The organism is Haladaptatus sp. T7, assembly GCF_026008575.1.
Lineage (GTDB): Archaea > Halobacteriota > Halobacteria > Halobacteriales > Haladaptataceae > Haladaptatus > Haladaptatus paucihalophilus.
In genome coordinates this window covers 398,203-454,313 of the sequence record NZ_BROP01000001.1, presented here as the reverse complement: position 1 = coordinate 454,313, position 56,111 = coordinate 398,203, and the positions used below count along the sequence as shown (strand labels likewise).

The 56,111-nt window shown below is 62.7% G+C and carries 57 protein-coding genes and 1 tRNA gene (2 of these 58 only partly in view); 27 read left to right on the top strand and 31 right to left on the bottom strand.

Translation table 11 applies throughout. The annotated features are described in order from the left end of the window. A protein-coding gene (locus OPC11_RS02535) for a PfkB family carbohydrate kinase (protein ID WP_264780910.1) crosses the window boundary here: on the bottom strand, positions 1-401 show its beginning. 616 nt of this gene lie to the left of the window's left edge; only the first 401 of its 1,017 coding nucleotides appear in the window; it begins with the start codon at positions 399-401; its stop codon lies off the left edge, out of view. Positions 402-532: 131 nt separating this feature from the next. Here OPC11_RS02535 and OPC11_RS02530 point away from each other — a divergent pair, with 131 nt between their 5' ends. Next, positions 533-1,660 (top strand): Gfo/Idh/MocA family oxidoreductase, encoded by a 1,128-nt coding sequence (locus OPC11_RS02530; protein ID WP_264780909.1) that lies wholly within the window; start codon positions 533-535, stop codon positions 1,658-1,660. Positions 1,661-1,670: 10 nt separating this feature from the next. Here OPC11_RS02530 and OPC11_RS02525 read toward each other — a convergent pair whose 3' ends face one another. After that, positions 1,671-2,522, bottom strand: a complete 852-nt coding sequence (locus OPC11_RS02525; RefSeq protein ID WP_007977658.1) for a translation initiation factor eIF-2B — start codon at positions 2,520-2,522, stop codon at positions 1,671-1,673. A gap of 121 nt (positions 2,523-2,643) precedes the next feature. On the opposite strand from OPC11_RS02525, the gene OPC11_RS02520 reads away from it, so the two are divergent. Next, positions 2,644-2,949, top strand: coding sequence for a hypothetical protein (locus OPC11_RS02520; RefSeq protein WP_007977657.1), 306 nt, complete (start codon positions 2,644-2,646; stop codon positions 2,947-2,949). On the opposite strand, the gene OPC11_RS02515 is transcribed toward OPC11_RS02520, so the two are convergent. From OPC11_RS02515 to OPC11_RS02505, 3 genes are all read right to left on the bottom strand, one after another. Then, on the bottom strand, positions 2,946-3,485 hold the full coding sequence (locus OPC11_RS02515; RefSeq protein WP_264780908.1) for a hypothetical protein: 540 nt from the start codon (positions 3,483-3,485) through the stop codon (positions 2,946-2,948). The two genes, OPC11_RS02520 and OPC11_RS02515, sit on opposite strands and share 4 nt — an antisense overlap. A gap of 94 nt (positions 3,486-3,579) precedes the next feature. Beyond that, positions 3,580-5,082, bottom strand: a complete 1,503-nt coding sequence (locus OPC11_RS02510; protein ID WP_264780907.1) for an RtcB family protein — start codon at positions 5,080-5,082, stop codon at positions 3,580-3,582. A gap of 167 nt (positions 5,083-5,249) precedes the next feature. Next, complete coding sequence (locus tag OPC11_RS02505) at positions 5,250-5,660, bottom strand: archease (protein ID WP_264780906.1); 411 nt, start codon at positions 5,658-5,660, stop codon at positions 5,250-5,252. A gap of 102 nt (positions 5,661-5,762) precedes the next feature. Between OPC11_RS02505 and OPC11_RS02500 the strand changes: the two genes are divergently transcribed. The 4 genes from OPC11_RS02500 (at position 5,763) to OPC11_RS02485 (ending at position 9,574) form a co-directional block, all read left to right on the top strand. Beyond that, entirely contained in the window at positions 5,763-6,251 is a 489-nt protein-coding gene (locus tag OPC11_RS02500; protein ID WP_007977653.1) for an N-acetyltransferase, read from the top strand. A 108-nt stretch (positions 6,252-6,359) separates the two neighbouring features. Continuing rightward, a complete protein-coding gene (gene priS, locus OPC11_RS02495; RefSeq protein WP_007977652.1) occupies positions 6,360-7,532 on the top strand; it encodes a DNA primase small subunit PriS in 1,173 nt (390 codons plus the stop codon). Beyond that, positions 7,529-8,497 (top strand): hypothetical protein, encoded by a 969-nt coding sequence (locus OPC11_RS02490; protein WP_264780905.1) that lies wholly within the window; start codon positions 7,529-7,531, stop codon positions 8,495-8,497. The genes priS and OPC11_RS02490 overlap by 4 nt, the downstream gene beginning before the upstream one ends. A gap of 60 nt (positions 8,498-8,557) precedes the next feature. Next, a complete protein-coding gene (locus OPC11_RS02485; RefSeq protein ID WP_264780904.1) occupies positions 8,558-9,574 on the top strand; it encodes a sodium:calcium antiporter in 1,017 nt (338 codons plus the stop codon). A 9-nt stretch (positions 9,575-9,583) separates the two neighbouring features. Here OPC11_RS02485 and OPC11_RS02480 read toward each other — a convergent pair whose 3' ends face one another. Next, complete coding sequence (locus OPC11_RS02480) at positions 9,584-10,219, bottom strand: helix-turn-helix domain-containing protein (protein ID WP_264780903.1); 636 nt, start codon at positions 10,217-10,219, stop codon at positions 9,584-9,586. 98 nt (positions 10,220-10,317) lie between these two features. On the opposite strand from OPC11_RS02480, the gene OPC11_RS02475 reads away from it, so the two are divergent. Further along, positions 10,318-11,388 carry a medium chain dehydrogenase/reductase family protein gene (locus OPC11_RS02475; protein WP_264780902.1) on the top strand — a complete coding sequence of 357 codons (1,071 nt, stop codon included), beginning with the start codon at positions 10,318-10,320 and terminating at the stop codon, positions 11,386-11,388. 453 nt (positions 11,389-11,841) lie between these two features. Here the strand turns inward: OPC11_RS02475 and OPC11_RS02470 are convergent, their stop codons facing one another. Beyond that, positions 11,842-14,103: a CDC48 family AAA ATPase gene (locus OPC11_RS02470; RefSeq protein WP_264780901.1), complete on the bottom strand. Its 2,262-nt coding sequence runs from the start codon at positions 14,101-14,103 to the stop codon at positions 11,842-11,844. Further along, entirely contained in the window at positions 14,100-14,342 is a 243-nt protein-coding gene (locus OPC11_RS02465) for a hypothetical protein (protein WP_007977646.1), read from the bottom strand. Before OPC11_RS02465 ends, OPC11_RS02470 begins: the two co-directional genes overlap by 4 nt. A 183-nt stretch (positions 14,343-14,525) precedes the next feature. Here OPC11_RS02465 and OPC11_RS02460 point away from each other — a divergent pair, with 183 nt between their 5' ends. Beyond that, positions 14,526-15,302 carry an alpha/beta fold hydrolase gene (locus OPC11_RS02460; RefSeq protein WP_007977645.1) on the top strand — a complete coding sequence of 259 codons (777 nt, stop codon included), beginning with the start codon at positions 14,526-14,528 and terminating at the stop codon, positions 15,300-15,302. Positions 15,303-15,316: 14 nt separating this feature from the next. Here OPC11_RS02460 and panB read toward each other — a convergent pair whose 3' ends face one another. Next, entirely contained in the window at positions 15,317-16,126 is an 810-nt protein-coding gene (panB, locus tag OPC11_RS02455) for a 3-methyl-2-oxobutanoate hydroxymethyltransferase (RefSeq protein ID WP_007977644.1), read from the bottom strand. A 104-nt stretch (positions 16,127-16,230) separates the two neighbouring features. On the opposite strand from panB, the gene OPC11_RS02450 reads away from it, so the two are divergent. Both OPC11_RS02450 and OPC11_RS02445 read left to right on the top strand, forming a co-directional pair. Further along, positions 16,231-16,479, top strand: a complete 249-nt coding sequence (locus OPC11_RS02450; protein ID WP_069451051.1) for a DUF5822 domain-containing protein — start codon at positions 16,231-16,233, stop codon at positions 16,477-16,479. Between the two features lie 194 nt (positions 16,480-16,673). Further along, positions 16,674-17,324 carry a helix-turn-helix domain-containing protein gene (locus OPC11_RS02445; RefSeq protein WP_007977641.1) on the top strand — a complete coding sequence of 217 codons (651 nt, stop codon included), beginning with the start codon at positions 16,674-16,676 and terminating at the stop codon, positions 17,322-17,324. A 9-nt stretch (positions 17,325-17,333) separates the two neighbouring features. Here OPC11_RS02445 and OPC11_RS02440 read toward each other — a convergent pair whose 3' ends face one another. Both OPC11_RS02440 and OPC11_RS02435 read right to left on the bottom strand, forming a co-directional pair. Next, complete coding sequence (locus OPC11_RS02440) at positions 17,334-17,852, bottom strand: HAD-IA family hydrolase (protein ID WP_007977639.1); 519 nt, start codon at positions 17,850-17,852, stop codon at positions 17,334-17,336. Between the two features lie 72 nt (positions 17,853-17,924). Then, positions 17,925-19,049: an acyl-CoA dehydrogenase family protein gene (locus OPC11_RS02435; protein ID WP_264780900.1), complete on the bottom strand. Its 1,125-nt coding sequence runs from the start codon at positions 19,047-19,049 to the stop codon at positions 17,925-17,927. A 152-nt stretch (positions 19,050-19,201) separates the two neighbouring features. On the opposite strand from OPC11_RS02435, the gene OPC11_RS02430 reads away from it, so the two are divergent. From OPC11_RS02430 to OPC11_RS02415, 4 genes are all read left to right on the top strand, one after another. After that, positions 19,202-19,765 (top strand): hypothetical protein, encoded by a 564-nt coding sequence (locus OPC11_RS02430; RefSeq protein ID WP_007977637.1) that lies wholly within the window; start codon positions 19,202-19,204, stop codon positions 19,763-19,765. Between the two features lie 100 nt (positions 19,766-19,865). Further along, on the top strand, positions 19,866-20,699 hold the full coding sequence (locus tag OPC11_RS02425; protein ID WP_264780899.1) for a hypothetical protein: 834 nt from the start codon (positions 19,866-19,868) through the stop codon (positions 20,697-20,699). A 62-nt stretch (positions 20,700-20,761) separates the two neighbouring features. After that, positions 20,762-21,010: a hypothetical protein gene (locus OPC11_RS02420; RefSeq protein ID WP_232423727.1), complete on the top strand. Its 249-nt coding sequence runs from the start codon at positions 20,762-20,764 to the stop codon at positions 21,008-21,010. Between the two features lie 60 nt (positions 21,011-21,070). Further along, a complete protein-coding gene (locus OPC11_RS02415; RefSeq protein WP_007977633.1) occupies positions 21,071-21,502 on the top strand; it encodes an NUDIX domain-containing protein in 432 nt (143 codons plus the stop codon). A 1-nt stretch (position 21,503) separates the two neighbouring features. Here the strand turns inward: OPC11_RS02415 and OPC11_RS02410 are convergent, their stop codons facing one another. From OPC11_RS02410 to OPC11_RS02370, 9 genes are all read right to left on the bottom strand, one after another. Next, complete coding sequence (locus OPC11_RS02410) at positions 21,504-22,475, bottom strand: sugar phosphate isomerase/epimerase (RefSeq protein ID WP_007977630.1); 972 nt, start codon at positions 22,473-22,475, stop codon at positions 21,504-21,506. 109 nt (positions 22,476-22,584) lie between these two features. Then, positions 22,585-23,658, bottom strand: a complete 1,074-nt coding sequence (locus OPC11_RS02405) for a Gfo/Idh/MocA family oxidoreductase (RefSeq protein WP_007977628.1) — start codon at positions 23,656-23,658, stop codon at positions 22,585-22,587. Positions 23,659-23,785: 127 nt separating this feature from the next. After that, positions 23,786-23,989, bottom strand: coding sequence for a hypothetical protein (locus OPC11_RS02400; RefSeq protein WP_007977627.1), 204 nt, complete (start codon positions 23,987-23,989; stop codon positions 23,786-23,788). Position 23,990: 1 nt separating this feature from the next. Continuing rightward, positions 23,991-25,178 (bottom strand): ABC transporter ATP-binding protein, encoded by a 1,188-nt coding sequence (locus OPC11_RS02395; RefSeq protein WP_264780898.1) that lies wholly within the window; start codon positions 25,176-25,178, stop codon positions 23,991-23,993. A gap of 6 nt (positions 25,179-25,184) precedes the next feature. Then, the gene (locus OPC11_RS02390; protein WP_007977623.1) at positions 25,185-26,120 is read right to left on the bottom strand and encodes a carbohydrate ABC transporter permease; all 936 of its coding nucleotides are present in this window, start codon (positions 26,118-26,120) and stop codon (positions 25,185-25,187) included. Next, complete coding sequence (locus OPC11_RS02385) at positions 26,121-27,113, bottom strand: sugar ABC transporter permease (RefSeq protein WP_007977621.1); 993 nt, start codon at positions 27,111-27,113, stop codon at positions 26,121-26,123. Positions 27,114-27,115: 2 nt separating this feature from the next. Continuing rightward, complete coding sequence (locus OPC11_RS02380) at positions 27,116-28,573, bottom strand: substrate-binding domain-containing protein (protein ID WP_264780897.1); 1,458 nt, start codon at positions 28,571-28,573, stop codon at positions 27,116-27,118. 331 nt (positions 28,574-28,904) lie between these two features. Further along, positions 28,905-29,891: an aldo/keto reductase gene (locus OPC11_RS02375; RefSeq protein WP_007977617.1), complete on the bottom strand. Its 987-nt coding sequence runs from the start codon at positions 29,889-29,891 to the stop codon at positions 28,905-28,907. 60 nt (positions 29,892-29,951) lie between these two features. After that, positions 29,952-31,397 carry a DUF6498-containing protein gene (locus OPC11_RS02370; protein WP_264780896.1) on the bottom strand — a complete coding sequence of 482 codons (1,446 nt, stop codon included), beginning with the start codon at positions 31,395-31,397 and terminating at the stop codon, positions 29,952-29,954. A 132-nt stretch (positions 31,398-31,529) separates the two neighbouring features. Between OPC11_RS02370 and OPC11_RS02365 the strand changes: the two genes are divergently transcribed. After that, a complete protein-coding gene (locus OPC11_RS02365; RefSeq protein ID WP_264780895.1) occupies positions 31,530-32,330 on the top strand; it encodes a hypothetical protein in 801 nt (266 codons plus the stop codon). Positions 32,331-32,343: 13 nt separating this feature from the next. Here OPC11_RS02365 and OPC11_RS02360 read toward each other — a convergent pair whose 3' ends face one another. Further along, positions 32,344-33,405: a TrmB family transcriptional regulator gene (locus OPC11_RS02360; RefSeq protein ID WP_007977611.1), complete on the bottom strand. Its 1,062-nt coding sequence runs from the start codon at positions 33,403-33,405 to the stop codon at positions 32,344-32,346. Positions 33,406-34,042: 637 nt separating this feature from the next. Then, on the bottom strand, positions 34,043-34,789 hold the full coding sequence (locus OPC11_RS02355) for a PAC2 family protein (RefSeq protein ID WP_007977609.1): 747 nt from the start codon (positions 34,787-34,789) through the stop codon (positions 34,043-34,045). A gap of 111 nt (positions 34,790-34,900) precedes the next feature. Here OPC11_RS02355 and OPC11_RS02350 point away from each other — a divergent pair, with 111 nt between their 5' ends. Further along, entirely contained in the window at positions 34,901-35,890 is a 990-nt protein-coding gene (locus tag OPC11_RS02350) for a mechanosensitive ion channel family protein (protein ID WP_264780894.1), read from the top strand. A 2-nt stretch (positions 35,891-35,892) separates the two neighbouring features. On the opposite strand, the gene OPC11_RS02345 is transcribed toward OPC11_RS02350, so the two are convergent. Further along, complete coding sequence (locus tag OPC11_RS02345; protein ID WP_264780893.1) at positions 35,893-36,291, bottom strand: universal stress protein; 399 nt, start codon at positions 36,289-36,291, stop codon at positions 35,893-35,895. A gap of 35 nt (positions 36,292-36,326) precedes the next feature. Beyond that, positions 36,327-37,688, bottom strand: coding sequence for a 5'-nucleotidase C-terminal domain-containing protein (locus OPC11_RS02340; RefSeq protein WP_264780892.1), 1,362 nt, complete (start codon positions 37,686-37,688; stop codon positions 36,327-36,329). An 82-nt stretch (positions 37,689-37,770) separates the two neighbouring features. Here OPC11_RS02340 and OPC11_RS02335 point away from each other — a divergent pair, with 82 nt between their 5' ends. From OPC11_RS02335 to OPC11_RS02325, 3 genes are all read left to right on the top strand, one after another. Next, on the top strand, positions 37,771-38,010 hold the full coding sequence (locus OPC11_RS02335; RefSeq protein ID WP_007977605.1) for a DUF5816 domain-containing protein: 240 nt from the start codon (positions 37,771-37,773) through the stop codon (positions 38,008-38,010). A 102-nt stretch (positions 38,011-38,112) separates the two neighbouring features. Beyond that, entirely contained in the window at positions 38,113-38,436 is a 324-nt protein-coding gene (locus OPC11_RS02330) for a hypothetical protein (RefSeq protein ID WP_264780891.1), read from the top strand. Between the two features lie 106 nt (positions 38,437-38,542). Next, complete coding sequence (locus tag OPC11_RS02325; RefSeq protein ID WP_264780890.1) at positions 38,543-39,031, top strand: DUF309 domain-containing protein; 489 nt, start codon at positions 38,543-38,545, stop codon at positions 39,029-39,031. Between the two features lie 28 nt (positions 39,032-39,059). On the opposite strand, the gene OPC11_RS02320 is transcribed toward OPC11_RS02325, so the two are convergent. Next, on the bottom strand, positions 39,060-39,392 hold the full coding sequence (locus OPC11_RS02320; protein ID WP_264780889.1) for a HalOD1 output domain-containing protein: 333 nt from the start codon (positions 39,390-39,392) through the stop codon (positions 39,060-39,062). Positions 39,393-39,526: 134 nt separating this feature from the next. Further along, positions 39,527-39,826, bottom strand: coding sequence for a hypothetical protein (locus OPC11_RS02315; RefSeq protein WP_264780888.1), 300 nt, complete (start codon positions 39,824-39,826; stop codon positions 39,527-39,529). A 319-nt stretch (positions 39,827-40,145) separates the two neighbouring features. Between OPC11_RS02315 and OPC11_RS02310 the strand changes: the two genes are divergently transcribed. Continuing rightward, positions 40,146-40,952: a succinylglutamate desuccinylase/aspartoacylase family protein gene (locus tag OPC11_RS02310; protein WP_264780887.1), complete on the top strand. Its 807-nt coding sequence runs from the start codon at positions 40,146-40,148 to the stop codon at positions 40,950-40,952. Here the strand turns inward: OPC11_RS02310 and OPC11_RS02305 are convergent, their stop codons facing one another. Both OPC11_RS02305 and OPC11_RS02300 read right to left on the bottom strand, forming a co-directional pair. Continuing rightward, positions 40,953-41,402 (bottom strand): UPF0179 family protein, encoded by a 450-nt coding sequence (locus OPC11_RS02305; protein ID WP_264780886.1) that lies wholly within the window; start codon positions 41,400-41,402, stop codon positions 40,953-40,955. Between the two features lie 53 nt (positions 41,403-41,455). Next, positions 41,456-41,842 (bottom strand): DUF5820 family protein, encoded by a 387-nt coding sequence (locus OPC11_RS02300; RefSeq protein ID WP_264780885.1) that lies wholly within the window; start codon positions 41,840-41,842, stop codon positions 41,456-41,458. 531 nt (positions 41,843-42,373) lie between these two features. Between OPC11_RS02300 and OPC11_RS02295 the strand changes: the two genes are divergently transcribed. The 4 genes from OPC11_RS02295 to OPC11_RS02280 are packed head-to-tail and all read left to right on the top strand — an operon-like array spanning position 42,374 to position 50,012. Continuing rightward, positions 42,374-44,446 carry a serine protein kinase gene (locus OPC11_RS02295; RefSeq protein ID WP_007977590.1) on the top strand — a complete coding sequence of 691 codons (2,073 nt, stop codon included), beginning with the start codon at positions 42,374-42,376 and terminating at the stop codon, positions 44,444-44,446. A gap of 3 nt (positions 44,447-44,449) precedes the next feature. Further along, complete coding sequence (locus tag OPC11_RS02290) at positions 44,450-46,735, top strand: serine protein kinase PrkA (RefSeq protein WP_007977588.1); 2,286 nt, start codon at positions 44,450-44,452, stop codon at positions 46,733-46,735. Beyond that, entirely contained in the window at positions 46,726-48,033 is a 1,308-nt protein-coding gene (locus OPC11_RS02285) for a YeaH/YhbH family protein (RefSeq protein ID WP_264780884.1), read from the top strand. Before OPC11_RS02290 ends, OPC11_RS02285 begins: the two co-directional genes overlap by 10 nt. After that, positions 48,030-50,012: a SpoVR family protein gene (locus OPC11_RS02280; protein ID WP_264780883.1), complete on the top strand. Its 1,983-nt coding sequence runs from the start codon at positions 48,030-48,032 to the stop codon at positions 50,010-50,012. The genes OPC11_RS02285 and OPC11_RS02280 overlap by 4 nt, the downstream gene beginning before the upstream one ends. Here OPC11_RS02280 and OPC11_RS02275 read toward each other — a convergent pair. From OPC11_RS02275 to OPC11_RS02265, 3 genes are all read right to left on the bottom strand, one after another. Further along, complete coding sequence (locus OPC11_RS02275; protein WP_007977582.1) at positions 50,004-51,212, bottom strand: HalOD1 output domain-containing protein; 1,209 nt, start codon at positions 51,210-51,212, stop codon at positions 50,004-50,006. The two genes, OPC11_RS02280 and OPC11_RS02275, sit on opposite strands and share 9 nt — an antisense overlap. Before the next feature lie 476 nt (positions 51,213-51,688). Then, a tRNA-Glu gene (locus tag OPC11_RS02270) sits at positions 51,689-51,763 on the bottom strand. Between the two features lie 120 nt (positions 51,764-51,883). Beyond that, positions 51,884-53,851 carry a 3-hydroxyacyl-CoA dehydrogenase/enoyl-CoA hydratase family protein gene (locus OPC11_RS02265; protein ID WP_264780882.1) on the bottom strand — a complete coding sequence of 656 codons (1,968 nt, stop codon included), beginning with the start codon at positions 53,849-53,851 and terminating at the stop codon, positions 51,884-51,886. A 115-nt stretch (positions 53,852-53,966) separates the two neighbouring features. Between OPC11_RS02265 and OPC11_RS02260 the strand changes: the two genes are divergently transcribed. From OPC11_RS02260 to OPC11_RS02250, 3 genes are all read left to right on the top strand, one after another. Further along, positions 53,967-55,121 carry an acyl-CoA dehydrogenase family protein gene (locus OPC11_RS02260; RefSeq protein WP_007977579.1) on the top strand — a complete coding sequence of 385 codons (1,155 nt, stop codon included), beginning with the start codon at positions 53,967-53,969 and terminating at the stop codon, positions 55,119-55,121. A gap of 150 nt (positions 55,122-55,271) precedes the next feature. Then, the gene (locus tag OPC11_RS02255; protein ID WP_264780881.1) at positions 55,272-55,565 is read left to right on the top strand and encodes a hypothetical protein; all 294 of its coding nucleotides are present in this window, start codon (positions 55,272-55,274) and stop codon (positions 55,563-55,565) included. 255 nt (positions 55,566-55,820) lie between these two features. After that, positions 55,821-56,111 carry the 5' end (the start) of a S8 family serine peptidase gene (locus OPC11_RS02250; RefSeq protein ID WP_264780880.1) on the top strand. Its footprint extends 1,194 nt past the window's final position, so 291 of the gene's 1,485 nt are visible here — the first part of the coding sequence; its start codon is at positions 55,821-55,823; the stop codon falls past the right edge of the window.

The following is a 56,111-nucleotide window of genomic DNA, read 5'->3' as shown; positions in this document are numbered from 1 at the left end:
GCAGTCCAGTCCCGTATCGCGTCCGACTCCGCGGCGAAGAGAACGCCGTCGTCCCCGAGTTCCAGCACGGATACGGCCGCCGGTTCGCCCATCGAGACGCACGGAAACGGGAGGTCGGCGAGCAGCGGGTCGTCCAGATGGCCGTACAGTTCCGTGTCGCCGCCCAGCGCGTGCACCTGTTTCGCCATATTGACGGCCTGTCCGCCCGCCTCCCGCGTTTCCGGTTCGAGGTGGAACGACCGCTTGCCGTCCGCGAGTTCGTCGGAGAACGAGGTCAACGAGTCGAGTCGTCCGGCGGGTGAGCGAATCCTCGAAAACGTATCGATGCTCCCGTCGGGGAACGCGACGACGCGGGGAGAAGGATTACCCGAGAGTTCGGCACGGAGTTCGGCGTACGCCACGCGACGATGTTCGGCCGCCGCGATGATAAGGAGTCGGTCGCGTTGGGGCGATATGTCGCTGAATTTCCGATCCCCGTCTCCCGGCGGGCCACTAAACACTAAATCCCTTCCCGAACAACGTGAACGCAATCATGACGCTGAAAGTCGGTGTGTTAGGCTACCGGTTCATGGGAAAAGCCCACGCGAACGCGCTGGCGCGGTTGCCGATGTTCTTCCCCGACGCACCGGACGTCGAACGGCACACGCTCATCGGGCGGGACGAGGAAGCGCTTTCGGAGGCCGCGGACCGACTCGGCTTTGCCCACACGAGCACGGACTGGGAGGAAGTCATCGACGAGGTGGACGTGTTCTACAATCTCGGACCGAATTTCGTCCACGCCGAACCCTCCATCGCCGCGCTGGAGGCGGGCGTCCCGGTCCTCTGTGAGAAACCCCTCGCGGCGAATCTCTCCGACGCGGAACGGATGGCCGAGGCCGCACGGTCGGCGGACGTCCCGACCGCGACGGCGTTCAACTACCGGTTCATCCCGGCCATCCAGTACGCGAAGGGACTCATCGAGGACGGCGTGCTCGGCGAGATTCACCAGTTCCGCGGTCGCTACCTCCAGGACTGGTTGGTCGACCCCGACGCGCCGTGGTCGTGGCGCAACGACGAGGAGTTGGCGGGAAGCGGCGCGCTCGGCGACCTCGGCGCGCACACCATCGACCTCGCGCGCTTCCTCGTCGGCGACGTGGAGCGCGTTTCGGGCCACCTACAGACGTTCGTGGACGAGCGTCCGGTAGAGGGGGAGTCTACGGGAGACGGTGAAACCGCCGCAGACGAAACGCGACCGGTCACCGTGGACGACGCCTACTCCGCACAGGCCGAACTGGAGGGCGACGTGATGGCGACGTTCGAGGCCTCGCGGTTCGCGAACGGTCACAAGAACGACCACACCATCGAGATTCACGGCTCCGAGGGAAGCCTGAAGTTCTCGCTCGAACGCCTCAACGAACTCGAAGTCCTACGCGGCGAGAATCGCGGCTACGAGACGGTGCTCGTCACCGACGAGTCCGACCCGTACGTCGAGCACTGGTGGCCGCCGGGCCACGTCATCGGCTGGGAACACACGTTCGTCCACGAGAACTACGAGTTCTTGTCCGCTGTGGAGAGTGGGACGGAATACCACCCGAACTTCGCGGACGGCGTGGCGGTGCAGAAGGTACTGGACGCTATCGAGCGAAGCGACGAGAGCGGCGAGTGGGTGCAGGTCGAATAAGGGATTGGCGTCAGTACTCCCACGTTCCTTCGTCCGTCACGACGGAATCGAGGAGTTCGGTCGGCGTGGCGTCGTAGGCCGGGTTGCACACCGCAAAGCCCTCCGCCGGTTCACGGATGACTTCGCTGGGCGAGCGAAAGTCGTTCTCGAACCGGAACGCCTCGCCGACGATTTTCGCGCTGGAACCGACGGCCGTGACGGGGACATCGACTTCGTTCGCGGTGACGGTCAGCGGGAAGGTGCCGACGCGGTTGTAGAGGGTTTCGTCCACGATGCAGTCCATTCCGGTGAACACGCGGTCACACTCGGGCAGGTAGTGGCCCGCGGCGCTGTCGACGATGAGCGTCGCGTCCACCTGGTCGATTTCGCCGAGCACGCGCGCGGTCTTGCGGCCGAGGTAGCGCGGCCGGGCCTCCATGACGTACACGTCGAGGTACGCGCCGTCCGCCACGGCGGTTTCGACGGCTTCCAGCACGGTCGAGGAGTAATCGTGGGTCATGAGCGTCATGCCGTCCTCGAACAGCGGCGCGGCGTTCTCGGCGGCGCGTCGCTTGGCGGTCATGACCTGCTCGACGACGCTATCGATGGCCTCCTGCGTGTTCTCTTTCGCCTGCTCGACGGTTTCGTTATCCGCTTCCGTCACCATCGCCACGATGGCCCGCTGGGTCGTGACGAGCGAGGCGTGAGACGGGTTCGCCCGACGAAGGACGCTGCTGTTGTGGTCGAGCGCGCGCTCGAACTCCTCGACGGTCTCGAAATCGCGGTCCACGAGGTCGGAGAGCGCTCTCGCCGCCTTGACCGCGACGGTCGAGGAGCTGTGCGTTTGCATCTCCTGTATCTCCTCGACTGTCTCGTCTATCATGCGCTAACGAAGTTCACCGGGCTACAAGATTGTTCTGGGTTTCCGGTTTCACTCCGCGTTACCGTCCCTCCTCACCACGGGTGACGAACGGTTTACCTTCTCCCGACGCTAATCGGTCATCATGACCGTCCCCGTTCGCTACTACTGTCCACACTGCGGTGCCATCGCAACGCTCCAACGCGATGCCCGCCTGGCCGACAAATCGGTCACGGCCGACCCCTTGGACGGGTGGGAGTACGCCAACGCCTACGACGAGTTCGAGGACGCGGACGGCGTGGAACTCGTCTGCGGCGCGAGCGAAACCGACGGTGACGGCTGTGGCGAACTGTACTACCTCAACTTCGTCCGCTACGAGAGGGGAGAAGAACTCGACCCGGACGTGCCGCTCCGACCCGAGGACGCGCCGAACTTCGATTTCAGAACTTAGCGTATCCGTAGCTGAAATCCCCACTCGTACGTGCCGCCGTCCACGTAGTACCTATCGACGAAGCGATAGCGTCCCGATGGATAACAGGTGTCCGACTCCTCGTGTGTCAACACTTCCCACTCGACGTGCGCTTCGTCGCCGGAACTGAACCGGCGATGTTCGGCCGCACCGCGTCCGGTTGACGGCGTTGCCCACCAACAACCGTCGTGGCGACTGCCCATCTCGGCTTCGTATTCGAGAACGAGTTTCGAGCCGTCGGGTCCGGCGGCGAGCGTGTCCGCGAACGGGCCGGGGTAGTTGAACCGAACGGTGCGAGGTTCGTCCCCCGTGTACTCGAAGTCGATTCGAATTCGCGGCGGATGCGCCGCCGTCTCGTCGGAGAGGAGCCTCGCCGAGAGCGTCGCCGGAAAGTCGGCCGGAACGGGGTCGTTTTCGATGGAAAAGCGGGACTCACCACGGGAGAGATGGAGGACGTCCCCGAGACAGCCAGCAGTCACGCTCGTTCCGACCGCGCCGAGTAACGCTCGTCGTCGCATGGGGTAGTTTCACTCCATAGATATCAAAATCTTTGGATTAGTAAAAGAAACGTTGTTCCTATCCGTTCGCGTAGGATTTCGTCGGGACGGCGCGTCAGCCTTTGATATTGCAGACGGGGAACGTTCGAGCGACCGTATCTCCGATTCCCAGCGCGTCCGATACGCGCACGACTTCATCCACGTCCTTGTAGACGCCCGGCGCTTCCTCCGCGACCGTCGCGCCGCTCTGGGCTTTGACGTAGATGTGCTCGCGTTCCAGTTCCTCCCGCACGTCCCCGCCCCAGTAGTCCTTCTTCGCTTGCGTTCGGCTCATCACTCGGCCCGCGCCGTGTGCGGTCGAGCCGAACCCAAGCTCCATCGACGCCTCGCCGCCGCGGAGGACGTAGCTCCCCGTCCCCATGCTGCCGGGGATGATGACGGGTTGGCCCACGTCGAGGTACGCGCCGGGCACCTCGGGGTGGCCCGCCGGAAAGGCGCGCGTCGCTCCCTTTCGATGGACGAACAGCTCTCGCTCCTCGCGCTCGACGGCTTCTCCGTCTCCCACTGGTCGGCCCTCCGGCCCAACCCTCACGACGTGCGTCTCCTTCTTGGCGATGTTGTGCGCCACGTCGTACAGCAGTTCCATCCCCATCGTCCGCCACGGCCGGTCGAACACGTCCTCGAACACCTCGCGCGTGCGGTGCATGACGAGTTGTCGGTTCACCCACGCGAAGTTGATGGCCGCCCCCATCGCCGCGTAGTACTCCTCGGCGAGTCGGCTTCCGGCGGGCGCGGCCGCGAGTTCCCTGTCCGGGAGTTTCGACAGCAGCCCCGAGTGCCGTTTCTCTATCTTCCGGAGGTAGTCGGTGCAGACCTGATGGCCCAGTCCGCGACTGCCACAGTGGATGAGCACGACGACTTGCCCCTCCGAGAGTCCGTACGCGTCGGCGACCTCCTCCCGGAACACGTCCGTCACGCGCTGGACTTCGAGGAAGTGGTTGCCGCTCCCGAGGCTCCCGAGTTGGTTCTTTCCTCGATTCTTCGCCTTCGTCGAAACGGCCGACGGGTCGCTCTCCTCCCGGACCCCCTCGTCCTCACAGTGCGCGAGGTCGGCGTCGGTCGCGTAGCCCTCGTCCAGCGCCCACGCCATGCCGCGCTCCAGCACCTCGTTCACGGTGTCGATGCCCGATTCGACGACGCCGCCGCCGCCCAACCCGGACGGGATGGCGTCGAACAGCGCGTCCACGAGTTCCTCCTCGTGGCCCCGCACGTCGTCCATCGTCAGATTCGTCCGCATCATCCTGACGCCGCAGTTGATGTCGTAGCCGACAGCTCCCGGCGAGATACAGCCGTTTTCGGCGTCGATTCCGGCGACGCCGCCGACGGGGAAACCGTATCCCTGATGACCGTCCGGCATGCAGACGGCGTACTTCGTCACCCCCGGCAACTGGGTCGCGTTCCGCAACTGCTGGAGCGTCTTGTCCTCGGCAATCTGGGAGAGCAGTCGCTCGCTGGCAAGGACGCGAGCGGGCGTTCCCATTTTCCCCTCCCGTGGAATCTCCCACACGTACTCCCGAACCCGTTCGAGCGTGACGTCCCCCGCCGTGTACGTCTTCATACGTGCTACTTCGAGGCACACGTGGGAAGGCGTTTCGGGGGTGATGAACTTCCCCGTCGTTTCGCGGCCGACGACGATTTCGTCCCGTTCTCCCCGTCCATTCCCCGTTCACCCCATCCGTTCGCCGTTCACACTCCTTTCTGCTGTTCACCCATCCATTCCGCCGTTCACACGTCGAACACGACGTAGGCGCGCCAGCCGTCGTCGGTCTCCTCGACGACCATCTCGGAGTAGGTGACGGCCTTGACCTCCCGCGCCGAGAGGTCGGCGAGCGGGACGCCGCGTGCGCTTCCGTTGAGATGCCAGCCGTCGCCGTCCTCGCGGACGCTCGCCTCGTTTTCGACTGGGAGCACGGCTCGGACGTCGCGCTGGTAGATGAGTTCGTCCAAGTAGTCGAACAGGAGCGCCTCCCGACTCTCGGCGCGCACGTCGAGGGCGAAGCGCGTTCCGCCCGCTGGGATGTCGTCGCACATGGCCGCCGCCATGCCGTCCGCAACGGCGGCGAACGCGTCGGAAATCGTCTCTCCGGTCGCTTCGACCCCGATATCGGCGGTGTGTTCTCGGAGCGCGTAGCTCATCGTCTATTCCTCGCTCGCTACCGGTTTGAGGCTTGCCACTCCGACATCTCGATGATTCGTATGCCGGTGGAATTATATTTGTCTGCCTGCTACTCCCTCGCAGTGAGCGTAAATATCGACACGCGCGTCGTCGGGCCGGGCGACAATCGCTACGTCGAGGAGGCGTGGCAGCTAAAAGAGCGCATCCGGCAGCGCGAGGGCGTGCTGAAACAACGACGGGGATTCTTCACGGACGCGTACCGCCGGTCGACCGTCTACTGCTACGTCACCGAGGACGACGACGGCGAACGACTCGTCGGGTTCGCGGCGGTCCGACGCGACGGATACATCCTCTTTCTCGCGGTCGCACCCGAGTTCCGGGGCGAAGGGTTCGGTCAACGGCTCGTCGCGAAGGTCGCGGACAATCACGCCTCCGTCACCTGTCACGCCCGAACGACGAACGAGAACGCACTCGACTTCTATCGACACCTCGGCTTCGCCGTCGAGCGTCGCATCGATAACTACTACGAAGACAGCGGCGACGCCTTCTACCTCCGACTGGGCGAAGAGGAAAGCATCGCCAAACGGCTCTCGGATTTCATGCGTAGCTAACCGTTCGGTTCCGACCACGCACGGCGGACCGGTGATATCGTCCCGAGCAGCGACCGCGTAATCCGAAGAAACAACGCTTTAATCAATCGGGTGTTTCATGAACGTACGATGGAAGAGCGGACGCGTGCGTATCTCCGAGGCCGGTTCCGTGACCACTACCGAACGGTAGCGCCGGAACTCCCGCCGGACGCCGACGAGCGCGAGTGGGGGTACATCCCGTGGACCACCGGACCGGGCACGACGATGGTTCGGCACAACTCCCTCCTCGACCTCGGCACCCTCGGCGGCTTTCTCGAACGCGAGCGTCCGCGACACGTCTACTTCTCCGCCGGTCGCTACCGCGACCCCGGTGCGGGGACGATGGACGCGAAGGGCTGGCAGAGCGCCGACCTCGTGTTCGACTTGGACGCGGACCACCTGCCGGGCGTCACGCCCGAAACCCCCTACGCCGACATGCTGGCTCGGTGTAAGGAGGAACTGCTCGACCTCCTCGACATCCTCGAACGGGATTTCGGCTTCGAAGACATGACGATAGTCTTCTCGGGCGGCCGCGGTTACCACGTCCACGTTCGGGACGAGGACGTCAAGGGGTTGGACCGCGAGGGACGGCGCGAAATCGTCGATTACGTCCGGGCGGGCGACGTGGACTTCGAATCGCTGGTGCAGTCGGAGACGGTCGCCGGAATCGGACTCAAGAACCCGACGCAGAAACGAACCCTGCCGACCAGCGGCGGGTGGGGCGGTCGCGTCCACGCGTACGTCAACTCGTTCGTGGACGACCTCCTGTCGATGGACGAAGCCGACGCCCTCGAACGGTTGCAGGAGTTCGACGGCATCGGCTCCGGCAAGGCGAAGGGAGCGTACAACGCCGCGACGAACAACCGCCGGGAGATAGACCGCGGGAACGTGGACGTTCACCCGGCTTTCTACCAACTCGCGCGGATTCTGGCCGACGACGTGTTCGCGGCCGAAAGCGCGGCGGTGGACGAACCCGTCACGACCGACACGCACCGCTTGATACGACTTCCCGGCAGCCTCCACGGCGGGAGCGGGTTGGAAGTGACGCGGATTCCGCGCGACGGACTCGACGATTTCGACCCGCTCCGCGACGCGGTCCCTGAGACGTTCCGGTCGCACGAAGTGACGGTCGAACTATCGTCCGAGGCGCACGTTTCGCTCGGTGGCGAAAGCTTTAGGCTCCCGGCGGGTGATGTATCGATTCCCGAATACGTCGCCATCTTTCTTATGGTGCGCGACCGGGCAGAAAAGGGGAAAGAATGAATCTCGACGAACTCCGCAGTGTGCAGAGCAAGGAGCGCTCGAAGGACAGCTTACAGCATCTGCGCGAGTCGTTTTACGCGGACGTCGGGGCCTACATCCGCGGCCTCCGCGAGGAGCGCGAGCGGGCCGCCGAACGGGCGGACGACCCGTTCGATTCCGCTGAAGTCAATCAACTCACCGACGAAATCAAGACCGCGGAGGAGGTCGTCGAGGCGGTGTACGAACGCCGCGTCGGCAAGGTCGTCAAGCGTGCGAGCCTCTCCGCGGCCGGAATTCCGGCCGACGAGGACGGACTGACCAGCGAGGAACAACAGCTGTTTGCGGACCTCGTAGACCGTATCGAGTCGAACAAGGCGACCGTTCTCGACGTGTTGGCTGGCAACGAGGGGAGCGCCGAATCGACGGCGAGCGCCTCGGACGCCCCCGACACGGCGGCCGCCGACCCGAGCGCACGTCCCTCGACCGCCTCGGACGCACCCGTCTCCGATACGATGGGTACCGATACGACCGCCTCCGACGCGAACGCCGCCGAATCCGAACCGGACCCCGCGGGCGACCGTCCGTCGGACGAGGCGGCCGCGATTGCGGGGGAGCACGACGCGGCCGCCTCGTCCCAGATGGACGAGTCTACGCCTCCCGAACCGTCGCCACCTAGCGAGGCGACCGCTCGGGAACCGGGAGAGGCGTCCGCGCCGGACGCGGACGCACCGGACGGACCGGAGTCCTCCGCACTATCCGAATCGTCCGCCCCATCCGCTTCGGCTTCGGATACTGGGCAATCCGCCGAATCGTCGGACTCGGACCCCGCGGACGACCGGACGACGGTCAGAATCACCCGCGATGTCGGGTCGATTCTCGGCGTGGACGAGCGCGAGTACGACCTCGAAACCGAGGACGTGGTTGCGCTCCCGTCCGAAAACGCGGGACCGCTCATCGAACGCGACGCGGCGGAAAAACTCGACTGATTCGCTTCGTTCGAGCGGCGACTGATTCGTTTTAAGACATCTCGATTCGAACGAGCGCGCATGGTCTCCGGATTCTGGTGGTACGTCCTCTTCGCGCTGGTCGGGACGGCGGTCGTCTGGAAGGGCAGCGACATGCTCGAACGGTCGAGCAAACGGCTGTCGCTGTACTTCGGCCTGCCGCCCGTCGTTCAGGGGGCCATCGTCGTCGCCGTCGGGTCGAGTTTTCCCGAACTGTCGAGTACGGTCGTCTCGACGTACGTACACGGCGCGTTCGATTTGGGCGTGAGCGCCATCGTCGGGTCGGCCATCTTCAACCTGCTCGTCATCCCGGCGCTCTCGGGTATCTTCGCCGATGGCGTCGAGGCGGACCGGTCGATAGTCTACAAGGAAGCGCAGTTCTACATGGTCGCCGTCGCGGTGCTCCTTATCACCTTCGCGCTGGCGGTTATTTACCACCCGGTGGCGAACACGCGCCTTCACGGAACGGTGACGTGGCAACTCGCGCTCATCCCCATCGCGTTCTACGGCGTCTACATCTTCACCCAGTATCAGGATACGCAGGACTACGACGCGGCGGCCCCGCCGAACGGCATCTCGCCCCTCCGCGAGGTCGTAACGCTCCTCGCCAGCCTCGCCCTCATCGCGGTTGCGGTGGAGGGGCTGGTTACGGCCGCGCTCGGGTTCGGCGACCTGTTCGGAACGCCGGACTTCATCTGGGGGCTGACGGTGGTCGCCGCGGGAACCAGCCTTCCCGATACGCTCGTGAGCGTCCGCGCCGCGACGGACAACGAGGGCGTGACCAGCATTGCGAACGTCCTCGGGAGTAACGTCTTCGACCTGCTCATCGCGGTTCCGGCGGGCGTGATGGTGGCCGGGGCGGCCGAGATAGATTTCTCCGTCGCCGTCCCGCTGATGGGTTTTCTCACGCTCGCCACCGTCATCGTGTTCGCCTTCCTCCGCACCGAACTCTCGCTCTCGAAAAACGAATCGTGGGGGTTGCTCGCCGTGTACTGCCTGTTTCTCGCGTGGATGCTGTTGGAGACGGTCGGCGTGACGCACGTCGTTCCGGGTGCGTGACTCGGGACGTTACAGCGGCGTTTCGTTCACGAACGCCTTGAGTATCCGCTCCTCCGCGCGGTGTGCCATGCCGCTGGCTGCGCCGGTCGTGATATCGAGTTCCGCCGCCAGTTCGGTCAGCGTACATCGACGCGGCGTATCGTAGTACCCCCGCTCGACGGCTTCGACCACGAACTCGCGCTGGGCGTCGGTGAGAAGGTTTCCGCGGCCGTCGGCGGTTTGGGAGAGCGAAAGCACTTCGAACGTCGCACCGATTTCCCGGAGTCGGTCCCCGAGGCGGGAGAGGTGTTCGTGTGAAACGGTCGCCGAGGCGACCATCTCCCCGTCTGTGACGGTAACGGGGCAGACGGGGACGACACCCGCATCGACGGTGGCGGCGTGCACGATGGACTCGGTGACGGTGTACTGGATCACGGCGGTTCGGCCCGCAGCGTGTAAGAGGTCGAAGGACCGAATTTCGTCGATGTCGTCGAGCGTCGCGGTGACGGCCTCGACGTCGTCGGTTTCGACTTCGAACACGCCGAACAGGCCGTCGCGTGCGTTCGTCACCGTCAAGAGCGTGAACTCGTCGTCGGGGCGTTCCGTGGAGAGCTTGATGAACCACTCCTCCGGGGGTGGGACTATCTTCAGACGAACGCTAGCCATGACTATCGTTCGGTCACCGACGCTAATCAACCGATTCATACCGGTGTTAACATGTTGAGACGCGAGTTGAATCGCGTCGGGGCGGTAGTGAGTACCGTATGACGACGGAAACGCGGAAGAAAACGAAAACCGGACCGACCGCCGAGCGAACCGGCGAAGGAAACATGGCCGTCACCGAAATCGTGATGCCGCGGATGGGCACTCCCGACGTGCTCACCCAGCGACGACGACCCCTCTCGTCGCCGAGCGACGACGAAGCAGTCGTCCGCGTCGAAGCTGCGGGGGTTTCGTTCGCCGAAGTGCAGATGCTCCGCGGACGGTACTTCAACCAGCCGAAATTCCCGTTCGTCCCCGGTTACGACCTCGTCGGGAGGGTGACCGAAGTCGGCGCGGACGTCACTGCAATCGAGCCCGGACAGCGGGTCGCGGCGCTCACCGAAACCGGCGCGTGGTCCGATTACGTCGTGCTCCCGGCCGGGAAACTGGCTCCGGTCCCCGACGAACTGGACCCGACCGCGGCCGTCGCGGTCGTAACCAACGGCGTGACGGCGTGGCAGATGTTGCACCGGGTCGCCGAGGTGAAAGCGGGGGAAACCGTGCTCGTTCACGGTGCGTCCGGCGGCGTCGGGACGCTACTCACCCGTCTCGCTCGACTCGCGGACGTTCGCGTTATCGGCACCGCCTCGGCGGAAAAGCAGGATGCGGTGCGGGAGTTGGGCGCGATTCCGCTGGAGTATCGAAACGACGACGTTCCCGCTCGCGTCCGGGAACTCGCGCCGGACGGGGTGGACGCCGTCTTCGACCACGTCGGTGGCACGGGATTGACGGACTCGTGGCGGATGCTCGGGTCGGGCGGAACGCTGATTTCCTACGGCGTGGCCGGAACGCTCGACGCGAAGGGACATCGGCTTCGTCCGTTCGCCCCGATCGTGGCCCGATTGCTGTTCTGGAAGCTCCTCCCGAACGGCCGCGACGCGACGTTCTACTACGTCGACCGCTGGCCGAAGTACTTCCGGGAGGACGTGACGAAACTGTTCGACCTTCTCGCTCGAGGTGAACTCGACGCCACCATCGACGAGCAGTTTCCGCTCTCCCGGGCGAGCGAAGCGCTCGAAAAACTTGACTCCGGCAGGGTAACCGGGAAGGTCGTCCTGATCCCGGACGGATAGGGTTTTTTCGATAGGTATCGCCACGACGAATCGATTCGCCAAAAGAGTCCGGTAAGCGACAGTTCGTACGAGATATCGACAGCACCCCGACAGGCAGTCGACACAGCCGCCAGAAGTAGCAACCGAGACTGTTGCAAAAATCTCAACCGACACAAAGCTCCGAAAATCGCCCGGTGACACAACCGCCAGTCGCTAGCATCTCCACCGAAAGACCTGCGGTCTTTCGAGCCATCACAATCGCGCGGCGATTGTGAGACACCGGAAAATCGAAGATTTTCCGGGCCGACGAACCCCCGGAGTCCTGCTGAACGAAGTGAAGCAGGGCACGGAAGACCTCCGGTCTTCCGGAGGGGGTGAGGAGCGCTTTTGATCGACATTTTGCTAGGAAGCCGTCAGGGGATGACGACAACCGCCGTCGTCATCCCTGATCGCGACCGCAGCAAAAGGTCGTGCTCATTGGAACGTTCGACCCAACTGCTCTTTCGTCTCGGGTTCCGCGGTGTCGAACCGCTCTTCGATTTCCGCGTAGCGTTCGCGGGTCTCCTCGGTGACGCTGGGCGTCACCTCGTCGAGCGCGTCCTCGAAGTGCTCCGCGGTGATGCGGACGTTACCGACGCTCTCGCCGATGTCGTCCGGCGAGACGCTCTCGATGAACTCGCGGCTGGCGGCCATCGCGGCCTCGCGGCAGACGGCTTCGATGTCGGCACCGACGTAGCCGTCGGTTTGCTCCGCGAGTTCTTCGAGGTCAACGTCGTCGGCCAGCGGCTTGTGGCGGGTGTGGACCTCGAAGATGGCGAGGCGCGCCTCCTCGTCCGGCACGGGCACGTGGACGTGACGGTCCAACCGTCCCGGACGCAGGAGCGCCGAGTCGATGAGGTCGGGGCGGTTCGAGGTGGCGATAACCACGACGTCTTCGAGTTCTTCGAGGCCGTCGAGTTCGGTCAGCAGTTGCGAGACGACGCGCTCGCTGACCTGCGTGCCACCGCCGCCGTCGCGGCCGCGCTCCGTCGCGATGGAGTCGATCTCGTCGAAGAACACCACGGTCGGGGCGTTCTCGCGGGCCTTGCTGAACACTTCGCGGACGCCTTTCTCGGACTCACCGACCCACTTCGACAGCAGTTCGGGACCCTTGATCGAGATGAAGTTGCTGTCGCTCTCGTTGGCGACAGCCTTCGCCATCAGGGTCTTTCCGGTTCCGGGCGGCCCGTACATCAGGACGCCTTTCGCGGCCTGCATGTCGAGCGCCTGAAACACCTCGGGGTAGTCGAGCGGCCACTGGATGGTCTCGCGGAGGCGTTCCTTGGTGTTCTCCAAGCCACCGACGTCCTGCCACGTCACGTCGGGAACTTCGACGAACACCTCGCGGAGCGCCGAGGGTTCGATGCCCTTCAGCGCCTCCTTGAAGTCCGCTTCGGTGACCTTCAGCGACTCCAGTACGTCCGCCGGAATCTCTTCCGAATCGAGGTCGAGTTCCGGACGGACGCGCCGGAGCGCGTTCATCGCGGCTTCGCGAGCCAACGATTCGAGGTCGGCACCGACGAAGCCGTGAGTGTTGTCGGCGTACGCCTCCAAGTCCACGCCGTCGGCGAGCGGCATCCCGCGGGTGTGAACCTGCAGGATTTCGAGGCGGCCCTCGCGGTCCGGCACGCCGATTTCGATTTCGCGGTCGAAGCGACCACCGCGGCGAAGCGCGGGGTCCACCGCATCGACGCGGTTCGTGGCCGCGATGACCGTCACTTCACCGCGCTCTTCGAGGCCGTCCATCAGCGAGAGGAGCTGTGCGACGACGCGGCGTTCCACGTCCCCGCCCGCTTCCTCGCGCTTGGGCGCGATGGAGTCGAGTTCGTCGATGAAGATGATAGCGGGGGAGTTCTGTTCGGCCTCCTCGAACACCTCCCGCAGTTGCTCTTCCGACTCGCCGTAGTACTTCGACATGATCTCCGGCCCGGAGATGGTCTGGAAGTAGGCGTCGATTTCGTTGGCGACGGCCTTCGCCATCAGGGTCTTCCCGGTTCCCGGCGGGCCGTGGAGCAGAACGCCCTTCGGCGGGTCGATGCCGAGGCGGCTGAACAGCTCCGGGTGGCGCATCGGGAGCTCTATCATCTCACGAACCTGTTCGAGTTCGCGCTCCAGACCGCCGATGTCCTCGTAGGTCACGTCCGGTCGGGCTTGACCGCCCGCACCGCCACCGGCCGTAATCTCCTCGGCCGGGCGTTCGCTGATCTGAATCTCGGTGGCGTCGGTGACGACGACGGTTCCGTCCGGGTCGGTTTCGGCGACCTTGAGCGGAATCGACTGGCCGGAGCCCATTCCCATCAGGCCGAAGCCGAACGGAATCGCCTGCCCTTGGGTGATGGCTTGCCCGCTCAGCTTATCGCGGATGTGCGGGGCGATGTTCCCGCGAATCTGGAGGTTCTGCGGGAGCGCTATCGTGACCCGGTTCGCCGGGTTCACGTCGGCTTTCTCGATGCTCACTTTGTCGTCGATGCCGACCCCGGCCTCCTGCCGGAGCTTCCCGTCGATACGGATGATACCGCGACCTTCGTCCTCGGGGTAGCCGGGCCAAACCCGCGCGACAGCACGACCCTGCCCATGCCCCTCGATGACAATATAGTCGCCGTTTTCGACACCCAACTCCTCCATGGAGCGTCGATCAACCGCCGCGAGTCCGCGACCCGCGTCCTTCTGCTTGAGCGGTTTGACTGTAAGTTTCATTGTCCCACCTCGATAGTGAGGACACCATTGTTGATAAACGCTTGCGCGTCACCGTCCGGTAGCTCGATTTCGCTTTGGAAACTCTCGCCGTCGCGCTCCACGACGACGATTGCGGCGTCATCCAGCACGTCGACCGACACCTCTGCCGTGCCGAAATCCGCGACGATGAGCTCTTCGTCGCCGTACTCGTAGCGGCGTGCAATACTGTCTTCTTGCTGTGATATTCGTTCGAGCGTCATCTTTAGCTAACCTTGGGTTAGTTGCGCTTCTATAAAAATGTTTCGTATATTGGGGCGGTGCTGTATGGCGATTCTATGATTTACCCCTGAAATGCGGTTCACACTGCTCACCCTAATTTGATGCGAATCGTAGCCGACAGTACGAGGTCGAACTTTATGCTTCGTGCGTGAGAACGAGATGATATGGAGTCGGTCACACATCACGACCGGAGGACGGTGTATCGCGTCGCGGACCGCGGTGGGGAGGGGTCCCCCGTCTTGTTCGTTCACGGCAGCGGCGGCAGCCACGAAATCTGGAAGGCGCAACTCGCTCGCCTCGCGTCCGAGTTTCCCGTCGTCGCGGTCGATTTGAGCGGTCACGGGGAATCGGACGACGTGGACGCCGACCCCGGCTGGAGCACCTTCTCCGCGTACGCCGACGACGTGCTGGCGGTCGCGGAGGAGACGGGTGCGCGAACCCTCGTCGGCAATTCGCTCGGCGGGGCGGTCGTCATGCACCTCGTTCTCGAACGGGGATTCGACGCCGATGCGCTCGTCCTCGCCGGAACGGGCGCACGGCTGTCGGTGTTGGACGACCTGCTCACGTGGTTGGACGACGATTTCGACCGCGCCGTCGAGTTCCTCCACGACGACGACCGACTCTTTTACGACCCGGACGACCGGTACGTCGAACTGTCGAAGGAGTCGATGTACGAGGTCGGACAGCGGGTCACGAGCCGCGATTTCCACTCGTGTCACACCTTCGATGTCCGCGACCGATTGGGCGACATCACCGCACCCACGCTCGCCGTCGTCGGCGAACACGATATGCTCACGCCGCCGTGGTATCACGAGTTTTTGGCCGACAACGTACGGGACGGCCGCTACGCGGAAATCGAGGACGCGGCGCATCTCGCCATGCTCGAAACGCCGGACGCGTTCAACGAAACGCTCGTGGAATTCCTAGAGGACGTTCGATAAAATCGACAACGGCGTCAGTACACGCCGTCCAACTCGTCCTCGACGTGACTGTGTTCCTCGGCGGGGAACTCGCCCGACTCGACCTCCTCCCGGAAGGCCGACACCGCGCGTTTCATCTCGCCTTTCACGTCACCGAACTGCTTCGAAAAGGGAGGACTCCAGTCGCCCAATCCGACGGCATCGTTGATGACGAGGACCTGTCCGTCGGTGTGCGGTCCCGCCCCGATACCGATGGTCGGGATGTCGAGTTCTGTCGTAATCGTTTCGGCGAGGTTCGCCGGGACGTGTTCGAGGACGAGCGAAAACGCCCCCGCCTCCTCGTGTTCCTTGGCGAGAGTGAGGATTTCGTCCGCGTCTTCCCGCGTCGTTCCCTGTCGAACGTGGCCCACCTGATTGACGCTTTGAGGTGTCAGCCCGAGATGGGCCATCACCGGGACGCCGAGGTTCGAGAGCGTCTCCGTGAGCTCGACGGTGTGTGGCCCGCTCTCGATTTTGACGGCGTTCGCGCCCTCCTCTTTCAGCATCCGACCCGCGTTTTCGACGGCGCTCTTCTCGTCGTAGCCGAAGCTAAGGAACGGCAGGTCGGCGACGACGAGGGCATCCTCCGTCCCCCGGACGACCGCGCCGGTTCGACTGGCAACTTCGTCTACCGTCACCGGCAGCGTCGAATCGTACCCGAGGACTGCGTTTCCCATGCTGTCGCCCACGAGTATCATATCGACACCGGCGTCGTCCACGATGGCCGCGGTCGGCGCATCGTAGGCCGTCAGCATCGTGATCGGCTCTTTTCCCGCCTTGGCGCGGATGTCCCTCACCGTTGGCATACATCGAACTCTACGGCCCGACGGCTTAACGTGCCCGGTCGGTGATGGGTTCGCCGAAATCCGACCTGACAACTCTTAAGCCGACGCGGTTCCCGCGTTCACTCGTGCCTGAACCAGTCGAAACCCACAGTCCCGACGGCATCGACTACGGATGGGTGATGCAGGTGACGTTCGTCACCACCATCGTCGTCGGTGCGCCACTCGTCGCACTCCTCGCACTCTTCTCCGGCGTCTCGCTTCCGACGTGGGCATCGCGCGTGTCGTTCGCGGTTCGAGTCGGTGCGATTGTCTGGTTTATCACCGCAATCGGTGTTTTTCTCTACGCTCGCACCCATCAAACCGTCGGACGGTGACGTTCATCAAAAACGTACAATGTTACACGTTTCCAAACGAGAGCGCACGTTTTCTGGGAAATTTTGGATGTGTACGAAATCCGATGTGTTTTCGACTGCCCCACTTTCCGTCCGCGATTTTCTATTTCGTCACCTCGAGTATCTATAATCGCACGGCCAATAAGGGTATTAACCACAACTCCTGAGAAAGGGCTATGACGGGAACCATAGCCGAAGTGGCGTTTCCCGCCGAACGGTTTGCCCTCGGTCACACGCTCGATGCGCTCGATTCGGTTCGGTTCGACATCGAGCAGGTGGTTGCATACAATCACAACCACCTCATGCCCTTCGTCTGGGTAGGAACGGACAACAGACAGGGCATCGAAACCGCGCTCACCGCGGACGAGAGCGTACGCGATTTCCAACTCGTTGGAGAGTTCGACACGGAATGTCTGTATCGTTTGGAGTGGGTGAAGGATATCGACGTACTGATTCAGATACTCGTCGAGGAGAACGGAACGGTGCTGGCCGCGACGGGGAAAGAAGACACGTGGAAGTTCCGGTTGCTGTTCAGCAACCACGACGCCGTGACTCGCACGTACGAGTACTGCCGTCGCCGGGGTATCGACCTCGAACTCCAGAACATCCACGAGTTTTCGAAGGGGAGAACGGGACGGTACGGACTCACGCAGAGTCAACAGCAGACGCTCATGCTCGCGTACGAGACGGGGTACTATTCCATTCCGCGAAGCGCGTCGGCCACCGACCTCGCCGATTCGCTCGGCGTGACCCATCAATCCATCTCGGAGAAACTGCGGCGCGGACACGCGAACCTCCTGAAGAACACGCTCGCGCTCAATCAGTAGCCGATAGCGCTACACGTACTCGAACGCGACGCCCGCTCGTTCTGCCGTCAGTTCGTCACGCGGAGAGTCGCCGATAAACAGTGCCGGGCCGTCGATTCCCAGCGTCCGGAGCGTCGCCCGAAGCGGTTCCGGGTCGGGCTTTCGCGTCGGAACGGAATCGCGGCCGACGACCGCATCGACGGCATCGGCGAGGCCGTGCGTTTCGAGGCTGACGTGACAGGAGGCCTCGCAGTTCAGCGAACACACGCCGACCGGAACGTCGCGTCGAAGCAGTTCGTCGGCGTGCGGCAGTCGCTTCGAGCGCCGCGCGCCGAGACACTCGTGGTCGCCGATGACCGACTCGACCGCCCCACGGGCGTTCGCCTCGTCTGCCAAGTCCAACATCGCCCAGAGGTCCGCACCGCTCGCGTCGACGCCGTGGTCGGAGAGGACGTCGGCGACGTCCCGCGCGACCTGTTTCCAGTTGACGACGAGGTTCACGAGCGTCCCGTCCAAGTCGTACACGACCGCCGAAACGTCGTCTATCACGGTCGTCGGTAGGGAAGGGGAGAGCAAAGGGACTTCGGTCGGCGACGGTCCCGGTTTCCCGGCGGTCTCGCCTCAGTCGAGGAGGTCGCGGGCGATGACCTTCTTCTGAATCTCCGAGGTGCCCTCGTAGATGGTCGTAATCTTCGAATCGCGGTAGAACCGCTCCACGTCGAAATCGGTCGTGTAGCCGTAGCCGCCGTGAATCTGGACCGCCTCGTTCGTGATTTCGACGGCGGACTCGCTGGCGAAGTACTTCGCCATGCTCGCGGCCGCTGCGTGGTCCTCGCCGTTATCCGCACGGCGGGCCGCATCGCGGGTCAACAGTCGCCCCGCCTGCAACTTCGTCTGCATGTCGGCGAGTTTGTGCCGGATGGTCTGGATGTCTGCGATTGGCCGGTCGAACTGCTCGCGGTCCTGTGCGTACTCCACGGCCTGGTCGAGCGCCGCTTGCGAGAGACCGACCGCCTGACTGGCGATGCCGATGCGCCCGCCGGTCAAGATGTGGAACGCCGCGGACAGCCCTTTGCCTTCCTCCGTCAACCGATACTCGGCGGGAATCCGAACGTCGTCGAAGATGAGGCTGGTCGTATCGCTCGCCCGCAGGCCGAGTTTCTCTTCTTTCTTGCCGACTTCGACGCCCGCGTCCTTCGGGACGACGAACTGCGTGACGCTCCGCGGGTCGTCGCGGTCCGTCTTGGCGAACAGGACGATGACGTCGGCCCGCTTGCCGTTCGTTATCCACTGCTTCTTGCCGTTGATGACGTACTCGTCGCCCTCGCGGCGCGCTTCCGTGGACATCTCGGCCGGGTTCGACCCCGCTTCGGGTTCCGACAGCGCGAACGCGCCGACCGGCCGACCCTTCGCCATGTCGGGGAGCCAGCGTTCTTTCTGTTCCTCGTTGCCGAACTCCGCGAGACAGGAGGTTGCGAGACAGTGGACCGACAGCGCCGTCGCAACCGACAGGGTGCCGTAGGCGACCTCCTCGTTGACGACGCTGTACGTCAATTTGTCCACGTCGAGTCCGCCGTACTCCTCGGGGACCGTCAGTCCCATCATATCGAGTTCGGCGAGACCGTCCCACACGTCCTCCGGGAACTCCTGTTTCTCGTCGCATTCGGCCGCGACCGGTCGAATCTCCTCGACGGCGAACTCCCGAACCACGTCCCGAATGGCTCGCTGTTCCGCTGAAAGGTTCATGATGGTTCTTCGAGTGCCGGAGGAAAAAGGTACCCGTTCCACGCCGTCCGCGTGCCGTGTTCGCACCGCGACAACGACGCACATCGCCGTCAGGACGGGTACAGATTCGAAAAAGCGACACGTTAATCCTTCCTGCGTGTCACGGTGTACCTATGCGGATTCGAGAGTGGCAGGACATCTTGCAGGACGTCGTTGACCGGAGCGTCGACCCCGAGGGGTGGCGGGCCGCCGGCGGACAACGAGCCGGTGGCGTCGGCGAGGACCTGTATCTCGGCCATCCGAACGCCGGTCTCTACCACCTGAAGACCTACGCGAAAAACCCGTATCAGGTGCGAGGCGTCGGCACGCACGTCGCCCGAAAACTCGACGACGAAATCGGGAGCTACCTCCCCGAGAAGGACTTCCGGGACGGACGATTCGCCGTGCGGAACTCCGAGGAGAAGCGCCCGGACGAAAACGAGATGGAAGCGCGCGCGAAGCGCGTCGAGGAAACCATCAAGGCGCACGCCGACGCGCCGACGTCGGGGGCGGACCTCTTCGACGACGTGATGGAGGCGCTCGAAAGTCCGGCGTTCGGGCCGATGGAGTTCGACGGCTACGACCGTCCCGACGCCGTTTCCGACCTCGCGGAGACGTTCGAGGAGTCGGAAAAGTTGCTGAACGAGGAGTTGGACGACCTCATCGACGAGGATGAAGTCGGCCGTGGATTCCAGTAACGTTTCTCGATTTACTCTCCGACGATGAACCGGTCAGGAGACTCACCGGTGGCGAAACCGATAGTAGCGCTGAGCGAGTAATGGAAATAGTGACCTTCTGATGCGTGTGACCCATCCCGACCTCACGGTCACCGACGGTGAATCGAGAACCGGCGGACGAGTGATCGCGCTCATCGGTCTTCTGCTGTCGATGGTCGTTATCATCGACCTCTTTCTCCGTGCGGAGTCGGTGTGGTTCCCGGAGTTCATCATCGAGATGACGCTCTCGGCGATGCTGGTTTTCGTCGGCTACCGGCTCACGAGAAGCGACCTCGATGCGACCACGCTCCGACGGGTGGACGTTTCATGCCTCAAAGGAATGGTGGCGCTCGGTATCTTCGCCGCGGGCGTCATCGTCACGGCGAAAGTCTCCGGGTGGCACATCGCAAACCCCTATTTTCTCGCACAGACCTTGGTGACGAGCGGCGCTCTGTTGGGATTGGTCGTCGGCATCGCCGGGTTGGTCGGTCCCCTTCGCCCTGACCCGGGTGACTCGCGGGACGAATCCGACGCGTCCTCGGCCGACCCGGAGGAGGTGCCGAGCACGGAGCCGACCGATTCGGCGCTCACGCGGTTACCGACGGCCGACGTCGACGACATCGACGTTCCGTCCGGCGTGATGGACGATTGGCTCGACGTGTTGGCGGACCGTCGATGCCGGTACGTGCTTCGAATGGCGATGGACGCCCCCGACGGCGTGCTCACGGTCGAGGAGTTGACGTCCGGCGACGAACTCCGGTCGATGTCGCTCGAAGCGAACCTTCGACACGTCACGCTCCCGAAGTTGTGGGACGTTCACCTCATCGACTACGACGACCGGACGGGGACTGTTCGCTACGACGCCCCGCCCGCGTTCGAGACGCTTTTCGAGGTCGTCGAGCGCTACCGCCAGTGATTCCGCGGTGTCCCGCCGGGATTTAAGCACCTGCCTCACGCTTCCTCTCTCATGCGGGGAGTATGCGCAGGCGACGAGACGCGTTCCGTCCGGACGAGCAGGGGACGATAATGGTCGGTCCGATGTCACGGGAGGAGCGGTCGGCCGCGATGCTTCGCCTGAAGATAGCGGTCGTCCTGCTCGTCGGCGCGTCGGGGGGCCTCATCGCATTCCACGGCGGCGCGAGCGTCCTCGGTCTCGTCGCCGCAACCGTCGGCGGATTGGTCGTCGGCGCGCTGTTGACGTGGTACCTGAGTTGGATCGTTCGCTGAACCGCTTCCGTCGCCGATTCGACACGCTTATCACACACTTCCCGACTCTTCACGAACCCGATGCCCGAAAACCGAATCCGCGTTTCCGCTCGCGGCCTCGTCCGGCGCGACGACGACCTCCTCGTTGCTCGGGAGACGCCCCCCGACGGAGACACACCGTTTTACTATCCGTTGGGCGGCGGCGTCGAGTTCGGCGAGCACAGTGAGGACGCCTTGCACCGCGAGTTCGACGAGGAGTTGGGCGTCTCGCTCTCGAACGTCTCCCACTTCGAAACCTACGAGGGAGTGTTCGCGTCCGGCGGCCGACGCCACCACGAAGTGTGGCGCGTCTACGAGGCTGACATCGTGGAGTCGTGGCCGTACGAGCGAGACGAATTCACGGGGTACGAGGTCGAGTTCGACGAAGAAATAGCGTGCGTCTGGAAGTCCGCGGATGCGTTCGGTGAAGGCGACGAGACGCTGTATCCCGAGGCGCTCGTCCCGGACCTCTGAGCTATTCCGCCCAGTACGCCTCGCCGGGCGTGGTTCGGAAGACGGCCCGCTGGAGCAGTTCGACGGCTTTCTCCAACCCTTCGCGCGAACTGGTGAGCGAGTCCTCGTGTTCGATGGAGAGCGCGCCGTCGTAGTCCACGAGGCGGAGGGCGCTCACGATGTCCTTCCAGTGCCCCTCGCCGTGACCGTAACCCACCGAGCGGAACAGCCACGAACGGTTGGCCTCCTCCGTGTACGGCGTCGTGTCGAGGACGCCCTTGTAGCGGGCTTGGGATTCGTAGACCTTCGTGTCCTTGGCGTGGAAGTGGTGGATGGCGTCGTGTTCGCCGAGGAAGCGGATGGCTTCCGGCACGTCGATACCTTGCCAGTAGAGGTGGCTCGGGTCGAAGTTCGCGCCGACGCGCTCGCCCGTCGCGTTGCGGAGTTCGAGCATCCCGGCGGGTTCGTGGACGAGCATGTTCGGGTGCATCTCGATGGCGAGGTCAACGTCGTGGTCGTCGGCGAACGCCTCCAGTTCCTGCCAGTACGGAATCGCCACGTCCTCCCACTGGTATTCGAGCGCTTCCTCGTGTTCCGAGGGCCACGGTGCGGTTATCCAGTTCGGGTACTCGTCGTTCGGGCCACCCGCGGGCAGGCCGGAGAAACAGGTGACGGTGCCGACGTCCAACTGGTCGGCGAGCCGAATCGCTTCGCGGAGTTCGGTGTCGGCTTCCTCCGCCTCCTCGTCGTCCGGGTGCAGCGGGTTGTTGTGCGTCGCCAGCGCGCTGATTCGCATGTCGTACTCGGCGAGCAGGTCGTGGAGTTCGTCCTGTGCCTCCTCGTCGTCCAGATACTCGTCCCGCGGGAGGTGGGTGTCGCCGGGGTAGCCACCCACGCCGGGTTCGATGGCGTCCACGCCGATGTCGTTAAGATACGCGAGGGCGTCTTCGAGCGATTCGCCGTACAGTGGTGGTGTGTGAACGCCGATGTCCATGATAGAACCGATTACTCCGTTCGGGAATAAAATTTTGGTGCGATGGATTACACCACCGGTGCACCGGGTTCGAGTCCGCCCCCACGAATCCCGTCGAACCCCGACCGCGCTACTCCTGTGACAACTGCACGGCCTGTTCGTCCTGCGAGGAACGGTAGATGGCGTCGATGACGCGCTGGACGGTCAGTGCCTGCTCGATGGTGTTCATCTTCGGCGCGACGCCATCCCGTACCGCCTCGAAGAAGACGCGCTGTTCCGCCTTGTGCGCGTCCTCCTGTCGCGTCTTGACGTGCGAGTCCGAGAAGTGGTCCGCACCGACCATGCTCGTCTCGTAGATGGTGAGCGAGTCGTCGTGCTTGTCGAAGCTCGCACCCGCGTCCGTTCCTCGCACGAAATACTCCTCGCTCGACGAGCGGTTCGCGGCCCACGCGACTTCGAGCGAGATGGTTTTGCCACCTTCACAGCGGATGAACGCGGTCACGGAGTCGTCTACGGTGAACGCGCCCGAGTCGGTGTCGTCGCCCCACATTTCGAGGTAGGTGTAGTCGTCGCGGTCGCCGAACTGCGAGCGAACCTCGCCGCTGACTTCCTTCACGTCCGGGAAGTCGTGGAGGTGCAACGCGAGGTCGATGGCGTGGACGCCGATGTCGATGAGGGCACCGCCACCGGCCACGTCACGGTTCGTGAACCACGAGCCGCGGCCGGGGATGCCGCGCCGACGGATGTAGTTCGCCTCGACGTGGCGCGTCTTCCCGAAGCGGCCTTCGTCCTGATAGCCCTTGATGACCTCGACCGGGTTCCGGAAGCGGTTGTGGAAGCCGACCATACAGAAGCCCTCGGCGTTCCGCGCCGCCTCCGCGATGCGCTCTGCGCTCTCCAACGTGTGCGCGAGCGGCTTTTCGAGAAGGACATCGAGACCCGCATCGAGCGCGGAGATGGCGTACTCCTCGTGGAATTTGTTCGGCGTCGTGACGATCACGGCGTCGATGTCCGACTCGTACAGTTCCTCGTAGCTCTCGAACGAGCGGGTGTCGTACTTCTCGGCGAATCGGGCGCGCGCGTCGGGGTTGATATCGACACCGCCGACTATCTCGTGGCGCAGATCAGTGATTCTATCGGCGTGATAATGTCCAATATTTCCGAGACCGACGAACCCAACTCGAACCGGCTCACTGGCACTCATAGTTACCGCTCACCGGTGAGACGGTGTTATTCTTTTCCTTTCGTCGTCTCTCTCGGCCGTGACTGATAAGTCGGATGGCAGTATTTGCCGCGGCCGGACTGAACTCGGGTGGTCGAACGGGAACACGTTAGTACAACTGCTGTTTCTTCTCGTCGCGTTCGCGCTCACGTTCTTCCTCCGCCTTCTGGGCCTCGCGCTCGGCGATCATTCCCCGAATTCCGGGGATGATCTTGTTCTTCAGGTCGAGCCCGAACGACACGACGCCGTACGCCCAGAAGAAAAACAGGAGCGTCCCGGCTCCCAGATAGTACCAACCGAGTTCGGTCACCATCTCAGTCGTCCCCCTCCGCTTCGGTGCCCGTCGGTTCGGTTCCGACCGAGGAGAACTCCAATCCGTGAGCGATGGCGTCGCCGCTTTCCGTGTCGAACAGGTGAAGGTGTTCCCGGTCGAGAATCACTTCGACCTCCTCGTCGGTGTTGATGTCCTTATCGGGGTCGACGCTCATCAGCAGTTGGTGGGAGTCGTCGGCCTCCGCGTCGATATCCTCCGGACTCACGCCGCCCGTGAGCAGGTAGACGAATATCTCGTCGCCCATCGGTTCGAGCACGTCCGTCCGGGCGGGGATGGGGTCCGTCGGGTTCGCCACGTCGTCGGCGTCCTCGACGAGATACACGTCCTCCGGACGGACGCCGAGCGTCAACCGGTCGTCCGAGGCAACCCCGTTCAAGTGGCTCGGTTCGAACTCGACGTGATAGTCATCCGTTTGGAGTCCGTTCGAGTCTATCGTCCCCTCCACGAAGTTCATGCTCGGCGAACCGATGAATCCGGCGACGAACAGGTTAGTCGGTTCGTTGTAGCAGGTGAGCGGCGGCGCGAACTGCTGCAGTTCGCCTTGATTGATGACCGCGACGCGGTCGGACATCGTCATCGCCTCCGCCTGGTCGTGCGTGACGTAGATGATGGTCGCGTCGAGCTCCTTGTGGAGCCGCTGGAGTTCGGTGCGCATGTGGACGCGGAGTTTCGCGTCGAGGTTCGCCAGCGGCTCGTCCATCAGGAACACCTCGGGTTGGCGGACGATGGCGCGAGCGATGGCGACGCGCTGGCGTTGACCGCCGGACATCTCGTCCGGCATCCGGTCCAGCATGCCTTCGAGTTGGACGATTTCGGCCGCCTGGTCGACCCGGCGGTCCACTTCCTCCTTCTCGAAACTCCTGAGCCGAAGGCCGAAGCTGATGTTGTCGTACACGTCCATGTGCGGGAACAACGCGATGTTCTGGAACACCATCGCGATGCCGCGGTCTTTCGGGGGGAGCGTCGTCACCTCCCGGTCAGCGATGGAAATCGTCCCATCTGTCGGAATCGTGAGGCCCGCGATGGTTTCGAGCGTCGTGGACTTCCCACAACCCGACGGACCGACGAGCGTGACGAACTCGCCGTCCTTGATGTTCAGATTCATGTCGTCGACTGCCGTTACATCGTCGTACCGTTTCGAAACGTGTTCGAGGTTAACTTCACCCATTGTGTATCACTCCTTCAGTGCGCCAGAGGTGAGCCCGCTGACGATTTTCTCCTGCGCGATGACGACGAGGATGGCGATGGGCAGGATGCCAACGATGCTCGCCGCCGCCATGAGGTTGTAGAACGATGCGTACTGGCCTTGGTAGCCAAGGATGCCCCACAGGATGGGGGCCCAGTGTTGTGCCTCCCCGTCCGTCATCAGGTACGAGAAGAAGAACTCGTTGTACACGTTGATAAACGTTAGCACACCCGCGGTGGCGACGCCGGGAGCCGACAGCGGGATGATGACGCGGAACAGCGCGCCCAGTCGCGTGGTGCCCTCGATTCGCGCGGCGTCCTCCAGCCCGTCCGGAATCTGGCTGTAGAACGTCGTCAGGATGAATATCGAGAGCGGCATGAACAGGGCGCTGAACGGGAGCAACAGCGCTCCCGGCGTGTTGTATAGCATCGGCGTGCTCAGCCCGAGTATCTCGATGTTCCCCGTGAACAGCCGGAACAGCGGGATGAGGAACGCCGCCGGTGGGAAGTACGAGATGGCGAGGATGAGCAACATGAGCGGCCCACGGCCGGGGAAGTCAAGTCGCCCGAACACGTAGCCCGCGAGGCTCGCGAGCACCAGCACGATGGCGGTGGTGAGCAGCGCGAGCACGAAGCTGTTGAACATGTAGACGTGGAACGGTAACCGCTGGAATATCTCCACGAACGCACCGGGATTGAACCCGTTCGGGAGCAGTCCCATCTGGGAGATTTGATTGCTCGGCGTCAGCGCGAGGACGAGCAACCAGTACAGCGGGAACAGCGTGGTGAACAGGAAGAACACCATGACGAGGTAGAACAACCCTCGGTAGGTGCTCTCCGGGTCCTGTATCGACCCTTTCGCCCACCGTCGGAACGGACCGAGGTTTTCGTCCGAGTCCGACGTGGTTTGTTCTGCTTGCGCCATCTAGATCCCCTCCGCGCTCTCGCGGAACTTCACGATGTACACCGTCACCACGATGCCGATGATGGCCGCCGTCACGAACGCGATGGCGGACGCCGTTCCGTACCGCCGGACGCTGAACGTCGAAACGACGAGGCAGGACAGCGACGGCACGGTCGAACACCCGGACATGGTTTGGATGAGGCCGTAAATCCGCATCGCCGCGATGGTGCGGAACAACATGGCCACCATGACCGTCGGGAAGACGAGCGGCAGCGTGATCATCTTGAACTGCTGCCACTTCGACGCGCCCGCGACCTTCGCCACGTCGTAGAGGCTCCGGTCGACGCTCTGGAGTCCGGCGAGGATGAGCAGCGCCATGAACGCCGTCGTCTTCCACACGTCGGCGACGATGATGATGGACAACGCCTCCGGGCTGTTGACCAGCGGCGTCGTCGAGAACCCGACCACGTTGTGAAGGATGTCGGCACCGAAGCCGATACCCGGTTGGAAGAGCAGGTAGAAGATCATCCCCTGAATGACGATGGGAACCGCCCACGGGAGGATGATGGCCACCCGCACCCACCGCCGACCGCGGAAGTCCTGGTCCAGCACGAGCGCCTGTCCGAAGCCGATGACGGTTTCGAGCAGGACGCTCGCGATGGTGAAAATGAACGTGACGATGAGCGCGCTTTTGAACGGATTACTGAGGTCGATGAACGGTTGCGGTAAGGCGACCGTATCGAGTTTCCCCGTCAATAGGTTCACGTAGTTTTCGAATCCGACGAACCCGCCGATTTGAGCGGGTCCGGTGATGCTGTCCGCGTGCAATGACATCTCGAACGTCCGCAAGAGCGGCCAGAAGGCGATGACGCCGAGCAACAGCAACGCGGGGAGCAAGAGCAGATACGCGAATTGCGTCTCGCTCAGGCTCTCGATCCAGCGAACTGCACCGGCGTAGGCACCCGACTTCGGCTGCTCCCGCAAGCCGTGTTCCGATGGTTCTTCAGTTGCCATGATTATTTGTTGTAGTTCTCGATTTCGGTCAACTGGCTTTTCAAGGTGGACATCGCCGATTCCGGCGAAGCCTCGTTGGCGTACGCCGCGTGCACCTGCTGGGCGATTTTACCCGACTCCTGCGGCCAAACCGCCGTGACGGGACGCGGCACCGCGTTCTGTCCGGCCACTCGAAGTTCGTCGACGTACCGGCCGATAACCGGCACCTCCTTTGCCTTCTTCGATTTGAGGAGTTCCGGCTCCGGCGGGAGCCAGCCGATGACTTCGAACAGCTTGAGTTTGAACGACGGTTGCATCATCGCCCGAATCACCTCGAAGACGGTTTCCCGCTTCGGCGAGTTCGGGTTCACGGTCACGTGCCACCCGCCGAGGGCCGCGGCGGGACCGCCCGTTCCCTTGTACTTCGCTTGATCGGGTTTGACGCCGTACGGAATCGGCATGACGCCGAGGTCCTTGCCGAACACGTCGTCGGCCCCGTTGATGACGATGGAGTACGGCCAGTTCCGGTGCATGACCGCGTGGCCGTTAGTGAACGGGGCACGCGACGTCTCCTCGGACCACGAGAGCACGGCGGTCGGTGAAATGCCGCCCTTGTATCCCTGCAACGTTCCGGGAGCGGAGGAGCCGTGAATGAACGTCCGAATCATCTTGATGGACTTGATGACCGGCTCTTCCGCCACCGTCACCGGACGCTTGCCGATGGGTCCGAACAGGTTATCGTGCGAACCAAAGTACGCGCCGCCCCACGAGGTCATGAACTCGTTGAAATCACAGCACGAGAGTCCTTCGTAGATGTCCGCTTGGAAGGTGAAGCCGTACTGCATGTCGTTTTGCTTTTTGACCTTATCCGTCACCTCGGAGAACTTCTTCCACGAGATGGATTCCGTTCCCCAGTTTTCCTCGTCGGGTTTGTACCCGGCCTCCTTTACGAGGTCCTTCCGATACTGCATCGTCGGAAAGTCGGGAAAGAGGGGAACTCCGTAGAGGTCGCCGCTGGTGGATTTCGCGGTCTGAACGCTGGCTTGGAAGTAGTCGTTTTCGACCTTCTTTACCAAATCTTGCGGCAGGTTTTCGCTGAGGTTCAGCACTTGCCTCCGAGCGATGAACGTCAGCGCCCACCCGCTGTCCATGAGCAACATGTCCGGCTCCTCCAAGTTGGCCGAGAGCCAGCGCTGGTACTGGGACTGGCGAACGTCCGTGTTGCTCGACCCGGCGAGAACTTCGACGTGGATGTCCTCCGACAGCCCGGCGTTGTGAAGCGCGTCGTTTATTTCTCCTTGTGCGTCCGCCGCGTCCGAGTCGGCGGCGAATTTGATGGTATTCGGGTCCGCGGGCTTTCCTTGACTCGTACAGCCGGCGAGACCGGCGGCAGTGCCGGAGGCTCCGACGGCCTTTACGAAGGTCCGTCGTGAGACGCCGTCTCGCCGACGGCCTCTATCACGTTCGCTAACACCCACCATGGTTTTCTAAGACGGAATTGCCGCATTTATAACTTTGGTGCGATTGACTACTGCCGTTGTTATATTTTATATACACGAATTATCACGTTCATGTTGCTTGTATCCCGGATAGGTAAAATCATTTGTGGACGATAACCATCATATATGGGTATTGTCGTTTGAAAACGGCAGCAAGGGTTGACTTCAAAAAATGAATGTGTTTCTACATGAATTATTTCGCCGTTGGTCTTCGGAATCCCGTTTCGTGCCGCCTTTCGGCCATTATCGCGGCAATTTTGGCCGTCGTCCAGGGTCTCAAACGGGTTTGTTTCTCCGACAAACGACGCACATATCAGATGTTCGCAATATCTCTGGACCAGACTGGTGCTTTCGGCGATTCGAGGCGCTCCAGTTCTTCGTCCGAGAGTGAGATGTCGAGGGATGCGACGTTTTCGACCAAGTGGTCCTCCGTCCGCGGGCCGATGATCGGCGAATCGACGACGGGTTTGTGGAGCAACCACGCGAGACTGACCTGTGCGGCCGAGACGTCTTTTTCCTCCGCGATGGCGCGAACCTCGTCCAGCACGGCCCAGTTCTCGTCAGTGAATCGCTCTTCCGTGTACTCGTCGCTGGCCGCCCGACCCTCCGTTACCTCCTCGTCGCGGTGATATTTCCCGGTCAGGAATCCCCCGGCCAGCGGCGACCACGGGATGACGCCGACGCCTTCCGCGTCACAGACCGGCAGGAGGTTTTCCTCCTCGTGACGGTCCACGAGGTTGTACTCCGGTTGCATGCAGGAAAACCGCTCGTAGTCCTCGACGTCACTTTCGTACAGCGCCTTCGTGAACTGCCACCCCGCCATCGTGCTCGCGCCGATGTAGCGCACCCGTCCCGTCTCGACGAGGTGATCGAGCGCGGAGAGCGTCTCCTCGATGGGCGTCGTCTCGTCCCAGCGGTGTATCTGGTACAAGTCGATGTAGTCGGTGCCGAGTCGGTCGAGGCTCGCCTCGGCTTGGTCCAGGATGTGTTTTCGGGACAACCCCTGCCCGTTCGGATAGTCGCCCATCCCGCCGAACACCTTCGTCGCAATCACGAGTTCGTCGCGGTTCCGTCCCTCGATGGCCTTGCCGACTATCTCCTCGCTCTCGCCGTGTGAGTAGACGTTCGCCGTATCGAGGAAGTTGATACCCATGTCCATCGCTCGGTCGAGGAGGTCGAGGCTGGCCGCCTCGTCGTTCATCATCCACGGCTGTTCGCTCCCGAAGTTCATGCAGCCGAGACAGAGCCGCGACACTTCCAGACCGGTGCTCCCGAGTTTCGTGTACTGCATTTCCGTCATGCTCGTTGAACACGTTCACGGAGCGGAGATAAAGGGCTGTGGGCGAACTATCGAGGAAGCTCACCAGTTCATCGCGGCGACCCAGAGGAGCGCCCCGAGAACCACGAGGAACGGCCCGCCGAAGAGGAGCGTGAGGAGGACGACGCCGCCCGCACCCATCTCGCCCGAGACGACCACACCGACCGGCACCGCGAGGAACGTGAGCGCGATACCTGCCGCGGCTACGAACATGGTTCTGTCGGGGTCCTTTTGCTCCGCGTCCGTCGCGGACAGGCCCAACCGCTCCGCGACGTCGGTGACCTCCTCGAACGGCCCGAGCGACGGTACGTGTCGTTCTTCGTCGGCGTCCCGCCAATCGAACGCGATGGTTCCGGTTCCGAGGAATCGGTCCACCACCCGCCGCGGTACCGAGGATTCCTCGATGTCGTCGATGGCGACCCGCCACTGTGGTTCGTCGAGCCAGCGGTCGTATTCGACGATTTCGTCGCCGTACCGCCGATACTCGACCGTTCCACGGCGGAGGTAGTGGCTTCCCATCTTCCCGAGGACGATGGGCGAAAGCAGCGCCACCCCGGCCGCCACGACGACCCATTCGAGCACTATCACTCCGAACGCGGTGAGGAGGACGGCGAGGTATCCCGTCCGACTCGCCAAGCCGGACACCCCCGGCACGATTCCGTCGGCGACGACGGCACGGGAATCGGGCCGAATTCGCTCGTCCGGCGTCCCGTCGGGCATCGACACCCGCTCTGGCGGGTCTTCGTTGCCGTCCGAGTCGAGCAGTCGTCCGACGATGCCGCCCGGTCGCTCGTCCGCGTACTCCGTTCGATAGTTGTGCACCTCGTGGGCGAGTTTCGCCGCGACGATGACGCCGACTCCGACGAGGCTCGCCGTCCGCGCACTCTCGATTACTCCCGCGACACCCATCAGGAGCACGAACACCGCCATGTGCCGCGCGGTCGCTTGTTGTGTCGCGCGTGGGGACGTCTCGGCGTATTTCTCCTCGCGGATGTACTCCCGATGGAACTCGACGCCCCGTCCGACCGCCATGCCGACCCCGCCGACCGCAACCGTCCGTATCAGTGCGGACGTCATCCGGTTCTGGAGACCGAGTTGGGCGAAAAGGAAGGCACCCAGAACGAGCCACACCAACAGCAGGACGTTCACCTGTGCGGCGGCGAACGGAACGTTTCGAACGTACGCCGGTGGGCCATCCCGCCAGAGGGATTTGCCGCCGCGTTTCTCCCGCAGTTCGGACAGCGGGAGGTGCCGGTCCCCAACCTCGGGCGACCGTCGTTGCGCGAACAGCACCTTCGGAACGGACCAGCAGGTAACGATTCCCATCTCGACCCAGTACAGCACGAGGACGGCGACAGGCGTCCAACCGAACGACAGGACGCCGACGACCGGGAACAGGTTCGCTCCCAGCAAGGGAATCACGGTGGCGACTCGTCGGAGCGCATCGCGGTCGATCATGTATTCGGCGGTTCGAAGGGTATCCGACACGACCCGATGTGATGGCTGGAGGGCATTTCGACCGATACTTACCAATCGACCGACGTATGGGTTGTGTTCGAACGGTCGTCGAATCGCCCGTCTCCCGAAGTTTCAACCTCCCGGCGTCCGAACCCCCTGCCAATGATTGACGGACTTCGAAAGTCTGAGTACACGGGTGAAAACCGCTGCTGGCCGTGTACCGTACTGAACACTAGCATTCTTCTTCTCGCGTGCGCGGGCGTAACTCGACTGCTGTCCGGAAGTCGCTCCCGTCGCTTCGGCGTCGCTTCGGCGCTCGGCGTCGTCGGTGGAGCGGGAATCGCGCTTCGGGGCTATCTCGTTCCCGGAACGCCTCAGTTCGCACCCAAACTCGTTTCGGCGCTCTCCCCGACGCCGCAACCACTCCAGCCACCCGCGGAGCCGGGGTCGTTGGCCGGTGAATCCGACGAGGAGACCGGCGAGCGCGCGCTCTCAGAACTCCTCGATGCGGGCGTCGTCCACGCCGTCGGCGAGAGCCTCCAACTGGACGAACGGTTTCGAACCGACTGGCGCGCGGAGATGGAATCCGTTCGAGAGGGCGACCTCGAGGCGGCGGTTCGTGCCGCGTCGTCGTCCTCCGTCAGCGTACAATCCGTCGATAGCGGGGCGTACATCGTCGTCTCCGCCGGTGGCGTGGAAACCGAGCGTTGGCTTTCGCGGCCGGTCGCCATCGCGGACGTCGCGGCGGTGCGGACGCTGGCCGAGTTCGACATCGACCGCGACGTCCGCGTGCAATCGGCGTCGGCGCTCCGCGCGTTCTGTCGCGACTGTCCGGTGTGCGATACCCCGCTCGAAGAAACCAGCGCCGACAGCTGTTGTGGCAGCGGGAGTTCCACCCCCCTCGATGCGCCCGACGACGTGCTGGCCTGCCCGGAGTGCGACCAGCGCGTTTTCACCTTCTAAGCTCGCTTCCCGCTCACCGCTCGTAGGCCGGTGGTTCGTCCGTCCCGATTCGGATTTCGTGCGCTTCGATGTCTTCGAGCGCGGCGACCTGCCCGCCAACGGTGACCGTTCCCGTCTCGGTTTCGACCGACATTCCCGCGACGCGCTCGCCGCCCTCGAAGGAGAAGCCGACGACCTTTCCGCGAACGATACGGTCGTTTCCGGATTCGATGTCGCGGCCCTTGATGGTCGCGTAGAACTCGCCTTCCATCCCTTGAATCTCCTTGACGCACCGACGAATGGAGGCGTATCGGCGCGGGAACGAACGCTTTTCGGCGTCCTCCGAGAGGGTTCGCTCGGCGGTCGTCCAGAGCACCGTGCCGAAGAAGCCGGACACGAGGAATCCCAGCGCGGAGCGGTTGAAGATGACGCCGTACCGGTCGCGGTCGTCGCGGAGGGCGTCCTGCGTCGCGTACATCGAGTATTCGCCGTCCGCCACCGCGATGACGGGCGTCGTGATTCCGCGGCGCGCGCGGGCGGTGGTCGCCACGGACTCGTAGTCGAACTCCGTCGGGTCGGGTGCTTCCGAGGCGGGCGTGACGAGCAGTTCGGTGCTCACGCCCGAGTCGATGGCCGCCGCGAGGTCGTCGGCGAACCGTTCGAGGAGGTCGGGCGTCAGCGACAGCGCGAGTTCGTACTCGGCCGCCTCGATGACGTCTTCGAGGTAACGGAGGATGGTCGAGCGGGATTTGACCAGCGAGACGGCTTCCGTATCCCGCGCCGGGGCGGTGTAGCGCTCTTCGAGTTCGGTTATCATCTCGCCGAGCGACGATTGCACGTCGGAGAAGGCTTCTTCGGGGTCGATGGCGATGACCTTCATCGGTCGGGATTCGCGGAGTTCGACCAGTCCACGGTCGCTCAGACTGCGAACGGTGTCGTACACCCGCGGTTGCGGAATGTCGGTGTGGTCCGCGATTTCGCTCGCCGTCAGTCGTCCGTGTTCGAGTACCGTGAGATACGCGTCGATCTCGTACTCCCCTAAGCTGAACCGTTCTCCGACTCGTTCGAGTGTCAGATAGAGGTCGTCGGAGCTCATTATGAAACGGGAATCCACGGAGGACTATAGAACCCCAGCTTTCGCTTCCACCTTTTACGACGGTCACAGGCCAGAGCGATGGCGAGTGCCATCGCTCTGGTCGGTTCCCTGTAAAAGCTGGACCAAAAGCACGACGCCACCCCACTTCCGTCGCTCCTTTCAGTCGCTCCGTCGGGGGTTCCTCGGCCCGCTCACGGCTTCGCCGTTCGCGGAGAGGTCGTTAGCACCCTGAAAGGACAGGTAGCCTATCGCTTCGCCGGTCGCTAGATTTCGGCGAGCGACCGAAGGGAGCGGTAGGCCAGTCACACAACCGACGGAAGTCCGCAATCGACACAACTGCCGAAAATCAGCCGATGACACAACCGCCAGAATGTCAGCAACCGACCAACCATCGAAAATCGGCGATTGAGACGACCACCAAACTTCCACCGGTAACACAGCCGCCAGTCGCTAGTACGCTCTCCGGAAAATCGAAGATTTTCCGGGCCGACGACCGAATGGAGACGAACGACTCGCGCCGCGAGTCGTTCGTCGAAATGAGGAAGGGGTGCTTTTGATGAACGTTTTACAGAGAGGCGTTGGGCGGGCGTGGTGACTCACCACGCCCGCCCGATACCGACCGTCGTAAAACGTTCTGTTACATGTACATCCGGTCGTCCGGTCGTTCTCTGTCCCCGGCCGATTCCACACGCTGGGCGAGTTCGGCGTAGTACTCGCCGACTTCCTCGGCGAACGCTTCGAGCGGGTCCGTGTCGATGGTCAGTCCGTACACGTCACGGACGGCATCGATGAGGCGGAGCGCGGCCTCGACGTCCGGCGTCTGTGCGTGGACGGGGGTGACGAACACGCCGGTCGCAAGCGGCGTGTCGAGTCCGCGAGCGATGAGGGTCGCGTTCACGCCGTCGAGGAATCCGCGACCCATGCCGGGGATGTCCGTGCCGTCGAGTCGCTTCTCGTGGAAATCATCGGTGGCGATGGAGAAGACGCGGTGTTCGTCGGGACCGTGCGGGACGGGAATCCCCGAGAGGACGGCTATCTCCTCGACCCCGTGCTTCGCCGTCCAGTCGAGAATCGCGGTGGCGAAGGGGTCGGCGGCCCAGACGGGAACGAACAGTTCGCCGACGAGGATGGTCAGGTCGAGGTCCGACCGCGAGAACAGTCGCGTGTGGTGGCGCGGACGCCCGTTCTCGAACGGCGTAATCGCGGGCAACTGCTCGGCCGTGATGTGGCCCATCTCTTCGAGGTCGAGTTGCTCGACGAGGTAATTCGCGGCGGTCAGTCCGGCGAGACCGAACTCGGAAAACCCGGCGAGGAGGGTGCCGCTCGGCTCCTCGTGGTGGCTGATTTCGAACGTGGCCCGGGGGCGATGTGATTCGGACGTCATACGTTCGAATTGTCGCGGCGTGACTTAGTTTTCGCCACTATTTTTCCCGGGAACGACACGTCAAGCGTCGAAATGCGGGGGTTTTACTTGGTCGGGTGAGACGGAAGACTCATGCCGACGACCGGTACAGCGATTGATGGTATTCTCCGTTGGTTCGGCGCCATCGGAGCGTTCGAAGTCGCCACGAACGTTACCGTCACGAACGTCCTCCTCGCAGCCCTGTTCGTCCTCCTCGGCTGGTACGTCTCGCAGTTGGTCGTCAGCCTCGTCGGGCGGCAGGTCGCCCGCCGGTTCCGAAGGCCGAGTATCACGAAGACGGTCCTCCGCGGGATTCGCGGGATCGTCCTGTTCTTCGCCGTCGCGCTCGCGGCAGCACAAGTGGGAATCAGGGCGTCCAACCTCCTGCTCTCGGTCACGGTGTTCTCCGCCACGGTCGGTCTCATCCTCGCACCCATCATCGGGAGCGTCATCAACGGACTGTTCCTGCTGGCCGACCAACCCTACGAAATCGGTGACCTCATCGAGTTGGTGGACACCAGCACCCCGGACGGTGGAACCCGCGGCTACGTCGAGGACATCACGCTCCGGTACACGAAAATTTTCACGATGCAAAACACGTTCCTCGTCATCCCGAACGCGACGATGCGCGAGCGGGACGTGGTGAATTATTCGGCCGAGGACACGCGTTCGAGGCTTTCGCTCCAGATGCAAGTCACCTACGAGGGCAACCTCGACGAGGCGCGAGCCATCATGGAGCGGGCGGCCCGCAACACGCCGGAGGTCGTCGCGTCGGGGCCGGACATCCGTATCGGGAGCGCCCGCTATCCGAGCGACCCCGTGGCGCAGATACGGGATTACGCCGACCACGGCGTTCTGCTCGAACTCCGCTACTGGGTGAAAGACCCGTACTACATGCGCCGCGTCCACTCGCACATCATGGAGCGAATCTGGGAGGAAATCCAGGATGCCGACGTGGAAATCGCGTACCCCCACTCGCACCTCGTCTTCGACGATACGAGCGGCGTCGCGCGGGTCGCCGTCGAACGAGAACCCCAGCAGCGAACGCCCCCCTCCCGACCGGTCGAGTTCGACGAACGCTGACGCTATCCCACCGTGATAAGTTCGCAATCCACTTTCTCGCTGAGGAAGGTCTCGATGTCGGGGTCGTCCACCAGTCGGCGAATCGCACGCCGCCACCGACCGACCTGCTTGCGTCCGATGACCACCACGTCGGCGCTCGTCGCGGCGATTTCATCCAAAATAGTCTCCTCCACGAGAAAGCCGTCGCGGACGACGTATCTGGCGTTTCTGATGCGACCGAAGGCCTTCTCGACGGTTCGTTTCAGGTCGGTGCGTCGCACTTCGCTTCCGCGGTGATACAGATTCACGTGCAACACGGTGAGGTCGGCGTCTCGCTCTTCGGCCACGCGAAGAGCCTCGGAGAGCGTCCGACGCGAGTGTTCCGAAAGCGGATAGCGAACCGGAACGAGGACGCGAGTCATATCGAGTCGGAGGTGGTGCACCCGGGAGAACCTTACTATCTTTGCGCGATGCGACCCTCTATCTCGGGGTCGATGCCGAACCGACGGGCGTAGTCGGCCAGCACCTCGTACTGTACGTCTCCGGTTTCGACGTGGTGGTCGATGTCGAGCGCGGGGAACTCCCGGTCGCTGTGCAGGAGGTACTCGGTCGTCGCGAGGCTGTAGGTCGCGTCGTCCCGAATCTCGCGTCCGGCGATGGTCGCGGATTCGAGCGCGTTCTCCGCCCGGTTCCAGACGAGTTCGACCCCGCTCAGGTGACCGTGCCACCAGTCGTGTTCGGCGAACCCGATGGTCGGGTCGTGAGCCTGCCGGAACACGTCGAGGAGTTCGTCACCCGAGAGTTCCGCGACGACGACGCGCTCCTGAAACGGCAGAACGCTCACGAGGTCACCGACGGTCACCTCGCCCGAAAGCGGGTCGCCTTCGCGGATTCCGCCGCTGTTTTGCAGGCCGACGGCCGCGTCGGTCGCCCAGCGGTAGGCGTCGGCGACGAAGTTCCCGATTCGACTCTCGCCGCGGAAGGTCGTGGTTTTGGTTCGTTCGATGGGGTCGTCCACGCTCGCGACGACCGAACCGAGTCCGGCCGACTCCTTTCGTTCGTACAGCCGACCGGCCACGTCCTCGTTCCGCGGTGCGTCCGCGACGCGGTGTCGGGTCACGGTCGGTTCGGACCCGCCGTCGAAGGCCACTTCGAGGAGGACGTGGCCGTTGACACCCGGACGGGTAACGAGCGTCCCGTTCAGCTGTTCCACCCGCTCGGAGTGGACGTGTCCGCCGAGGATGACGTCGATATCCACCGCGTCGGCGAGCGCTTCGTCGCCGCGGCCGAGGTGAGAGAGCGCGACGACGATATCGACGCCCTCGTCTCGGAGACGGGAGACGGTTCGTTCGGCCGCCGCTATCGGGTCGGTGAACGTCAGTTCGCTCGCGTTCGGATTTATCGACGCCGTTTCGGGCGTGGTGACGCCGAAGAATCCGACCCGGGTACCGCCGATATTTCGGGTCGCGTACGGCGCGGTTCCGGCACCGGCCGCGAACCGGTCGTCCCCTTCGCGGACGTTGACGGTGAGCCACGTCTGGGGGGAGCGCCGGACGAGTTCGCGGGTGCGGTCGATTCCGTAATCGAAGTCGTGGTTGCCGAACGTCCCGAAATCGGGGGAGATAGCGTCGAAGAAATCGAGGGCTTGCCGCCCCTCGGTGACGAGCGAGAGGACGCCGGGGGCGGTGTTGTCCCCGGTTCCGACGACGACGGTTCGGTCGTCGCGTCTGGCGTCGATACAACCCGCCAGTCGGCCGAGTCGGTCCGGGTCGTCGTAGACGTTCTCGATGTCCGAATAGTGGAGGAGCCGGAGGGTCATTGCCGACGTGTCTCAGGGAGGAGACAAGATACCTTCGATACGTTCAACATCCCTAAATCGATGGGCCGACAAGGGGTGGATAATGACCACAGCGACGACGCCGGATGACGAAACCGTCTACATCAACGAGTCGGAAGGAACTCGCGGGTCGAAAGGTCCGTTTTTCGTCGTCTATCGCTCGCCCGAGCACGAACGGCGCTACGGCTACTTCTGTGCGAACTGCGAGACGTTGGACAACGCGATGGATTCGATGGGCCGCATCGAGTGCAACCGGTGTGGAAACCTCCGCAAAGCGACGGAGTGGGACGCGGCACACGAGTGACCGCCGTCCGGTAGGCATCCGTTTCGATATTTTGAATAGAGGGTGACATTTGTTCGAATCCGCAAGAACATTTATTACGTATTGTGTGTTACGTTCACATGGATGGCCCCTGTTAGCACACCACCGACCAAGGAGGCCAGGTCGATTTTCAACAGCCTCGGATACGAGGTATTGGACGACGGAGACGAATTTCGCGCCAGACGAAAGTGGCGCGAGGTACGCGTTTCCGCCCTCGCGGATTCCGGGGAGACTCCGAAATATGGGACGCTACGTTGCTTCGTGACGTGGACGGAGAACGCGACACGACTGCGAAAACGGATTCGGGATTCGAACCCGGACTACGAGTGGGCAGTCATCGCGGTCGATGAAAGTGGCGACTACGAAGTCGCGCGAGCGCCGCCGAGCAAAGCGGTGGTTGCGCAGTAGGGACCGAACGAATCGAGCGAAAACGAGTATCGATTTTTCTCGACGCGTCGAGGACGACCAGTACCAACACACAAACGACTGGACCACCAACGACCAAGCGACCGCAATGGACGACCACACACGCGACCCGACCGCCGACCCGCCACCGACCGGCCGACTCCCGTCGGGATGGCTCCCGGAGCGAGACTGCTGGGAACACGGAACGCTTCGAACGGCGGTGGTTCACGGCGTGCGACTGTTCAACGCCGGGGAGTTCCACGAGAGCCACGACTGCTTCGAGGACGAGTGGTACAACTACGGCAACGGGTCGGTCGAGAGCGCGTTCCTCCACGGAATGGTGCAGGTCGCGGCGGGCGCGTACAAACACTTCGACTTCGAGGACGACGGCGGCATGCGCTCGCTCTTCGAAACCGCGCTTCAGTACCTCCACGGCGTTCCGAGCGACTTCTACGGCGTGAACGTCACCGACGTGCGAACGAAAATGACGAACGCGTTGGACGACCCGACGGTGCTCCACGGGTGGAAAATAGAACTGGACGGGGAACGGCCGACGGCGACCGACGCCGACTACGACTACGCTGACGGTCTCGACTGACCGCGGCGACATCAGGTACCGGCCGACGCTACTCGTACACCGAAATCCAACCGTTGCTGTTGACCGTGATTCGGTAGTCCCCAAATTGGAATTCCACGGTTCCTGCTCCGTCTCGACTCTGCCCCGAAATGTTGGGTGCAAAGAACGCGTCTTCCAGCGCGGCGACATCGACGCAATCGTACAGAACGGGGTCTTTCAGGTCCGTGGGTGAAATTCCCTTCGTGTCGGCGATGGCCTCGACTATCGTCGTCGTGAGGTCATGTTTGCCATCCCGTTCGTACCGCGTTTGGTGGACGAGGGTGCGTTGCACATCGTCGCCACTCTCGGCGTTATCGTCGTTGCCCTCACTTGTTCGCGTCATCCATCTCACTCCGTGCGTGGGATTCCTGTTGCATGTCGAGGCTCGCACCCGCGCCCGCCAGCGCCGCCAACACTTGCTGTGCGTTGGGTCCCGGTCGAATCACTTCAGTCGATTTCTCGAACGTGATGACGCCTTCATCGACCAGTTTCGGAACGTGGGCGTGGTACAGCGAGGCGTAGGTCCGTTCGACTTCCCCCCCCCGGGACTTCGTGTTCCGGTAGGTTCATCTCCCAGGACGTGATTTTCGTGGCGATGTCGGTCAGTTCCCATTGGGTTTTGGATTTCAGCGTGTACACGAGATATCGGCGTCGTGACTCCGCGAGCGCCTGAAAGACGTGATTTAGCTCCAGAACGTCTTCGGATAGCTCCGGTAGTTCGGCATCGGAAAAACTCTCCGATGCCGTTTCGGTGTCGTCCGGCGTATTGTCTCCCATGTCGTATAGATATTTGTGAACTGTTGTATAGCTTGTGCGGCGATTGTGACCCCTTACTCGATAAATCGCAAGCGTTGGTCTCGATATCTCGGTAATAACGAAAGGTGATAGAATCGATTAATATCAGAATGGTTGGGGTAGCTGGTCAAGGGAGATGCACCGAGAAACCGAGCATCGTTCGTTCAGCGCCGCACGTGAATGGCGTCGGACGGCGGCGATGCCTGACGTGCGACGGTAGCGGTCATCCACATCCCTTCCCCTTTTGCCGCGAAATAGCGAGTGTAAAGCGCTTTCAAGCTTCGACACCTGACTTCGGTAAATGCGAATCGAGCAGTTAGGTGAAGGAACGCCGGAAGTGGCAGTCGTCGCCGGGATTCACGGCGACGAGCCGTGCGGTCCGAAGGCGGTCGATAGACTGCTGTTGGAGGACCCGGACGTGGAGCGGGCGGTGAAGGTCGTCGTCGTCAACGAGCGCGCGCTCGAACGCGGCGTCCGGTACGTCAACGAGGACTTGAACCGCGTCTTCCCCGGCGACCCGAACGCGGAGACGTACGAGCGGCGGTTGGCGCACGACTTGGTGTCGGAGCTACGGGACTGTACGGTCCTCTCGCTTCACTCCACGCAATCGTACGCGAGGCCGTTCGCGCTCGTGGACCGGGTGAACGCGGTCGCGCGGTCCATCTGTCCGTACCTGCCGGTCTCACAACTGGTCGAGACGGACAAGTTCACGAAGGGAAAACTCATCTCGCATCCGCACACGCTGGAGGTCGAGTGCGGCCTGCAAGGGTCTCCCGAGGCGGTCGACCACGCCTACGACCTCGTTCGCGGGTTCCTCGCGGGAACGGGTGCCCTTCCGTTGCCGGAGGGCAAAAATCCGGTCGATGCGGGCGAACAGGACGAGGTGGAAGTGTTCCGGATGGACCAACCGGTGCGGAAAAACGGCGGTACGGAGTTCGAAGTGTTGGTTGAGAACTTCCAGCGGGTCGAGCGGGGAGAGCCGTTCGCAACCGCCGACGGGGACGAACTGGTCGCCGAAAACCCGTTCGTTCCGGTGTTGATGTCGGCGTACGGCTACGAGGACATCTTCGGCTACACGGCGGAGTACATCGGCGTGCTGGGGAACTGATTACTCGTCCGTCTCGTCGAACTCGACGAGCGTCAGGTCGCGGTCCAAGTGGCAGTAGTCGTGGGGAGGGTCCCCGACGATTTTCGAAATCCGGTACTCCTCGTCGAAGTCGGCACCGGTGGGTTCGCAGAACTCGTGGCTCGGGCACTCGACGTGCGGGCACGGCCCTTCGAGTTTCGCGTTGCTCCCGGCGTAGGCGTTCCGCGCGGAGACGTTGGCGCGGACGGTCGCCGGTTCGACTTCGACGGCGCTCACGCCGTCGTCGTGGACGCCACAGGGGAGCGTCTGTGCGCCATCCCTGACGTCCGTGACGCGATATTTCATCCCCTCGGAGAGATTGAGACACTGGTTTCTGTAGGGACAGCCCTCGCAGGCGCTGGCTTCGCCCTGATAGACGAACTCCTGACCGACGTCCGCGAGGCGGGTTCCGACGAGCGTGATGGTGGACATAGGCGGGCGTAGGTGTGGCCGCCGGTTAAGCCTCTCGCCACGACGAAATCCCGCTACTCGGTTCGTCCGGTCAACTCGTCCAGTTTGTCGAGGTACGCCTCGCGCGGAACTTGATACCACGACCGGTAGTCCACTTCGCCGCGGTCGAACTCGTCCGCGAGCGCGACGGCGGCCTCCAATGCTTCATCGCGCGAGGAGAACCGCGGCGTCCGCGGCAAGGCGACCTCCGGTTCGAGGAAGAACTCGAAATACCACGAGTCGGTCGCCCGGCGCTCCTGCGGTGGCCGATTCGGGGTCCCTTGCGTGAGATACAGCGTCGGCATACACTCCGGCGGGAACTGCCGCGTGTCGAACACGTCCGGTCGGTAGGCGAGGATGCACCGGCCGTTCGGTTCCTCGTTCCAGACGACCCACGACTCGGGGAGGTTCTCGATGGACACGAACGGCGGTTGGCGGCGGACGGGTGTAAGGGTTGTCAGTCCACGAGCATCGACCTTGCATATAAAGGGTGGGTTCGGTGTGATTTTTCACAATGGCCGATTTGAACGCTACAGGCCCACTCGTTCGTAACTTCGGGTCTTTCGGATGCTTAATCTATATCAAAAGAATCTTGTGCATGGGCAACAGTTATATATGGCCTCGTCCTATCCATTAAACAGTATCGGGTGGTAGCAGTCCGCACGGTACACGGTCTCGAACCATACGCTTCCGGGTGGATGGGTTTCGCTGGAATACGCCGACTGGTTTCCGAAGCGGTGGATGGCACGCACAATGATCCCGCGATTGACGCAGGAGTTACTGCGGGCGCGCTCGCCGTCGCCCGACAAGCCCCGCCGGAGAGCAATCGCGGTGTTCCGACCGACACAACTTTGTGAATGCGTGTCGACTACGTACTTCCCGCCGGTATCGGGCCGCCCGGTCGGTCTCTCTCTCCCTTGGTCCATACGAAGTCCCAAACAATGCGTGATACAATGAAAGGTGACATCGAAACGCTGGACGACCTCAGCCGCAGTTACCAGGAATCGATGCCGGAAGACCTCCGTGAAACGAAGTCCTTCGACTGGTACCTCCGAGAGGTATACGAAGACCCGAAGGTAGCTAGAAACGCCCACCAGCGAGTCGCCGATATGTTCGACTACTACGGCACGGAGTACGACGAAGACTCCGGCGTCGTCGAGTACCGACTCGCGTCCGAAGACCCCATATTCGACGGGGAGAACACGTTCTACGGGCGTGAAATCCACCGTGCGATTCACGAGTTCGTGAACAAGGTGAAGAGCGGTGCGCGCGGGCTCGGTCCCGAAAAACGCATCAAGCTCCTCCTCGGACCGGTCGGGTCGGGTAAATCCGACTTCGACCGACAGGTCCGCAAGTATTTCGAGGACTACACCCTCCACGACGAGGGGCGACTGTACACCTTCCGGTGGACGAACCTCTGTGACGTCATTCCGGACCAGGACCCGTCCGACGACGAGATTCGGTCGCCGATGAATCAGGACCCGCTCGTCCTGCTGCCGCTCGAACAGCGCCAGCGCGTCATCGACGACATCAACGAGGAGTTGGACGCGCCGTACACCATCAAAAACGAGCAGGCGCTCGACCCCGCGAGCGAGTTCTACATGGATTCGCTGCTGGCCTACTACGACGACGACATCAAGCAGGTGCTCGAGAACCACATCGAGATATTCCGCCTCGTCGCCGACGAGAACAAGCGCCAGTCCGTCGAAACGTTCGAGCCGAAGGACAAGAAGAACCAGGACGAGACGGAGTTGACGGGCGACGTCAACTACTCGAAGATCGCCATCTACGGCGAATCCGACCCGCGCGCGTTCGACTACTCCGGCGCGTTCTGTAACGCGAACCGGGGTATCTTCAGCGGTGAGGAACTGCTCAAACTCCAGCGGGAGTTCCTCTACGACTTCCTGCACGCCACCCAGGAACAGACCATCAAGCCGAAGAACAACCCGCGGATCGACATCGACCAGGTCATCGTCGGCCGGACGAACATGCCCGAGTACCGGGACAAGAAGGGCGACGAGAAGATGGAGGCGTTCAACGACCGGACGAAGCGCATCGACTTCCCGTACGTCCTCGAATACGAGTCCGAGGCCGACATCTACCGGAAGATGCTCCGCAACGCGGACGTGCCCGACGTGCACATCGAACCGCACACCCTGGAGATGGCAGGGCTGTTCGGCGTGTTGACCCGCATCGAGGAGCCGGACACCGAGATGGTGGACCTCCTCCAGAAGGCCAAATCCTACAACGGCGAAATCGAGGACACCGACGACATCGACGTGAAGAAACTCCGCGAGGAAGCCGAGGAGAAAGCCGACATCGGCGAAGGGATGGAAGGCGTCTCCGCGCGGTTCATCGGCGACGAAATCGCGGAGGCCATCATGAACTCCACGCACCGGAGCCGCGGCTTCCTGAGTCCGCTGTCGGTGTTCAACCACTTCGAGGAGAACTTGGAGAACCACGGGTCCATCCCCGAGGAGAACTTCGAGACCTACTACCGCTACCTCGAAACGGTCCGCGGAGAGTACCGCGAACGCGCCATCGAGGACGTGCGCCACGCGCTCGCCTACGACATCGACGAAATCCAGCGGCAGGGCGAGAAGTACATGGACCACGTGATGGCCTACATCGACAACGCCACCGTCGAGGACGAACTCACGGGGCGCGAGCAGGAACCCGACGAGAGCTTCCTGCGCGCCGTCGAGGAGAAGTTGGAGGTTCCCCGCGACCGCAAGGACGACTTCCGGCAGGAAGTGTCGAACTGGGTGTCGCGGCGCGCCCGCGAGGGGCAGGCGTTCGACCCGCAGGACAACGACCGCCTGCGCCGCGCCTTGGAGCGCAAACTCTGGGAGGACAAGAAACACAACATCAACTTCTCGGCGTTGGTGTCGGCGAACGAAATGGACAACGACGAACAGAACGCGTGGGTGGACGCGCTCATGGAGCAGGGCTACTCACGCGAGGGCGCGAAGGAGGTGCTCGAATTCGCCGGGGCGGAAGTCGCCCGCGCCGAAATGGAGGAGTGACCAGTGACCGAAGGGAGCGACTACATCGACGACGCGAACCGTGAACTCCGCGAGACGTACGAGGAGCCGATGAGCCTCGCGGAGTACGTAGACGCGGCGTTCGAAAACCCGACCATCGCCTCGCACGCGAGCAAGTACCTCCTCGAAGCCATCGAGTCCATGGGGACTCGAACGGTGGTCGAAGAGGGCGAGGAGAAGGAGCGCTACCGCTTCTTCGACGACCCGCACAACGACGGGGAACACGCCATCCTCGGCAACACCGAGGTGCTCAACGCGTTCGTGGACGACCTGCGGTCCATCGCGGCGCGGCGCGGCAAGGAGGAGAAGATAATCTGGTTCGCCGGGCCGACGGCGACCGGAAAGTCCGAGCTGAAACGCTGTCTCGTCAACGGACTCCGCGAGTACTCGAAGACGCCCGAGGGACGGCGCTACACCGTCGAGTGGAACATCGCCACCGCGACGGACGCGCCGGGACTCACCTACGGCGACGACGCGGTTGCGACGAGCGAGGAGAACTGGTTCGCCAGTCCCGTTCAGTCGCATCCGCTGCTCGTCTTCCCGCCGCGGGTGCGCGAGCGACTGCTCGACAGGCTGAACGACACCATCGACGACCACCTCGACATTCTCGTCGAGGGGAAACTCGACCCGTTCAGCCGGGAGGCTTACGACTATCTGGAAGAGCAGTACCGACGCGACGGTGAGGAAGAACTGTTCTCGGCCATCACCGACCCGGCGCACCTCCGGGTGAAGAACTACGTCGTTGACGTCGGCGACGGCATCGGCGTCCTCCACTCGGAGGACAGCGGCCGCCCGAAACAGCGACTGGTCGGCAGTTGGATGCAGGGGATGTTGCAGGAACTCGACTCGCGGGGGCGCAAGAACCCGCAGGCGTTCAGCTACGACGGCGTGCTCTCGCAGGGCAACGGCCTGCTGACCATCGTGGAGGACGCTGCCCAACACGCCGACTTGCTCCAGAAACTGCTCAACGTGCCGGACGAGAAGGCGGTGAAACTGGACAAGGGCATCCAGATGGACATCGACACGCAACTCGTCATCATCTCGAACCCCGACCTCGAAGCGCAGTTGAACCAACACGCGGACGCCGGGGGAGCGGACCCCCTCCGCGCGCTGAAGCGCCGCCTCGACCGTCGGGAGTTCCGCTACCTCACGAATCTCAGTTTGGAGGCCGAACTCATCAGGCGCGAACTCACGAACGAGACGGCGGTGTGGCAGGCGGACGTGTACGACGAACTCGACGCCCGGATTCGGGAACCGGTCGGCGTGCGGGTTCGGGACGGCGACGCCATCAACGAGCGCGAACTCGCTCCCCACGCCATCGAAGCCGCCGCGCTGTACAGCGTGGTGTCCCGACTCGACGCGAGCGACGTGCCCGCCGGACTCGACCTCGTGGACAAGGCCGTCCTCTTCGACCGCGGCTACCTGCTGGACGGCGACGAGCGCATCGAGAAGGACGACTTCGACTTCGACGACGACGCGACGGACGGGTCGGGCGGCATCCCGGTCACGTACACCCGTGATATCATTGCCGGACTGCTCAACGAAATCCGTGACCGCCACCACTCCGACTACGACGTCGAGCAGGTCATCATGCCCCGCGACGTTCTCAACGTGATGGCCGAGAGCATCGGTGACGCCCCCGTCTTCTCCGCGGCGGAGCGCACCGAGTACGAAAACCGCCTCGTCCCCGTGAAAAACTACATCTTCCAACAGCAGGAGGGCGACGTGCTGGACGCCATCATGCGCGACCGGCGCGTGGACGAGGAGACCGTCGCCGAGTACATCGAACACGTCTACGCGTGGGCGACCGGCGAGGAGGTCGAAAACGAACGCGGCGAGCGTATCGAACCGGACGCGCTGAAGATGAAGGTGTTCGAGACGGAGCACCTCGGCCGGTTCACCCCCGACGCCTACGAGGCGAACCACGAGGCGAGCCCCGCTGTGGCCGAGTTCCGCCGGAACAAGGTCATCACCGCCCTGAACCGCCACGCGTGGGAGAACCGGAACGAGGAGTTCGAAGTCGGCAACATCGACCCGAAGGAGGTTCCGATCATCAAAACAGTGCTTGCAAACAACGACTGGGACGACGTGCACCGTGTCTACGAGGATTTCAACCCGAGCCAGTGGGAGAATCCGCCGAAGAACACCGAGACGGCCGAGGTGAAAGAACAGACCATCCAGAACCTACAGGACCTGTTCGGCTACTCGCCCGCCTCGGCGGAACTGACGAGTCAGCACGTCATGAATCAGGTGAGCTACAAATGGGACTGAGAGACGACCTCGAACGGTACAGCGAAGTCGGCGAGGACCGCCGCGAGGACCTCGCCGAGTTCATCCAGTACGGTGACCTCGGTCAGAGTCTCCCGGACGAGATTCACATCCCCATCAAAATCGTGGACCTCCCGGAGTTCCAGTACGACCGCCGCGACAAGGGCGGCGTCGGCCAAGGGGAACCCGACGTGGGCGACCCGGTCGGCCAGCCACAGCCACAACCCGGCGACGACGGGGACGAGGGCGAACCCGGCGACGAGTCGGACGAACACGGCTACTACGAGATGGACCCGGAGGAGTTCGCCGAGGAACTCGACGACGAACTCGGGTTGAACCTCCAACCGAAGGGCAAGGAAGTCATCGAGGAGATAGAGGGCGACTTCACCGATATGACGAAGACCGGCCCCGACAGCACGCTCGACTTCGAGCGCATGTTCAAGGAGGGGCTGAAACGCAAGCTCGCGATGGACTTCGACCCCGACTACATCCGCGAAGCGATGGGCGTCGAGGGCTGGGGACCGGACGAGGTGTTCCGCTGGGCGCGGGAAAACAACCTCACCGTCTCGAAGCGGTGGGTCGAGGAGAACTACGACGACCTGCCCGAAGACGAGCGCTCGAAGTGGGAGAGAATCGAGGAGATGGAGTCGAACGTCCAGCCGACGAGCACCGCGCAGAAGATTCGGGAACACGGCGTCAAGAACATCCCGTTCCGGCGGGAGGACGAACGCTACCGCTACCCCGAAATCATCGAGGAGCGCGAGAAGAACGTCGTCGTCGTCAACATCCGCGACGTGTCCGGGTCGATGCGCGAGAAGAAACGAGAACTGGTCGAGCGGACGTTCACCCCGCTGGACTGGTACCTCACCGGAAAGTACGACACGGCGGAGTTCGTCTACATCGCCCACGACGCGGAGGCGTGGCGGGTCGAACGCGACGATTTCTTCGGTATCCGGTCGGGCGGCGGGACGAAGATATCGTCGGCCTACGAACTCGCGGGCCAAATCCTCGAAGAGGAGTACCCGTGGGCCGACTGGAACCGCTACGTGTTCGCGGCGGGCGACAGCGAGAACAGCCGGAACGACACCGAGGAGAACGTCATCCCCCGGATGGAGGAGATTCCGGCGAACCTGCACGCCTACGTCGAAACGCAACCGGAGGGCAAGGCCATCAACGCGACCCACGCGGAGGAGGTCGAACGGCACTTCGCCGAGACGGATAACGTCGCCGTCAGCTACGTCAACGGCCCGGAGGACGTGACGAGTGCGATTTACGAAATCCTGAGCACGGAGGCATCATGAACGAGCGAATCGAAACGCAGCGCGAGGCGGAACAGGTGCGCGAACCGGTCGTGGAAGCGCGAAAACTCGCGCGGAAACTCGGGCTCGACCCCTACCCCGTGAAGTACTGGATCGTCGATTACGACGAGATGAACGAACTCATCGCCTACGACGGGTTTCAGGAGCGATACCCGCACTGGCGCTGGGGGATGAAGTACGACCGCCAGCAAAAGCAGGGGCAGTTCGGCGGGGGCAAGGCGTTCGAAATCGTCATCAACGACGACCCGGCTCACGCCTTCCTCCAGCAGTCCAACAGCCTCGCGGACCAGAAGGCGGTCATCACCCACGTCGAAGCCCACTCGGACTTCTTCGCCAACAACCGCTGGTATCGGATGTTCGCGGACGACCTCGACGCGGCGGCGCTCCTCTCGCGCCACGCCGACCGCGTGCGTCGTATCATGGCCGACCCCGAAATCGACCGCGAGGAGGTCGAGAAGTGGATCGACAACGTGCTCTGTCTGCAGGACAACATCGACCAGCATCAGGCGTTCAAAAACCAGCACCGGGTCGAAGACGAGGAGCACGAGACCGACGAACTCGCGGACCAACTGAAAGACATGAACCTCAGCGACGAGGTTCGTGACGAGGTGTTCGACGACGAGTGGCTGGAAGCTCAACAGGAAAAACAGGCCGGAACGCTCGAAGAACCGGAAAAGGACATCCTCGCGTACCTCCGCGACCACGGGCACGCCTACGACCCCGAGGAGGGCAAGGCGGTCGAGATGGAGGAGTGGCAGACGGAGATTCTGGAGATGCTCCGCACGGAGTCCTACTACTTCGCGGCCCAGAAGACGACGAAGGTGATGAACGAAGGGTGGGCCGCCTATTGGGAGTCGATGATGATGGGCGAGGAGTGCTTCGCGGGCGCGGACGAGTTCATCGAGTACGCCGACCACCAAGCGCGCGTCCTCGGGTCGCCGGGGCTGAATCCCTACAAACTCGGCAAACAGCTGTGGGAGTACATCGAGAACACCGAAAACCGGCGCGAGGTCGTTCGGAAGCTCCTCCGCGTGAAGGGAATCACGTGGCGTAACTTCCACGACGTGGTGGATTTCGACCGCGTTGCGGACCTCATCGAACCCGACCCGGCGCTCGAAACGATATCGTCGGAGACGCTTTCCGACCTCGAATCGCTCCCGTCCGAGACGGTCGACGCGGAGGCGCTGGAGCGCGCCGAGGAGGGCGAAATCGACGTCGATGCCCATCCGTGGAAAGTGCTCACCTACGAGGGGCTCGCCGAGCGACACTTCTCGCTCTGCAAACTCCAGAATCAGGGCTTCCTCGAAGCCATCCCGCAAGCGGACTTGGAGCAGTACGCCCGCTACATGATGGACGACGAGCGGTACGAAAGCGTCGAGGAAGCGATGGCGGACGTGGCGTACACCGCCGGGTGGGATCGGATGTACGAAGTCCGGTCCAGTCACAACGACGTGACGTTCCTCGACGGCTTCCTGACGAAGGAGTTCGTGGTCGATAACGACTACTTCACCTACGAGTTCAGTCGGACGACCGGCGACTACCGGGTGACGAGCACGGAGTACGAGGACGTAAAGAAGAAGTTGATGCTCCAGTTCACCAACTTCGGGAAGCCGACGATGGCCGTCTACGACGGCAACTACGACAACAAGAGCGAACTCCTGCTCGGCCACCACTACAACGGCGTCATGCTCGACCTCGACCAAGCGACGCGTACGCTGGAGCGCATCTACGACCTCTGGGGCCACCCGGTGAACCTGAAGACCATCGTGAAGGAAATCGACGAACGCGACGCCGAAATCGCCCGGCGGCGCGACCGCGAACCGGAACCCGAGGAGCAAGGAAAACTCATCCGCTACGACGGCAACGAGTTCGAGATGCGCGACTTGCCGTGGAGCGAAGTCGAGGACATCGCGGCGACGGACGTGGATTACAACACGAAACCGGACGAGTGGCTAGCGTGAGTCGTAGAGTTTGATCTCACCGCTATCGACCACCACTTCGTATCCTTCGTACTCGAACGTCGCGTAGACCGAGATATCGGTGTGTTCGGCGAGTCGCTGCAACGCGTCGATGTCGATGACCTCGGCGAGGACGGGCCGTAGTTCCGTCGCGTGACTGTCCGAAACGTCGCCGAGCGCCCGCGCGAGCGTCACGACGACCGAATCGGGCGCCGTCCCGTACACCGTCCAGTACGCTTCGCTCGACTCGTCCATCGCCCGGTCGTCGATTCGAACCGGCTCTTGGCCCGGAAAGACGGGTGTCGTCCCCGTCGCGGCGTCGTCCGCCGTCAACCGGACGTATTGTTTCAACGTCTCCGCCTCGGTCCTTGCGGAGACGGTCTCTTCGTCGCGTTCGAGAACGCCGACCGCGGCCAACGCCGGGAGATGGACGTGATGAAGAGTGATGTGAACACGTTCTATCTCGTTTTCGCTCGGCGTTCCCGACCGCTCCCACGCGGCGACCTGCTCCGCGATAGCCGAGATGGGCGCGGAATCCACGACTTCGGAGAGGTAACGACAGACCAGTCGGCGGCGCGGCGCGCCGAGAAGCGACGAGAGAATTTCGGCGGGGACGGGTTTCTCGAACCCGCTTTCGTGACATTCGCCAGCGACATCGAACAGCGAGCGTAGCATGGCTACCGTCGTCTCGTCGTGCTGGTCCGGGTCGAGATGGAAGTGCGCGACGATATCGCGTTGGCGGAGAAACTCCGTCAGCGAGTGCAGGAATCGAAACGCGGTCGTCCGGTCCACGTGACGAAGCACCGCCGAAATCGAGTCGAAACAGAGTATCGTCGGATAGTCGTTCGCGGCCCACTCGTCCAGATACAGGTGAATCGTGGTTTCGAGTCGGCCGAGACTGGCGGGGTTCGCAAGCGAGACGTCGTTGTCGTCGCCGGGTTGCAATCGGTGCGTTCCGGTCCGTGCACCACCGCCACCGACGGCGACGACGCCGAACTCCGTCGGTTCGTCGCCGATGCGCGACTCCCAGTGTTTGTACACGACTTCCGGCGCTCGGTTGTACGTCACGATGAGGACGTTTCGGTCGCTCCCGTCGCCGACGGAGAGTTGGCGTACGCAATCGCTATCGTCCCCTCTCCCCATCGCGGCGGTAAAGAGAAGACCGCTTCCGACGCCGAATGATGAATCGCCTGCTGTGGTCATATCGTATGTATCTGCGACTTATTTACTTCTCACGGGTGGCGAACGCATCGTCTGACGTGTCATAGAAAGGAATCCGGGAATAATAAAGATATCCGCTAGACTATTTGAACGGCCGAATACACGTCATATGTTTTCACGGTTTATCGGCCGTTTTCTCCGCATTTTGTTGTTTGCTGTCTGTTTTTATCTCTGATATTTTAGTGTTGGTGAGTGAGATGTCACTTCAAATCAGAGTCTCGACGTGGGGAGGAGCGACCACACAGCGGTCGCTTGCGGAACTGAAATCGGGAAAATGCTCGGTCAGGGATTTGAACTCGCCGAGACGGTCCGGGCGTGCGGCGCTCCGCGCCGTTCCGGGCATGCGTCTCGTCTGCTCAAATCCTTCCCTACGCATCGATTCTTATCACACGGGAAGACAAACTGCGTCTTCCCTGCTCTCGTTCGCTACGCTTACGAGAACTTTGTTCCTCGAAAAGTGCTCGGTCAGGGATTTGAACCCTGGTCCTCGGCTCGAAAGGCCAAGATGATTGGCCGGACTACACCAACCGAGCGTCCTACGCTTCTTCGCACTCATTGCTTTCTGGTGGACTAGTTTAAACCTTCCGTTATCGACCGACAGCGGGCGGATTCCGCGTCAATCGGTGCCATCCCTTGTGGGAAGGGATAGCAGTTTACTTCCCTTCGAACTCGGGTTCCTGCTTCCCCATGAAGGCGGTGATGCCTTCCATCAGGTCGTCGGTGGCCATCAGGTGGCCGAACGCTTGGGCTTCGATTTCGAGCCCGGCTTCCGTGCTCTCCCAGCCCTTGAGCATCGCGCGCTTCGTGAACTTCTGGGCGATGGGCGGGCCGCCCGCGAGGTTCGCGGCGAGTTCGAACGCGCGGTCCTCGAACTCGTCAGTCGGAACGACCTCGTTCACGAAGCCGTAGTCGGCCATCGTCTCGGGCTCGAAGCGGTCGGCCGTGAAGATGATCTCCTTGGCTCGACCTTCGCCGACGATGTGCTGGAGGCGCTGGGTGCCGCCCCAGCCCGGCAGGAGGCCGAGGTCGTGTTCCGGCTGTCCGAGTTCGGAGCGCTCGCTGGCGATTCGGAGGTCGGCGCACATGGACAGCTCCATCCCGCCGCCCAGACAGTAGCCGTCGATTCCGGCGACCACCGGCATCGAACAGGATTCGAGTTTGCCGAACGTCTCCTGACCCTTGCGCGAGAGTTCGATGGCTCCAATCGGGTCGGCACCGCCCGCGGCCATGCTCTGGACGTCCGCACCGGCGGAGAACGCCTTGTCACCCTCGCCCGTGATGAGGACGGCGCGAACCTCGTCGTCCGCCTCCAACTGGTCGATGGCTTCGGACAGTTCGTCGAGTAGTTGCCCGCTGATGGTGTTCATGCGGTGCGGGCGGTCGAGGACGATTTGCCCGACCATCTCGCCCGGCTTCTCGATGCGGATGGCCTCGAACTCGATGCCCTCGTCCTCGGTCTGGTCGGCGAAACCGCCGACGTCGGCGCGCTCTTCGAGGTAGTCCGCGGGCTCGTACCGCGCCGCACCGGTTTCCTCGTGGAGGGATTCGAGCGTTTCGAGCAGGGTGTCCAGTCCGGCGTCGTCGGCCATCCGGGCCGGGCCTTCGGGGAAGCCAGCGCCGAGCATGACCGCTTCGTCTATCTCGCTCGCGGGCGCGACGTCGTTGCCGACGAGGTTCGCCACCTCGTTCGCCATCACGGCCTGCAGACGGAGTACGATGTCCTCGCTTCCGGCGTCGGTCGGGATATCGACGCCGCCGTTCTCGTAGTCGTAAAACCCCTCGCCGGTCTTCTTGCCGAGGTCGCCTTCCTCGACCTTCTCGGCGAGGAGCGGACACGGCTCGTAGGCGTCGCCGAGCACCTCGTGCATGTATTCGAGGACGTGGTAGCCGACGTCGATGCCGACCTGATCCGCGAGTTCGAAACTACCCATCGGCAGGCCTATGTCGAACTTCGTCGCGCTGTCGACTTCCTCGACGGTGGCGTCGCCGGACTCGACGATCCACGCCGCCTCGTTCATCAGGGGGACGAGCACGCGGTTGACGATGAATCCGGGGCTGTCCTTGCGCACTCGAACCGGCGTCTTGCCCATCTCCTCGGCCAACTCCTCGGTCACGTCGAGAACGTCCTCGTCGGTGTGTTCGCCCGTGATGACTTCGACGAGTTGCATCCGAACCGGCGGGTTGAAAAAGTGCATCCCGCAGAACCGCTCGGGGCGGTTCGTCACCTCGGACAGTTCGGTTATCGAGAGGCTGGACGTGTTCGTGGCGAAGATGGCTCGGTCGGGTGCGTACTCCTCGAGCTCGCCGTACACGTCCTTCTTGATGGCCATCTTCTCCGGGACGGCCTCGATAACGAAGTCGGCGTCGGAGACGGCTTCCTCGAAGTCCACGAGGGGCGTCACGCGGTCGAGCGCGGCGTCGGCCTCCGCCTCGCTGATCTGCTCTTTCTCGGCGAGTTTGTCGAGGCTCCATTCGATACTCTCGTAGCCGTTCTGGACGAACTCGTCTTTGATGTCGCGCAGGTTCACGTCGAATCCCGCGAGTGCGGCGACTTCCGCGATTCCGTGGCCCATATTGCCAGCTCCGAGAACCGCTATGGTGTTGATATCTTCGAGCTCCATGTAAGAAACCTCGTTACGGGGGTGTTTCAACGTTTCTCTCTCCGAGCTAATAAACAGTCTCCCAGTTTATATCCGGTTACAAAACGATTTATTCGTTGCCCCGTAACTCATGCACATGGACTTCGAGCTGACAGACGAGCAGCAAGCCATCCGTGACGAAGTGCGGCGGTTCGCAAAGAACGAGGTCGAACCCATCGCGAAGGAGTACGACCAGAAGGAGAAGTATCCGTGGGAGATTATCGACAAGGCGGCCGAGATGGGTCTGACCGGCGCGAACATCCCCATCGAGTACGGTGGCGCGGGCTACTCGCCCCTCGAAGTCGCCATCATCGTCGAGGAACTGTTCGCCGTGGACCCCGGTATCGGTCTCTGCATCACGAGCACGGCCTTCGGCGGGGACGCCATCCGCGAGTTCGGGACCGAAGAGCAGAAAGAGAAGTATCTCGCGCCGGTCGCGGCGGGCGATGCCGTCATGGGGACCGCCATCAGCGAACCCGACACCGGTTCGGACGTTTCCTCCGTCTCCACGACCGCCGAGAAGGACGGCGACGAGTGGGTCATCAACGGCAACAAGATGTGGATCACGAACGGGTCCATCGGCGACTACTTCGTCGTCATGACGAAGACCGACCCCGACGCCGACGACCGCTACGCCGGGTTCTCACAGATTATCGTCGAGTCCGACCGCGACGGATTCGAGGCCGATAAGATAACGGGCAAACTCGGTATCCGCGCCTCCGACACCGCCGAACTCATCTTCGACGACGTGCGCGTTCCCGAGGAGAACCTCGTCGGCACGCGCGGCATGGGCTTCCTCCAACTCATGCAATTCTTCGACGAAACCCGGACGGCCGTCGCCGCGCAGGGTGTCGGTATCGCCAAGGGTGCCTGTGAACGCGCGCTCGACTACGCCCAAGAGCGCGAGCAGTTCGGACGTTCAATCAGCGACTTCCAAGCCATCCAGCACAAACTCGCCGAGATGCACACGAAGACCGAGGCCGCGCGTAATCTCACCTACAAATCCGCGTGGAGCGTCGCCAACGGCGACGGGCAACTGACCCAACTCGCCTCGATGGCGAAGGAGTTCTCCTCGCGCGTCGCGGTCGAATGCGCCGACGAAGCGGTCCAGATTCACGGCGGTTCGGGCTACGTCAACGACTTCGACGTGGAACGACTCTACCGCGACGCGAAGATTACCCAGATTTACGAGGGCACGACTGAAATCCAGAAGAACATCATCGCCCGCGAACTGCTCGGCAAAGGGTTCTGACGACCCACCGAACCATACCTAGGTGTGTAGGCATCGTTCTTTTGCGTTTCTCTCGTAACAATGCTAGTAACGATGAGTTCCAACTCGACTAGTGTTACAGGTACGAATTCGGAGGATGACTGGGGTAGGCCGGACGAGCTCGATACGATAATGGAGGTCCTCTCCGACCATCATCGCCGATACGTTCTCTATCACCTTCGAAACAGCGACAATCCCGCCGAATGCGAGGAACTCGCCGAACGAATCGTCGAGTGGGACGACCGCACGACGGAGCACGACGAGGAGGACGTTCTCACGGAATTGCGTCATAAACATCTCCCGAAGATGGAAGCGGCCGGTATTCTCGACCGAGAGGGTGAGAAAGTCCGGTTCGACGAGCCGAACATGCCGATAGAGTCGTACCTCGACCTCGCGGTCGAGTTGGAACCCTCGGAGAGTTTCTAGTCACCATCGAGACGGCTGTATCGCTTCAACGCGGCGCCACCACGGCGCCGCGAACGAGGACCCGACTTCGAACCTGTTTTCGCGGAAGCCATCCCCGTCCGCGAGTGTCGTCCCGTCGCGTTCATTTCCGTCGCATTCATTTCCGTCGTATTCGTTCCCGTCGTCTGGACACGCGTTATCACCGTCGCCTAGACACGCGTTATCTGTTGCCGGAATACATAACGTTAAAACAAGGAACAATTGATATCTACCGGAATGTCACAAAAACCAACTCGACGTTCCTTTTTGAAAGGTGCAGGGGTGGCCCTCGCAGGGCTGACGATGACGGTGCCGACGATTTCCGCGAGTTCGTCGGAAGACCGATACATTCTCGACCTCCGGTCCGTGAGCGAAAGCGATTTGGCCGATGTCGAAGTCGTCCACCGGCTCGACCAAATCGACATCGCCGTCGTCAGGGCCGACGACGCGAAGATGAGCGGAACTCGGTATTCGAAGGACGTAGAGATGACTGTCACGTTCCCCGAGGTGGAACATCACGGGGACGAA

Bases quoted from the DNA above. Each gene is read 5' to 3' on its own strand.
- OPC11_RS02365 (WP_264780895.1), top strand. From the start codon at position 31,530: ATGATTGACGGACTTCGAAAGTCTGAGTACACGGGTGAAAACCGCTGC.
- OPC11_RS02530 (WP_264780909.1), top strand. From the start codon at position 533: ATGACGCTGAAAGTCGGTGTGTTAGGCTACCGGTTCATGGGAAAAGCC.
- OPC11_RS02355 (WP_007977609.1), bottom strand. From the start codon at position 34,789: ATGACGTCCGAATCACATCGCCCCCGGGCCACGTTCGAAATCAGCCAC.
- OPC11_RS02405 (WP_007977628.1), bottom strand. From the start codon at position 23,658: ATGAGTGCCAGTGAGCCGGTTCGAGTTGGGTTCGTCGGTCTCGGAAAT.
- OPC11_RS02390 (WP_007977623.1), bottom strand. From the start codon at position 26,120: ATGGCGCAAGCAGAACAAACCACGTCGGACTCGGACGAAAACCTCGGT.
- OPC11_RS02480 (WP_264780903.1), bottom strand. From the start codon at position 10,219: ATGGCTAGCGTTCGTCTGAAGATAGTCCCACCCCCGGAGGAGTGGTTC.
- panB (WP_007977644.1), bottom strand. From the start codon at position 16,126: ATGCCAACGGTGAGGGACATCCGCGCCAAGGCGGGAAAAGAGCCGATC.
- OPC11_RS02515 (WP_264780908.1), bottom strand. From the start codon at position 3,485: ATGCGACGACGAGCGTTACTCGGCGCGGTCGGAACGAGCGTGACTGCT.
- OPC11_RS02505 (WP_264780906.1), bottom strand. From the start codon at position 5,660: ATGAGCTACGCGCTCCGAGAACACACCGCCGATATCGGGGTCGAAGCG.
- OPC11_RS02400 (WP_007977627.1), bottom strand. From the start codon at position 23,989: ATGGTGACCGAACTCGGTTGGTACTATCTGGGAGCCGGGACGCTCCTG.
- priS (WP_007977652.1), top strand. From the start codon at position 6,360: ATGGAAGAGCGGACGCGTGCGTATCTCCGAGGCCGGTTCCGTGACCAC.
- OPC11_RS02485 (WP_264780904.1), top strand. From the start codon at position 8,558: ATGGTCTCCGGATTCTGGTGGTACGTCCTCTTCGCGCTGGTCGGGACG.
- OPC11_RS02410 (WP_007977630.1), bottom strand. From the start codon at position 22,475: ATGGACATCGGCGTTCACACACCACCACTGTACGGCGAATCGCTCGAA.
- OPC11_RS02360 (WP_007977611.1), bottom strand. From the start codon at position 33,405: ATGAGCTCCGACGACCTCTATCTGACACTCGAACGAGTCGGAGAACGG.
- OPC11_RS02280 (WP_264780883.1), top strand. From the start codon at position 48,030: ATGAACGAGCGAATCGAAACGCAGCGCGAGGCGGAACAGGTGCGCGAA.
- OPC11_RS02430 (WP_007977637.1), top strand. From the start codon at position 19,202: ATGCGGATTCGAGAGTGGCAGGACATCTTGCAGGACGTCGTTGACCGG.
- OPC11_RS02330 (WP_264780891.1), top strand. From the start codon at position 38,113: ATGGCCCCTGTTAGCACACCACCGACCAAGGAGGCCAGGTCGATTTTC.
- OPC11_RS02255 (WP_264780881.1), top strand. From the start codon at position 55,272: ATGGAGGTCCTCTCCGACCATCATCGCCGATACGTTCTCTATCACCTT.
- OPC11_RS02425 (WP_264780899.1), top strand. From the start codon at position 19,866: ATGCGTGTGACCCATCCCGACCTCACGGTCACCGACGGTGAATCGAGA.
- OPC11_RS02375 (WP_007977617.1), bottom strand. From the start codon at position 29,891: ATGACGGAAATGCAGTACACGAAACTCGGGAGCACCGGTCTGGAAGTG.
- OPC11_RS02350 (WP_264780894.1), top strand. From the start codon at position 34,901: ATGCCGACGACCGGTACAGCGATTGATGGTATTCTCCGTTGGTTCGGC.
- OPC11_RS02420 (WP_232423727.1), top strand. From the start codon at position 20,762: ATGCGCAGGCGACGAGACGCGTTCCGTCCGGACGAGCAGGGGACGATA.
- OPC11_RS02315 (WP_264780888.1), bottom strand. From the start codon at position 39,826: ATGGGAGACAATACGCCGGACGACACCGAAACGGCATCGGAGAGTTTT.
- OPC11_RS02285 (WP_264780884.1), top strand. From the start codon at position 46,726: ATGGGACTGAGAGACGACCTCGAACGGTACAGCGAAGTCGGCGAGGAC.
- OPC11_RS02445 (WP_007977641.1), top strand. From the start codon at position 16,674: ATGACGGGAACCATAGCCGAAGTGGCGTTTCCCGCCGAACGGTTTGCC.
- OPC11_RS02490 (WP_264780905.1), top strand. From the start codon at position 7,529: ATGAATCTCGACGAACTCCGCAGTGTGCAGAGCAAGGAGCGCTCGAAG.
- OPC11_RS02305 (WP_264780886.1), bottom strand. From the start codon at position 41,402: ATGTCCACCATCACGCTCGTCGGAACCCGCCTCGCGGACGTCGGTCAG.
- OPC11_RS02325 (WP_264780890.1), top strand. From the start codon at position 38,543: ATGGACGACCACACACGCGACCCGACCGCCGACCCGCCACCGACCGGC.
- OPC11_RS02470 (WP_264780901.1), bottom strand. From the start codon at position 14,103: ATGAAACTTACAGTCAAACCGCTCAAGCAGAAGGACGCGGGTCGCGGA.
- OPC11_RS02345 (WP_264780893.1), bottom strand. From the start codon at position 36,291: ATGACTCGCGTCCTCGTTCCGGTTCGCTATCCGCTTTCGGAACACTCG.
- OPC11_RS02340 (WP_264780892.1), bottom strand. From the start codon at position 37,688: ATGACCCTCCGGCTCCTCCACTATTCGGACATCGAGAACGTCTACGAC.
- OPC11_RS02435 (WP_264780900.1), bottom strand. From the start codon at position 19,049: ATGAACCTTTCAGCGGAACAGCGAGCCATTCGGGACGTGGTTCGGGAG.
- OPC11_RS02525 (WP_007977658.1), bottom strand. From the start codon at position 2,522: ATGATAGACGAGACAGTCGAGGAGATACAGGAGATGCAAACGCACAGC.
- OPC11_RS02510 (WP_264780907.1), bottom strand. From the start codon at position 5,082: ATGAAGACGTACACGGCGGGGGACGTCACGCTCGAACGGGTTCGGGAG.
- OPC11_RS02415 (WP_007977633.1), top strand. From the start codon at position 21,071: ATGCCCGAAAACCGAATCCGCGTTTCCGCTCGCGGCCTCGTCCGGCGC.
- OPC11_RS02320 (WP_264780889.1), bottom strand. From the start codon at position 39,392: ATGACGCGAACAAGTGAGGGCAACGACGATAACGCCGAGAGTGGCGAC.
- OPC11_RS02395 (WP_264780898.1), bottom strand. From the start codon at position 25,178: ATGGGTGAAGTTAACCTCGAACACGTTTCGAAACGGTACGACGATGTA.
- OPC11_RS02260 (WP_007977579.1), top strand. From the start codon at position 53,967: ATGGACTTCGAGCTGACAGACGAGCAGCAAGCCATCCGTGACGAAGTG.
- OPC11_RS02310 (WP_264780887.1), top strand. From the start codon at position 40,146: ATGCGAATCGAGCAGTTAGGTGAAGGAACGCCGGAAGTGGCAGTCGTC.
- OPC11_RS02520 (WP_007977657.1), top strand. From the start codon at position 2,644: ATGACCGTCCCCGTTCGCTACTACTGTCCACACTGCGGTGCCATCGCA.
- OPC11_RS02475 (WP_264780902.1), top strand. From the start codon at position 10,318: ATGACGACGGAAACGCGGAAGAAAACGAAAACCGGACCGACCGCCGAG.
- OPC11_RS02460 (WP_007977645.1), top strand. From the start codon at position 14,526: ATGGAGTCGGTCACACATCACGACCGGAGGACGGTGTATCGCGTCGCG.
- OPC11_RS02335 (WP_007977605.1), top strand. From the start codon at position 37,771: ATGACCACAGCGACGACGCCGGATGACGAAACCGTCTACATCAACGAG.
- OPC11_RS02380 (WP_264780897.1), bottom strand. From the start codon at position 28,573: ATGGTGGGTGTTAGCGAACGTGATAGAGGCCGTCGGCGAGACGGCGTC.
- OPC11_RS02275 (WP_007977582.1), bottom strand. From the start codon at position 51,212: ATGACCACAGCAGGCGATTCATCATTCGGCGTCGGAAGCGGTCTTCTC.
- OPC11_RS02465 (WP_007977646.1), bottom strand. From the start codon at position 14,342: ATGACGCTCGAACGAATATCACAGCAAGAAGACAGTATTGCACGCCGC.
- OPC11_RS02295 (WP_007977590.1), top strand. From the start codon at position 42,374: ATGAAAGGTGACATCGAAACGCTGGACGACCTCAGCCGCAGTTACCAG.
- OPC11_RS02265 (WP_264780882.1), bottom strand. From the start codon at position 53,851: ATGGAGCTCGAAGATATCAACACCATAGCGGTTCTCGGAGCTGGCAAT.
- OPC11_RS02385 (WP_007977621.1), bottom strand. From the start codon at position 27,113: ATGGCAACTGAAGAACCATCGGAACACGGCTTGCGGGAGCAGCCGAAG.